66 protein-coding genes (1 of these 66 cut by a window edge) are annotated in these 53,869 nt (G+C 70.9%); 23 read left to right on the top strand and 43 right to left on the bottom strand.

The window, feature by feature from the left end:
- Positions 1-18, bottom strand: partial view of a MobF family relaxase gene (gene mobF, locus QMF80_RS31405; protein WP_283459458.1) — the start only. It extends 1,806 nt beyond the left edge of the window; only the first 18 of its 1,824 coding nucleotides appear in the window; it begins with the start codon at positions 16-18; its stop codon lies off the left edge, out of view.
- A 181-nt stretch (positions 19-199) separates the two neighbouring features.
- Between mobF and QMF80_RS31400 the strand changes: the two genes are divergently transcribed.
- Positions 200-346 carry a hypothetical protein gene (locus tag QMF80_RS31400; RefSeq protein ID WP_283459456.1) on the top strand — a complete coding sequence of 49 codons (147 nt, stop codon included), beginning with the start codon at positions 200-202 and terminating at the stop codon, positions 344-346.
- 116 nt (positions 347-462) lie between these two features.
- Here the strand turns inward: QMF80_RS31400 and QMF80_RS31395 are convergent, their stop codons facing one another.
- The 32 genes from QMF80_RS31395 to QMF80_RS31240 form a co-directional block, all read right to left on the bottom strand.
- Complete coding sequence (locus QMF80_RS31395) at positions 463-1,305, bottom strand: hypothetical protein (protein WP_283459453.1); 843 nt, start codon at positions 1,303-1,305, stop codon at positions 463-465.
- A complete protein-coding gene (locus tag QMF80_RS31390; protein WP_283459452.1) occupies positions 1,302-2,231 on the bottom strand; it encodes a ParA family protein in 930 nt (309 codons plus the stop codon). The genes QMF80_RS31395 and QMF80_RS31390 overlap by 4 nt, the downstream gene beginning before the upstream one ends.
- A 146-nt stretch (positions 2,232-2,377) precedes the next feature.
- Entirely contained in the window at positions 2,378-2,905 is a 528-nt protein-coding gene (locus tag QMF80_RS31385) for a hypothetical protein (RefSeq protein WP_283459450.1), read from the bottom strand.
- Positions 2,902-3,357, bottom strand: coding sequence for a RapZ C-terminal domain-containing protein (locus QMF80_RS31380; protein WP_283459448.1), 456 nt, complete (start codon positions 3,355-3,357; stop codon positions 2,902-2,904). The genes QMF80_RS31385 and QMF80_RS31380 overlap by 4 nt, the downstream gene beginning before the upstream one ends.
- 62 nt (positions 3,358-3,419) lie before the next feature.
- Positions 3,420-3,848 (bottom strand): NUDIX domain-containing protein, encoded by a 429-nt coding sequence (locus QMF80_RS31375; RefSeq protein WP_283459446.1) that lies wholly within the window; start codon positions 3,846-3,848, stop codon positions 3,420-3,422.
- Positions 3,849-3,870: 22 nt separating this feature from the next.
- A complete protein-coding gene (locus QMF80_RS31370; RefSeq protein ID WP_283459444.1) occupies positions 3,871-4,053 on the bottom strand; it encodes a DUF8839 family protein in 183 nt (60 codons plus the stop codon).
- Positions 4,053-4,535, bottom strand: coding sequence for a hypothetical protein (locus QMF80_RS31365; RefSeq protein ID WP_283459442.1), 483 nt, complete (start codon positions 4,533-4,535; stop codon positions 4,053-4,055). The genes QMF80_RS31370 and QMF80_RS31365 overlap by 1 nt, the downstream gene beginning before the upstream one ends.
- Positions 4,535-4,741: a hypothetical protein gene (locus QMF80_RS31360; RefSeq protein WP_283459440.1), complete on the bottom strand. Its 207-nt coding sequence runs from the start codon at positions 4,739-4,741 to the stop codon at positions 4,535-4,537. Before QMF80_RS31360 ends, QMF80_RS31365 begins: the two co-directional genes overlap by 1 nt.
- 22 nt (positions 4,742-4,763) lie before the next feature.
- Entirely contained in the window at positions 4,764-5,048 is a 285-nt protein-coding gene (locus tag QMF80_RS31355; RefSeq protein ID WP_283459438.1) for a hypothetical protein, read from the bottom strand.
- On the bottom strand, positions 5,045-5,485 hold the full coding sequence (locus QMF80_RS31350; protein WP_283459436.1) for an ASCH domain-containing protein: 441 nt from the start codon (positions 5,483-5,485) through the stop codon (positions 5,045-5,047). Before QMF80_RS31350 ends, QMF80_RS31355 begins: the two co-directional genes overlap by 4 nt.
- Positions 5,482-6,159, bottom strand: coding sequence for a GGDEF domain-containing protein (locus QMF80_RS31345; RefSeq protein ID WP_283459434.1), 678 nt, complete (start codon positions 6,157-6,159; stop codon positions 5,482-5,484). The genes QMF80_RS31350 and QMF80_RS31345 overlap by 4 nt, the downstream gene beginning before the upstream one ends.
- An 87-nt stretch (positions 6,160-6,246) precedes the next feature.
- On the bottom strand, positions 6,247-6,522 hold the full coding sequence (locus QMF80_RS31340; RefSeq protein ID WP_283459432.1) for a hypothetical protein: 276 nt from the start codon (positions 6,520-6,522) through the stop codon (positions 6,247-6,249).
- Between the two features lie 119 nt (positions 6,523-6,641).
- Positions 6,642-7,487 (bottom strand): hypothetical protein, encoded by an 846-nt coding sequence (locus QMF80_RS31335; RefSeq protein WP_283459430.1) that lies wholly within the window; start codon positions 7,485-7,487, stop codon positions 6,642-6,644.
- Positions 7,488-7,651: 164 nt separating this feature from the next.
- Complete coding sequence (locus QMF80_RS31330; protein WP_349372255.1) at positions 7,652-8,071, bottom strand: RRQRL motif-containing zinc-binding protein; 420 nt, start codon at positions 8,069-8,071, stop codon at positions 7,652-7,654.
- Between the two features lie 44 nt (positions 8,072-8,115).
- Positions 8,116-8,250 (bottom strand): hypothetical protein, encoded by a 135-nt coding sequence (locus tag QMF80_RS31325; protein WP_283459425.1) that lies wholly within the window; start codon positions 8,248-8,250, stop codon positions 8,116-8,118.
- A gap of 59 nt (positions 8,251-8,309) precedes the next feature.
- Positions 8,310-8,525 (bottom strand): hypothetical protein, encoded by a 216-nt coding sequence (locus QMF80_RS31320; protein ID WP_283459423.1) that lies wholly within the window; start codon positions 8,523-8,525, stop codon positions 8,310-8,312.
- 119 nt (positions 8,526-8,644) lie between these two features.
- Entirely contained in the window at positions 8,645-9,457 is an 813-nt protein-coding gene (locus QMF80_RS31315; RefSeq protein ID WP_283459421.1) for a hypothetical protein, read from the bottom strand.
- Between the two features lie 115 nt (positions 9,458-9,572).
- Positions 9,573-10,103: a DUF6197 family protein gene (locus tag QMF80_RS31310; protein ID WP_283459419.1), complete on the bottom strand. Its 531-nt coding sequence runs from the start codon at positions 10,101-10,103 to the stop codon at positions 9,573-9,575.
- Positions 10,104-10,170: 67 nt separating this feature from the next.
- Complete coding sequence (locus QMF80_RS31305; protein WP_267828204.1) at positions 10,171-10,359, bottom strand: hypothetical protein; 189 nt, start codon at positions 10,357-10,359, stop codon at positions 10,171-10,173.
- A 77-nt stretch (positions 10,360-10,436) separates the two neighbouring features.
- Positions 10,437-12,539 carry a chromosome segregation protein ParM gene (locus QMF80_RS31300; RefSeq protein WP_283459414.1) on the bottom strand — a complete coding sequence of 701 codons (2,103 nt, stop codon included), beginning with the start codon at positions 12,537-12,539 and terminating at the stop codon, positions 10,437-10,439.
- 79 nt (positions 12,540-12,618) lie between these two features.
- Positions 12,619-13,035, bottom strand: a complete 417-nt coding sequence (locus QMF80_RS31295; RefSeq protein ID WP_283459412.1) for a conjugal transfer protein TraB — start codon at positions 13,033-13,035, stop codon at positions 12,619-12,621.
- Between the two features lie 16 nt (positions 13,036-13,051).
- A complete protein-coding gene (locus QMF80_RS31290; protein ID WP_283459410.1) occupies positions 13,052-14,866 on the bottom strand; it encodes an ATP/GTP-binding protein in 1,815 nt (604 codons plus the stop codon).
- 581 nt (positions 14,867-15,447) lie between these two features.
- Positions 15,448-15,684, bottom strand: a complete 237-nt coding sequence (locus tag QMF80_RS31285) for a hypothetical protein (protein WP_283459408.1) — start codon at positions 15,682-15,684, stop codon at positions 15,448-15,450.
- Positions 15,681-16,178: a hypothetical protein gene (locus QMF80_RS31280; RefSeq protein WP_283459405.1), complete on the bottom strand. Its 498-nt coding sequence runs from the start codon at positions 16,176-16,178 to the stop codon at positions 15,681-15,683. Before QMF80_RS31280 ends, QMF80_RS31285 begins: the two co-directional genes overlap by 4 nt.
- Before the next feature lie 191 nt (positions 16,179-16,369).
- On the bottom strand, positions 16,370-18,940 hold the full coding sequence (locus QMF80_RS31275; protein ID WP_283459404.1) for a hypothetical protein: 2,571 nt from the start codon (positions 18,938-18,940) through the stop codon (positions 16,370-16,372).
- Positions 18,941-19,078: 138 nt separating this feature from the next.
- Positions 19,079-19,450, bottom strand: a complete 372-nt coding sequence (locus QMF80_RS31270) for a hypothetical protein (protein WP_283459402.1) — start codon at positions 19,448-19,450, stop codon at positions 19,079-19,081.
- Between the two features lie 179 nt (positions 19,451-19,629).
- Entirely contained in the window at positions 19,630-20,016 is a 387-nt protein-coding gene (locus QMF80_RS31265; RefSeq protein WP_283459400.1) for a hypothetical protein, read from the bottom strand.
- Between the two features lie 117 nt (positions 20,017-20,133).
- Entirely contained in the window at positions 20,134-20,316 is a 183-nt protein-coding gene (locus tag QMF80_RS31260) for a hypothetical protein (protein WP_283459398.1), read from the bottom strand.
- Between the two features lie 88 nt (positions 20,317-20,404).
- A complete protein-coding gene (locus QMF80_RS31255) occupies positions 20,405-20,599 on the bottom strand; it encodes a DUF5999 family protein (protein ID WP_283459475.1) in 195 nt (64 codons plus the stop codon).
- Positions 20,600-20,804: 205 nt separating this feature from the next.
- Complete coding sequence (locus QMF80_RS31250) at positions 20,805-21,101, bottom strand: WhiB family transcriptional regulator (RefSeq protein WP_283459396.1); 297 nt, start codon at positions 21,099-21,101, stop codon at positions 20,805-20,807.
- Positions 21,102-21,354: 253 nt separating this feature from the next.
- Complete coding sequence (locus tag QMF80_RS31245) at positions 21,355-21,564, bottom strand: hypothetical protein (RefSeq protein WP_283459394.1); 210 nt, start codon at positions 21,562-21,564, stop codon at positions 21,355-21,357.
- 167 nt (positions 21,565-21,731) lie between these two features.
- The gene (locus QMF80_RS31240) at positions 21,732-22,583 is read right to left on the bottom strand and encodes a hypothetical protein (protein ID WP_283459392.1); all 852 of its coding nucleotides are present in this window, start codon (positions 22,581-22,583) and stop codon (positions 21,732-21,734) included.
- 361 nt (positions 22,584-22,944) lie between these two features.
- On the opposite strand from QMF80_RS31240, the gene QMF80_RS31235 reads away from it, so the two are divergent.
- The 9 genes from QMF80_RS31235 to QMF80_RS31195 all read left to right on the top strand — a co-directional run bounded on the left by QMF80_RS31235 (position 22,945) and on the right by QMF80_RS31195 (position 32,702).
- Complete coding sequence (locus QMF80_RS31235) at positions 22,945-24,261, top strand: GNAT family N-acetyltransferase (RefSeq protein WP_283459390.1); 1,317 nt, start codon at positions 22,945-22,947, stop codon at positions 24,259-24,261.
- Between the two features lie 120 nt (positions 24,262-24,381).
- The gene (locus QMF80_RS38445) at positions 24,382-25,818 is read left to right on the top strand and encodes a helix-turn-helix domain-containing protein (protein ID WP_502962960.1); all 1,437 of its coding nucleotides are present in this window, start codon (positions 24,382-24,384) and stop codon (positions 25,816-25,818) included.
- A complete protein-coding gene (locus QMF80_RS31225) occupies positions 25,818-26,498 on the top strand; it encodes a RibD family protein (RefSeq protein ID WP_283459386.1) in 681 nt (226 codons plus the stop codon). Before QMF80_RS38445 ends, QMF80_RS31225 begins: the two co-directional genes overlap by 1 nt.
- Positions 26,498-26,965, top strand: coding sequence for a deaminase (locus QMF80_RS31220; RefSeq protein ID WP_283459384.1), 468 nt, complete (start codon positions 26,498-26,500; stop codon positions 26,963-26,965). Before QMF80_RS31225 ends, QMF80_RS31220 begins: the two co-directional genes overlap by 1 nt.
- Positions 26,966-27,444: 479 nt before the next feature.
- Positions 27,445-27,714, top strand: a complete 270-nt coding sequence (locus tag QMF80_RS31215; RefSeq protein ID WP_283459382.1) for a helix-turn-helix transcriptional regulator — start codon at positions 27,445-27,447, stop codon at positions 27,712-27,714.
- A 933-nt stretch (positions 27,715-28,647) separates the two neighbouring features.
- Positions 28,648-30,102 carry a helix-turn-helix domain-containing protein gene (locus QMF80_RS31210; RefSeq protein ID WP_283459381.1) on the top strand — a complete coding sequence of 485 codons (1,455 nt, stop codon included), beginning with the start codon at positions 28,648-28,650 and terminating at the stop codon, positions 30,100-30,102.
- A gap of 9 nt (positions 30,103-30,111) precedes the next feature.
- Positions 30,112-30,999 (top strand): DciA family protein, encoded by an 888-nt coding sequence (locus QMF80_RS31205; RefSeq protein ID WP_283459379.1) that lies wholly within the window; start codon positions 30,112-30,114, stop codon positions 30,997-30,999.
- Positions 31,000-31,127: 128 nt separating this feature from the next.
- Positions 31,128-32,285, top strand: coding sequence for a protein kinase domain-containing protein (locus QMF80_RS31200; protein ID WP_283459377.1), 1,158 nt, complete (start codon positions 31,128-31,130; stop codon positions 32,283-32,285).
- A 42-nt stretch (positions 32,286-32,327) separates the two neighbouring features.
- A complete protein-coding gene (locus tag QMF80_RS31195; RefSeq protein ID WP_283459376.1) occupies positions 32,328-32,702 on the top strand; it encodes a hypothetical protein in 375 nt (124 codons plus the stop codon).
- A 70-nt stretch (positions 32,703-32,772) separates the two neighbouring features.
- Here QMF80_RS31195 and QMF80_RS31190 read toward each other — a convergent pair whose 3' ends face one another.
- Positions 32,773-33,489, bottom strand: a complete 717-nt coding sequence (locus tag QMF80_RS31190) for a hypothetical protein (protein ID WP_283459374.1) — start codon at positions 33,487-33,489, stop codon at positions 32,773-32,775.
- A gap of 174 nt (positions 33,490-33,663) precedes the next feature.
- On the opposite strand from QMF80_RS31190, the gene tap reads away from it, so the two are divergent.
- From tap to QMF80_RS31175, 3 genes are all read left to right on the top strand, one after another.
- Positions 33,664-35,919 (top strand): telomere-associated protein Tap, encoded by a 2,256-nt coding sequence (gene tap, locus QMF80_RS31185; protein WP_283459372.1) that lies wholly within the window; start codon positions 33,664-33,666, stop codon positions 35,917-35,919.
- An 8-nt stretch (positions 35,920-35,927) separates the two neighbouring features.
- Positions 35,928-36,491 (top strand): telomere-protecting terminal protein Tpg, encoded by a 564-nt coding sequence (gene tpg / locus QMF80_RS31180; RefSeq protein ID WP_283459370.1) that lies wholly within the window; start codon positions 35,928-35,930, stop codon positions 36,489-36,491.
- A gap of 235 nt (positions 36,492-36,726) precedes the next feature.
- On the top strand, positions 36,727-37,341 hold the full coding sequence (locus QMF80_RS31175) for a zinc finger domain-containing protein (protein ID WP_283459368.1): 615 nt from the start codon (positions 36,727-36,729) through the stop codon (positions 37,339-37,341).
- 28 nt (positions 37,342-37,369) lie between these two features.
- Here QMF80_RS31175 and QMF80_RS31170 read toward each other — a convergent pair whose 3' ends face one another.
- Positions 37,370-37,753 (bottom strand): hypothetical protein, encoded by a 384-nt coding sequence (locus QMF80_RS31170; RefSeq protein ID WP_283459366.1) that lies wholly within the window; start codon positions 37,751-37,753, stop codon positions 37,370-37,372.
- A gap of 81 nt (positions 37,754-37,834) precedes the next feature.
- Here QMF80_RS31170 and QMF80_RS31165 point away from each other — a divergent pair, with 81 nt between their 5' ends.
- From QMF80_RS31165 to QMF80_RS31145, 5 genes are all read left to right on the top strand, one after another.
- Positions 37,835-38,122: a hypothetical protein gene (locus QMF80_RS31165; RefSeq protein ID WP_267829249.1), complete on the top strand. Its 288-nt coding sequence runs from the start codon at positions 37,835-37,837 to the stop codon at positions 38,120-38,122.
- 52 nt (positions 38,123-38,174) lie between these two features.
- Complete coding sequence (gene tpg, locus QMF80_RS31160; RefSeq protein ID WP_283459362.1) at positions 38,175-38,759, top strand: telomere-protecting terminal protein Tpg; 585 nt, start codon at positions 38,175-38,177, stop codon at positions 38,757-38,759.
- A gap of 221 nt (positions 38,760-38,980) precedes the next feature.
- A complete protein-coding gene (locus QMF80_RS31155; protein WP_283459360.1) occupies positions 38,981-39,619 on the top strand; it encodes a hypothetical protein in 639 nt (212 codons plus the stop codon).
- 331 nt (positions 39,620-39,950) lie between these two features.
- The gene (locus QMF80_RS31150; RefSeq protein WP_283459358.1) at positions 39,951-40,187 is read left to right on the top strand and encodes a hypothetical protein; all 237 of its coding nucleotides are present in this window, start codon (positions 39,951-39,953) and stop codon (positions 40,185-40,187) included.
- Positions 40,187-40,459: a hypothetical protein gene (locus tag QMF80_RS31145; protein ID WP_283459357.1), complete on the top strand. Its 273-nt coding sequence runs from the start codon at positions 40,187-40,189 to the stop codon at positions 40,457-40,459. Before QMF80_RS31150 ends, QMF80_RS31145 begins: the two co-directional genes overlap by 1 nt.
- Before the next feature lie 1,141 nt (positions 40,460-41,600).
- Here QMF80_RS31145 and QMF80_RS31140 read toward each other — a convergent pair.
- Positions 41,601-42,020 (bottom strand): helix-turn-helix domain-containing protein, encoded by a 420-nt coding sequence (locus QMF80_RS31140; protein ID WP_267725733.1) that lies wholly within the window; start codon positions 42,018-42,020, stop codon positions 41,601-41,603.
- 58 nt (positions 42,021-42,078) lie between these two features.
- A complete protein-coding gene (locus QMF80_RS31135; RefSeq protein ID WP_283459354.1) occupies positions 42,079-42,699 on the bottom strand; it encodes a hypothetical protein in 621 nt (206 codons plus the stop codon).
- A gap of 1,630 nt (positions 42,700-44,329) precedes the next feature.
- Here QMF80_RS31135 and QMF80_RS31130 point away from each other — a divergent pair.
- The 3 genes from QMF80_RS31130 (at position 44,330) to QMF80_RS31120 (ending at position 48,336) form a co-directional block, all read left to right on the top strand.
- Positions 44,330-44,956, top strand: a complete 627-nt coding sequence (locus QMF80_RS31130) for a hypothetical protein (protein ID WP_283459353.1) — start codon at positions 44,330-44,332, stop codon at positions 44,954-44,956.
- Between the two features lie 37 nt (positions 44,957-44,993).
- Positions 44,994-47,669, top strand: coding sequence for a DEAD/DEAH box helicase (locus QMF80_RS31125; protein ID WP_283459351.1), 2,676 nt, complete (start codon positions 44,994-44,996; stop codon positions 47,667-47,669).
- Between the two features lie 328 nt (positions 47,670-47,997).
- On the top strand, positions 47,998-48,336 hold the full coding sequence (locus QMF80_RS31120) for a hypothetical protein (protein WP_283459349.1): 339 nt from the start codon (positions 47,998-48,000) through the stop codon (positions 48,334-48,336).
- Positions 48,337-48,633: 297 nt separating this feature from the next.
- Here the strand turns inward: QMF80_RS31120 and QMF80_RS31115 are convergent, their stop codons facing one another.
- The 6 genes from QMF80_RS31115 to QMF80_RS31090 all read right to left on the bottom strand — a co-directional run bounded on the left by QMF80_RS31115 (position 48,634) and on the right by QMF80_RS31090 (position 51,813).
- Positions 48,634-49,269: a GNAT family N-acetyltransferase gene (locus QMF80_RS31115; protein WP_283459347.1), complete on the bottom strand. Its 636-nt coding sequence runs from the start codon at positions 49,267-49,269 to the stop codon at positions 48,634-48,636.
- A 179-nt stretch (positions 49,270-49,448) separates the two neighbouring features.
- The gene (locus tag QMF80_RS31110) at positions 49,449-49,859 is read right to left on the bottom strand and encodes a DUF6415 family natural product biosynthesis protein (RefSeq protein WP_283459345.1); all 411 of its coding nucleotides are present in this window, start codon (positions 49,857-49,859) and stop codon (positions 49,449-49,451) included.
- 44 nt (positions 49,860-49,903) lie between these two features.
- Positions 49,904-50,077, bottom strand: coding sequence for a hypothetical protein (locus QMF80_RS31105; RefSeq protein ID WP_283459343.1), 174 nt, complete (start codon positions 50,075-50,077; stop codon positions 49,904-49,906).
- Between the two features lie 95 nt (positions 50,078-50,172).
- The gene (locus QMF80_RS31100; RefSeq protein WP_283459341.1) at positions 50,173-51,021 is read right to left on the bottom strand and encodes a helix-turn-helix domain-containing protein; all 849 of its coding nucleotides are present in this window, start codon (positions 51,019-51,021) and stop codon (positions 50,173-50,175) included.
- A 14-nt stretch (positions 51,022-51,035) separates the two neighbouring features.
- Entirely contained in the window at positions 51,036-51,578 is a 543-nt protein-coding gene (locus QMF80_RS31095; protein ID WP_283459338.1) for a DUF6879 family protein, read from the bottom strand.
- Entirely contained in the window at positions 51,538-51,813 is a 276-nt protein-coding gene (locus tag QMF80_RS31090) for a hypothetical protein (protein WP_283459336.1), read from the bottom strand. Before QMF80_RS31090 ends, QMF80_RS31095 begins: the two co-directional genes overlap by 41 nt.
- A gap of 389 nt (positions 51,814-52,202) precedes the next feature.
- On the opposite strand from QMF80_RS31090, the gene QMF80_RS31085 reads away from it, so the two are divergent.
- Both QMF80_RS31085 and QMF80_RS31080 read left to right on the top strand, forming a co-directional pair.
- Entirely contained in the window at positions 52,203-52,910 is a 708-nt protein-coding gene (locus QMF80_RS31085) for a hypothetical protein (RefSeq protein ID WP_283459334.1), read from the top strand.
- Positions 52,911-53,092: 182 nt separating this feature from the next.
- On the top strand, positions 53,093-53,665 hold the full coding sequence (locus QMF80_RS31080; protein WP_283459332.1) for a hypothetical protein: 573 nt from the start codon (positions 53,093-53,095) through the stop codon (positions 53,663-53,665).
- The last annotated feature ends 204 nt before the right edge of the window (positions 53,666-53,869 follow it).

Raw genomic sequence — 53,869 nt, 5'->3', positions numbered from 1 at the left:
CGGTGTTTGGCTGATCATCGGGCCATGGAACACCTGGCTTGACCTGCACAAAAGCGCGATCCGGGGTCCTTCCCGCCGGGCGGGAGGCCATCACCGAGTCTTTACCGTGCGGCCCGCCAGGCGGGCCGCCGCAGCAGGCCGAGACGGTAAGCCGACGCCGTGTGCACAGTGCGCGGCATGCCCGCTGTGCTGTCGAACGATGTGGCCCGAGTTCCGCAGCGTCGGTCGCTCCGCGCAGCAGGACCATCCGGCCCGTACCGACTTCCTCCGGTACCACTGCGGCAGCTGCGAGGCCGCCCGCCCCCTCGAGTTCTTCGACGTGATGCACGCCCTCTACGAGGGCTGACCGGGCCGTGCGAATGCTGCGCCACAGCATTCGCTGTGGCGCAGCACCTTCTGCCCGTTTCGCATGTTCGATTCATTCGAACGTTTCCTTCCAAATTTGGAAGGAAACGTTGGAGCCTACTGCTGACTCGCCGACCGGTCCTTCGCCCAACGAACCAGCGCTTGGTAGACCCGGGTGTCGTCGGGGTCCGCGAAGGCTTCGGCGAGGGTGCGGTTCAGCTCACGCCGGGGGATGCGGCCTCGCTTGAGGTCGTCCGCCAGCTGCCGGGCCTTGCGCGCGACGGCCTGCTGAAGCGCTGCGTCGATCGACTCATCGGTTTCGCCCTGGTCCTGGTCGGGCTCGGTGAGTGCCTTCTCAGCCTGCTCACGGATCTGTTCGGCGGGGTCGCCGCCGCTCTGCGGTCCGGGCAGCTCGCGAACGACTTCGGCGATGGCCTTGGCGGTGACCTTGGGGAGGGCCTCGCGGAGCAGTCCGTGCAGGGTGGCCGCCGCTTCGACGCCGTACTGCTCCACGATGGGGAGGAGCGCTTCGACGTGGGAGCGGGTGAGCTTGGGGACATCCGGCAGGAGGCGGGCTGCGAGTGGCCAGCCGCGCCTCATCCTGCTGGAGTCGGCCAGCGTGACGTCCCAGTCCTCTAGCAGGGCCTCGAAGGTGGGGTACTCGGCCCGGTACAGGTGCCGGTTCGCCACGGCGTCCAGCGCCTTGCCGGTCATCCAGTAGGACGCGTGGTGAGAACGGATCACGCTCTCGCAGACCGCGAGGTCCTTGCGGTCCGCGTCCGTGAGCGGCTGGTCGGAACTGGCGGCGATGGACGGGTCCGGGAGGGTGTCCAGCGTAAGAGCGACGGAATCAGCGGCGGCCGTGCTCTTGCGGGCCAGTCCGGCCAGTCCTTGGGAGCGCCGGGGGCGGTCATTGAGGCCGAACCGGTCAGCGGTGGTCTCGGATTCGGTCGTTGTCATGCTGCGTCACCTTCGGCGGCCCGGGTCAAGATTTCTCGGGCGAGCGTAGCGAAGTCTTCCGCTACAGAGGCGGAGGTGGCGGATACGACGGTGCCGGCAGCGGCGCGGCCTGCCCGGAGGTCCCAGAACTTGGGGTTGCTTGCGGCTGCTTCTTCCAGTTCGTGGATCAGGCGGCCGTGGCTCCGGGCGTCCTGGCCGACCGCTTCGGCGTAGCGGACGATCGTGTCGAAGAGGTAGGCGTCGGCACCGAGTTCTTCGGCGATCCAGGCGCGGGCGTTGCGGTGGATCTGCTTGGAGGCGCTGCCTGTGGCGTAGAGGACGACCCCGAGGAGTTCGAGGTCGGGGTTCACGCTGCGGCGTACGAGCTGGACCTGTCGGGAGATGCTGCCAAGGCCGTCGTTGATGCTCGCTTTGTCGGAGCGAGTCGGCGCGACCATCCAGCGGGCGGCGGACAGGGCAAGCTGCTGCAGCGGCGGGTTCTCGGGTGCGCTGTCGAGGACGACCAGGTCGTAAGCGCGGGCGATAGGGGCTAGACATACGGCCAGGGCCAGGGCCTGCCGGTGCTGCTGCATGCGGAAGGTCGCCGCGAGCATGTCGGGAGCGGCGCCGATGTGCTGGCCCCCGACGATGACGTCCAGGCCGGTGCGCACGTCACGGACTGGCTCCAGCGCCTTACCTGTGCGCAGGGCCTCGTAGAAGGCGGCTCCCTCGTCGTCGACTTCGGTTCCCCGGTATCCCAGGTCACGGCCGACGTTGCCCTGTCCGTTGACGTCGACCAGCAGGACGCTGCCTCCGTCGGCGGCGACCAGGCCGGCGAGGTTGGATGCGAGCGTGGTCTTGCCGACGCCGCCCTTGCCGTTGGCGATGACGTAGGTGTTGCTCAACGCTTCCCGGTCGATCGGCGGGGTCTCGTCGTCATCGAGCATGGACGTCTACTCCTGTCGGATACGGGGTGATGCTGCCCCGCATCGTGCCACGGCCGCGCTGTATCACCGCTGTCCGCCCTGAAAACACGAAAGGCCCGCACCCCTCAGAACGGGGATGCGGGCCCTGGGCATGGCACTCGTGCGTGTCAGGCTGCCCAGCTTGCGGGTGCGCCTTCGTCGGGGTTGGGGATGTCGACGGCCGTCACCAAGGCGGCGGGGTGCCGCAGGGCGGTGACCGGAACGGCGCCGGGTTCACCGGTCGGCGCCCACAGCATCCGCCAGGTGTCGTCCCACTCGCAGGCGCAGGCATGGTCCGGGTGCGGGTGCCGTAAGAAGAGGCCGTGGGTGTGGACGGCGCGCGGGATGCGGGGGATGAGCACCGACGGGTCGTCTCCGGGGTAGAGGTGAAGGTTCCGCCAGCCGTGGACCCGAGCCATGTATGCGGCCGCGGCTTCGATGACGTCAACCCACCGCTGGTGTCCGAGGACGAGGAAGCCGACCGGGTAGAGGTGATCCTCGGTGGCGCCGTCCATCCCGGTGACGTGCAGGCCGCGATGGACGACGAAGCCGTTCTCCGCCGCGTCGTCGTCGGGGGTCCAAAGCTGTTCGACGGGGTGCATCGTGCCGTCGTCGCCCTCGCTGGTCTCGATCTCGTACGAGGTCGTGGTGGTCATGCGCTCGCTCCGCTGCTGGTGTCGGCCGCCTTGAGGACGCGCGGCAGGTGGACGTGGAGGTGTTCGACGTCGACCTGGCGGCCGCGGTCGCGGAGTTCGCGGGCAAGCAGTTCGGTGAGACCAGATGCCCTGTGCCTACCTCCTGCGCACCCGATAGCGATGCGGCGGGGGCCGGCGGGCAGGTCGGCGTAGTCGGCGAGGTTGGCGAGCAGCTCTCGGGCGCCGGGGGTGTTGAGGACGATGTCCTGGACGCGGGGGTGGAAGCCGTCGAGGTCGAGGATGTCGCGGGCGGCGGCCGGGTCGCGGAGCCGGTCGCGGACGTCCTCGATGCGGTCGGCGGCGGGCGGGACGGGGGAGCCGTCCGGGCCGGTGGGCAGGTGGAGGTAGCCGAACGAGATCAGGCGGATCGGGTGCAAGGGGTTCTCCTGCTCGGTGGTGAGGGACAGGAACACCGGAGCGCCGCGCCCGGCCGGGAAGGGGGGGCGCGGCGCTCCGGTGTCTCGGTGTGGCTGCTTCAGAGGGTGGGGGCCGTGACCGCGCTGAGGATGTCGGCGTGGTCGAACGCCAGCCGGTCCGGCAAGGCGTTCAGGGGCCACCAGCGGGCGGTGCGGGCGTCGTCCCCGGCGGTGACCGGGGTGTCGGCGGGGACGATGGCCAGGTACGCGACGGTGACGTACCGACCGCGCGGGTCGCGGCCGGGCTGGTCGAAAACGCCGATCTGGCGCAGGTCGCCGGCGGCCACGTGGACCCCGGTCTCCTCCCCGAGTTCGCGGGCGGCGGCCTCGCGACTCGTCTCCCCCGGGTCGACGTGACCACCGGCGCAGGCCCAGTGGCCTTCGAACGGCGGCCAGTCGCGCTCGATCAGCAGGACGTCGCCGCCGGGCGTCAGGACGACGACGTCGGCGGTGTAGCGGATGGTCTCGAACGTCTCGCTCTCGGTCATGGGCACCTCTCGGTTCGGCGGGCTAGCGGGTGGTGGTGTCGGTGACGACGAGGAACTGGTCGGTGGTCAGGTCCATCACGACCTGGGCGTCGCGGCCCTGGGCGCGCTGGGCGGCGGCGTATTCGTCGGCGGGCCAGGAGCCGCGGGGGTGGCCGGCGGGGAACCGCTCCAGGACGGTGCGGGTGGGGACGGCGGCGGTGGCCATCACGCGTCACCGCCGTGCACGCGCTCGTGGACGTCGATCAGGTGGGTGATGGCGTCGGGGTTGTCGGCCAGGCCGACCCACTGCCCGCTCGCGGTGAAGACGGGCACCGTGTCGGTGTCGGCGTCGAAGATCACGACGTAGTCGGCGTACCTGTCAAGCACCATCTCCCCCAGGACCGGGATGAGCGCGGTGTCGAGGACCTCCAGGACGTCCACGGTGAGCCGGGCGGGCTCGCCGGGCGTCGGCGGCTGGAGCATCGTGCCGGTGACGCGCAGCAGGTCACCGGGCTGTATGCCGTGCAGCAGCTCGTGGACGATCCCGGCGGCCGCGCTGGTGCAGGTGACGACCGTGTCGGGGGCGTCGTCGGGGAGGGTGTCCGCGTCGGCGGGTCGGACGGTCAGGTCGAAGGTGGCGGTGCCGTGGGGGCCGGGGGCGGGGATCGCGTCGACCCATCCGTCGACGGCGCAGTGCTGGGTGTCCATCAGCTGGCCTCCGCCAGGGTCTGGGTAGGGCGCGGGGCGCGGGGTCGGGTGGTGCGCTGCGCGAGCACCAGGAGCTCGGCGTTGCGCTTCTGCTGCGCGGGGGTGAGGGGCCGGGCCGTCGCGCCGCCGTGGCGGTGCCAGAGCGGAGAGGCCGGCGGCTCGGGGTAGGCGAGAGCGTGGTCGACGTCGCGGTCGGTGCTGCTCATGGGGACCTCCGAGGGGAGGGGTTCAGGCGTGGGTGGCGCGCTTGGTGCTCTTGGACTGGGTGTCGGAGGCGAACCGGCCCTCGCGGCGGGCCTCAACGGGGTTCGCGGCGATCCAGTCCTCAGCGCACGCCTTGTGGACGGGCTCCCCTGCGTGGGAGCGCATCGGCGTGGGCTTCTCGCACAGCACGCAGGGGCGGTCCTGCCAGCGGTCATAGTGCTGGCTGTCGCGCCATTCGAGGAGCGCGCCGGGAGCCGGGACCAGGCCCGGCTCGAACGGCGGCTTCTTCTTGGCTCGGGCGCTGGTCACGGCCGGAAGCCGGGCAGCTGCTGGAACACGCGCTCCAGCAAGTCCGGCTTCGGCTTCCACGGGACGACCTGTCCGCGCGCGGGCACGGGCAGGGGGAGCTCCTGGACGTCCTGGAGCACGAGGTGCCAGGAGCCCGGGTGCGCCCACGGCGAGCAGAGCGGCGCTCCCTCGAGGTCCTGGTGGCAGTCGGCGATCCGAGCGATGCCGACGACCGCGCCGGTGACCAGCTCGCGGTCGCGGATCGTGCGACCGATCAGCGGGAGGCGCAGGGCGGGCCGGTCGATGGTCTGGCTCGTGTGCAGCAGCACCCAGCCGGTCCGCCACCGGCCGGGCCGGTTCTCCACGTCCTTGGCACCGGCGAGGATGCAGGCCGCGTACGGCTGCCGGATGCTGATTCCGCGGATCCAGTCACCCTCGGGCAGGGTCACGGCGCTCATGCGGCCCGCCCCCACACCGCCGTGCCCGGACGTCCGGCCCGGCGCCCGTTGATGGACGGCACGGTGACGTGCTGGGCCGTCGCAAGGACCGCGCGGCCGGAGTGCTTGCCGTCGTAGAGGGCGGCATCGGCGGCCCTCTGCAACGCGGTCAGGTCGCGGGAGCCGACCGAGGCCGGGGCCGCGGCGCCGACCGAGGCGGCGACGTCGACGGTGCGGCCGTCGTCCAGGGTGACCGGCGTGTGCAGCATCCGGACCAGCTGTGCGAGGCGCTGTTCACGGCGGTCGGCGGTCAGCTCCAGGACCACGGCGAACTCATCGCCCCCGAGCCTGCCGACGGACGCGCGCGGGCCCGCCCAGGCGGTGAGCCGGGCACCGATCGCGGCGAGGACCGTGTCTCCGGCCTCGTGGCCCATGCCGTCATTGATCTGCTTGAAGTGGTCGGCGTCGACCATGACCACGGTCACCTTGTCGCCGTGGCGGGCCAGGAGCCGGCGGGCGCGGGCGGTGTAGGCGTCGCGGCGCAGCAGGCCGGTCAGCGGGTCCTTCTCCTTGGCGGCGATCTGCTTGAGCAGCACGGTCGCGTGGACCGCCCAGCCGGTCAGCGGGACGGCTGCGGCGGTGATCAGAAGGGTGCGCGGGCCGAACCGGCCCGTCGTGTGCAGGACGGAGTCCATACTGGTGTCTCCCTCTCGTCTCGTACGGGATGGGGAACCCGGGGCAGGCGACGGTTCGACGCCTATAGCGCCTGTCCCGGGGCGAATTCACATCAGGCTGTTGGGGTTGACCCACGCCTTGGTCGTGGCCTTGTGCCAGTCCAGAACCCAGTCGGGACGCAGGCCGCGCGCGGCCCATCCGTCGCGGGAGCCGTCGGGGGCCGGGAGGCCGGCGGACACGTACTGCACGGCCCGGTCGTAGGCGCGGTGCGCGGCGGCCAGGGCCTCGCCCGGTCCGGCGGCGCGGCCGGTGAAGACGTGAAGCCCTCGCCGGTCCTGGTCCGCCTCGTGGTGTATCGGGACGTCAACCTCGTATCGGCGCATGACGTCCAACTCCTCTCTGTGTTGAAGGACCACCGCGACCGCCCCGGCCTCCGTCGATCAGGAGGCCCGGGCGGCACGGAGCGTCCGTCAGGCAGCAGCCAGGACGGAGGGCGGGGCGGTCAGGCGCGATAGACGGGCGGGCGGATCCCGGCACGGAGCTCGCGGATGAGCGAGCAGGGGCCCTTGGTGGCGCAGTACGCGTCGTCGGTGTCCGGGAGGGCGTTGCCGGTGGTGCCCCACATGTCGCGGGCGACCGCGTTCACGACGCGCAGCATCTCCCCGTTGTTGGGGCGGCAGGCGCTGTTCGTGCCGCCGACGCCGTGCCGGTGGGCGCTGATGAGGTGCTGGCGGGCCTGGCGGGCGGCCCAGCGGCGGCGGCTGGGGCCGGTGTTCTCGTGGACGTGCCCGCTGTCGTGGAAGGTGTCCAGGTGGCAGCCGGTGCAGTGGTAGGTGACCATCTGCTGCGGCTCGCTGTCGGGCAGCCACTTGCCTTCGAACTCGAAAACGATGACCTCCGCACCCGGGATCTCGGTGTGCGCGAAGCCCGTGACAAGGCCGACGCCATCCGCGATCCCACCGCGCGCAGCCACGTTCCAGAAGACGCGGGGAAGGAGATCGTCCCAGCCCTTGCCATGGGGCCACTGGGCGTACATGACGCCCTGCGAGGCATCGAAGGACGCCGTGCCGTCAGCGTTGTCGCGCTTGTACTGCTCGATCTGTGCGATCGACCCGAAGTACGTCGCGGAGAACTCCTCGGACTCCAGGAAGACCAGCCCGTACCCCTCGGGGCGGGTGTCGTGGCCGTTGTCCTTCAGCATCTCCACCATGTCCTCGTAGCCGGGGTTCCCGGGGACGATGGTGGCGACCAGCGGCAGCCGGTACCGGTCGCAGCTGGTGACGTGGGCCGGGTTGGTCTCGCTGACGTGGTGCACGGTGCCGTACGTGTTCGTGATCGTGATGCTCATGGCGGGGTGTCCTTCCCGGGGTAACAGCGGGCGCCCGGCGTGGCCGGGCCGTGGCAGGTTCGGGATCTCGATGGGTGAGGGAGCGGGCGGCCGGCCTTTTGCCGATGCTGCGACTGCCCGGTGTGGCCCCGGTCCCGGCCTGTGTGGCCGGGACGGGGTCCGCGCTACGCGGCCAGCCGGTGAACGGCGGCCGCCGTGGGCGCGAAGTAGCTGCTGGGGTCCACCGGGGTGCCGTCGAAGCACTCGATGCAACAGCCCAGCTTCTTGGAGAGGCAGAAGTAGAAGCGCCTGCCGCAGTCGCCACAGGTCTGGCGAGCTGCCATCGCCTGGTCCAGGGCCCATTCCTGAGCGAGCGTCGGGGTGCGCTTGGGCACGGCCAGGTCGACGCGGAGCAGGTAGCCACGGGTGGGATGACGGCAGGACCACTGCGGGCGGGTCGCGCACAGCCTGCACCGCAGGATCGCGACCGGGCCCTGATTGCTGCCGGGGCTCAGCTGCATCTCCCGCAACTTCCGTCTGGTCACGAGCCCTTCGGGCACCGTGCCGCGATCGAACTCCGGCAGCGCCGCGTCACTGCGCAGCACCCGGGTCACCTCGCGGCGGCGACGCCGCGTACGACGGCGAGGCATCACCGGCGCCAGGTGCCGGGCAGACGGTCGGGGCGCAGGGGGTAGCGGGGGCCGGGACGCTGCGGGCGGGGCCGGCCGATGCGGCGGCGCGGGCGGGGGATGAGCACGATCGGTTCCTCCAGAGGTCGGTGCACGGCTCCGCTCCCCGCCGACGTCGAACGTGTCGGCGGGGTGCGGGGCGGCGGGTGCCGGGTCAGGCGGGCGTGTGCGTGCGGTGCGCGCTGGGCAGGGTCGGGGCCGGCGTGGTGTGGCTCGGGCGCGGGTGCTGGGGCTGCGGGTCGGGGGCCCCGTGCAGGTGGGTGCCGACCAGGTAGCCGATCAGCAGTCCGCCGGTGCCGTAGACCTTGTGCCGGTTCGCCTTCCACCAGGTGGGCGGGGTCGGCTCCGTCAGCACGCCTATGACGGCCACGTGTTCTCCATTCGGTCGGGGACAAAGAGGTGGTGGTGCGTGAGGCCGGTCGGCCTGTCCGGCCCTCGCCCAGCCCCGCGGTGGCGGGGTGGGGCGAGGACCAGGCGGAGCGACCGGGGTCAGCGCTGGAGCGGGTGGACGTTGTCGGGGGTGTCGTCGTCAGGCGCGGGGGCCGGGGCGGGGATGTGGATCTCGGGCCGGATCTCGATCTGGGGCTGGAAGGCCGGGGCGGGCGGGAGGAAGTTGTTGACGACCGGGCGCAGGCTCAGGCCGCGCAGGGCGAGGGTGGAGGCGATGGTCCAGGCGAGGACGGCGATCCCGGTGGCGACGGTGCGCCCGTCGGCCGGGGCTGCGGACCACACGGCGAGCACGCTGGACGCGCCCCACACGGTCCAGGTGATGCGGGCGCCGGTGCTGCCGATGAAGCCGCCGATCAGGCCGAACCAGCCCACGAGCTGCCAGAAGGTGTAGACGGCGGAGGCGCTGACGCTGAGGCCGGCGGTGTTCTCGGTGATGTACGAGCGGATCGGGTTGTCGAGCACGCCCCACAGCTCGCCGGCGGCGCTGGTGCCGGCCCGGGTGGCGGGGACCGTGTCGGCCATGCGGCTCAGGGTGGCGTCGAAGATGTCGCCCGCCGTGTCGAGCAGGATGATGACCGCGCACAGGCCGGTCAGCACCATCAGCGCCTTGATCCAGTTGGCCATGAAGTGCCATCCGGCCTGCGGGGCCTGGCGCAGTTCCTCCCACCGGCCGTGCAGGAAGCCGCCCTGCTCCCAGGAGGCGTCCCATCCAGCGCGCAGCTGGGTGAAGCGTGTGGTGCCGGGGTCCTTGTTCAGGTCGGTGTCCGGCGCCGGGGGGATCTGGTTGAGCAGGTCGAGGAAGCTCGGGTTCGGGTTGTGCTGGCCGTTGATGGGCTTGTCGTCGGACTGCATGGCGGGGCGCTCCCTTGATCGGGTTCGTGTGGTGGCGGCGGTGTGCAGGCCGGAGGGCCTGGCCCGCACCCGACCGCGAGGGTTCGGGTGCGAGGCAGGTGGTCCGGAGCAGCGGTCAGAGGCCGCGGGCGTCGGCGAGGTCGGCGGCCTGGTCGAGCATCCGCATCGGGATGCGGCCGCTGGTGAAGCCGTCGTTGAAGGCGGGCACGGAGTCGACGTCGCCGAACTGGCGGCGGATCGCGTCCATCAGGACCTGAAGGCCGCGCGACTCCAGGTTCTGGTCGCCGCGGGCTTCGACGTGGATCGCGCCGTACAGGCAGCGGGCACCGTCCTCGTCGACCAGGGCGCCGGAGCACCATCCGCCGGTGAGCAGCCGGTGGTGCGCGCGCTGAAGGAGCGCCGCGACCGGGGTCGGGTACGGAGTCGGGGGCTGGAGTGTCGGGGTGAGCGGGAGGGTGACGACGTCGCCCAGGTCGACCGGCTCGGTGGGGATGTGCGCGGTGTTGACCTCGTATGCGACGGCGGCTTCCTCCAGCCGGATGGTCATCGCCGCGTCGGTGGCGGCCATGCGGGCCTCCAGCGACAGTTCGGCGGGCGGCGCGCTCGTGCGGGCCGGTATGGGCGGGGCGTGGGTGGGGTGGGGCATCGGGGCTCCTCGGAAGGCGTCGGAGGTGCAGGGGGCGGCGGCCGTCGACGCCGACGGCCGGGCGGTGTCAGAAGGTGGAGATCCAGCCGGTGACGCCGCTGATCGCTTCGGTGATGAAGGGCGCGGCACCGGTGGAGGCGAGGAAGAAGCCGAAGGCGGCGCAGGCCAGGGCGTGCCAGAGGCGTACGGAGCCGCCTCGGATGAGGACGACCACGACGATGGCGAGCAGGACGACGACGGAGATCGATACGGCCACGAGCGATGTGTCCTTGTCAGGTGTGAGCAGGGCCCGGCCGGGATGCGGCCGGGCCCTGCGGGATGTGCGGGGTGGGGTCAGACGCCGGAGAGGTTCTTGATGGCCTCCAGCGCCTGGCGGGGGGAGGTGACCGCGTCGCGGCGCGCGGCGGACTTCCCGCCGCCGCGCGGCTTGCCCCCGCCCTCCTTCGGCTTCTCGTCCCCGTCCTCGTCATCGGGCTCGGGCCCGAACTCGCCGGGCCGGGGCGGCTCGGCCCAGTCGAACCACAGGTCCCGCGCCTCGAGCTCTCGGATCTCGTAGTCGGTGAGGCTGGCGACGACGTCGGGGAAGTAGTCGTCCAGGCCCGCCTTGAAGTCCATGAACAGCGTGCGCAGCACCTCGGGCTGCTTGGCTTCGACGATCCACCCGGCGCCGCCGGTGTTGGAGTCGGCGGGCGGCTCGGGCTCTCCGGCCATCACCCGCTCGATCCGGCCCGCCTCCGCAGGGGAGAAGGAGCGGGGGAGCGGTTCGGGGGTGTTCTCGGAGGAGATGCCGAGGGTCTTGAACATCTCGCCGACCTTCTTCGGCGCCACCTTCAGGACGACGGGGATGCAGTTCTCGCGCAAGTTCTCGCACAGAAGCTGCGTGAACCCGTCCTGCACGTAGATGGACTGGCCGGCCACCTTGAGGCCGATGCCGTACTTGCGGCCCTTGACCGACACCTTCTCGGCGAGGTCCATGATCTCCGCGCCGTAGTCGCCGTGGCGGGCGGCGGAGAGGAACTCGTCCAGGTAGGCGGACAGCATCCGGTAGGGGCAGCCCGGCAGCTTGGGGTCCCAGTCGTAGACACGGCCGTCGTCCCACACCATCTGACCGCGGATCTCCATCAGCGCGTCCAGGGTGCGCAGGAGCCGGATCATGTAGAGCGCGCCGACGCCGTAACGGTCTGTGTACTCACCGAGCTTGGCGGCCTTCTCGTCCGGGGCTTCGGCCGCCAGCCACACCACCGCGCCGAACAGGGCGTCGGCGGCGACGTGCAGACCCATCAGCTGGGTCTTGCCGCCGCCGGACGGCGCGACGAACAGTCCGTGGGCCGCGCCCCGGTCGGTGTAGACGCGGTTGCGGGCGGGCTGGCCGTTGCCGAGGTAGCCGGTCACCCACCGGCCGTCCTTGTCCGGGGTCAGCAGCTCCTTGGTGGCGGGGAAGATCTGGGCGAGCGGGCTGGAGTCCCACAGGGAGACCAGGACCTGACTGCCGTCAATGGTGACGAACAGCCGGCCTTCGTCGTACTTGGTCTTCAGCGCGGCGGCCAGCGAGTGCTGGTTGACGCGCGGTTCGCCCAGCTCGTCGGGGACCTGGGCGATGTAGTGGGTGACCTTGCGCTCGTGATCGCGGATCTTCTTGATGAACTCGGAGCCGGGCACGGGCCCGCCGGCGATCCGGTCGGCCCACCACTCGTGGGTGGTGGGCGCCTTGCGGCGGCGCTCGTTCAGGTCGGGGGTGACGTGGACTTCCTTCCAGCCGGGGCCGCCCTCGCGCCCGTACTGCCGGACTACGTCCTCGATCCGCACGTCGGTGATCTCGACACCGAAAGCGGCGGCAACGGCCTCCGGGGTGAGGCTGGAGATCGGGCGTCCGGCCTCGGTGGAGCGCAGCAGCAGGGACAGGTCGTTGGGCATGCCCGCGTGCGGGGTGGCCGTGATGACGATGGTGCGGCCGGGCAGGCCGCGGGCCTCCCACAGCCAGCGGACCTGGCGGGTGAAGGCGTCGGCGCCGTCGTCCGGCTGGGCGAGGGACGGTTCGGGTGCGGCCTGGAGCTGCGGGGCGGGGGCCGGGGCGGCGAGGGCGGGACGGTGACGGCGGCGGGCGTGCCGGGAGAAGGGCATCACCAGCAGGCCGGCCGTCGCCCAGCCGGCGGCGAGGATGCCGTCCAGGCACCACGGGCCCCAGCCGATCGTGTTCCGGGCGGCGATGTCGATCGCGGCGGCGGCCACGAGCGGCGACCAGCGCAGGATCTTGCGTCCCGCACCGGCGTCGTCGCTCTTGGCGGCCAGGACCCAGCCGCCGACACCGGCCGCGCCCGCCAGCTGCACGACCGTGTTGACGGGGCTGTCGGCGAAGAGGTTCGGGGCCGCGGCGAGGACCGGGGCGGTCAGGGTGTAGAAGGTGCGCTCCAGGGCGACGCTGCGCGGCACGGACACGGGGTTCTCCTTCGGGTGTGGCGATGGGCGGCCCGCCGTTACGTGGCGGGCCGCCCATCAGGGGTTTCGGTGGGTCGGGTCAGCGGGCGAAGAAGCCCGGCTTGGGGGTGCGCTCCGGGCGGCTGGAGCGGATGTCGTCCAGGCCCTCGTACAGCCGCGCGTGGGTGCGCCGCGTGTCGTGGGCGAGGCCGGAGACCTCCTGGGCCGTCTCGTGGAGCTTCTTCACTTCGACGGCGGCGCCGCCCAGGGCGACGGACACCTGGTTGGTCATCTCGATGAACTTGCGGTCCAGCTCCGCGTTGGCGATGTCGACGGCCAGGCCCTCGGAGCGCTGGGCGTTGGTGCGCATGCGGAGCAGCAGTACTTCGAGCTCGTTGCCGGCCAGGTCCACGGCCGTGGCCAGCGTCTTGAGCTTCTGCTGGACGGCCTTGTAGCGGTTGTCGCCGTCCGTCTTGGCGGCGGCGCCGCCGCCGGTGGTGGGTGCGAGGTCGCTCATCGGCGGACCCTTCCTTCTAGTCGTGGTGGGCGGCGGAGGAGGCGGTGGCCAGGCCCGCGTCGTCCATGGCGTCGATGTCCTGGCCGTAGACGCGGCCGACCGACATGGCGGCGATCCGGGCGCCCTCCGAGGCGATCTCGCATTCGGTGGCGCACCGTTCGGCCAGCTGCTTCATGCGGTCCGCGGCGTCGGCCAGGTCGGTGATCTGGTCGACGACCTCGGTGGCGATGTTGTGGTCGCCCACCAGGTCGGCCGCCATGTCCCGCAGCGCGTCGGCGACCTTGCCGATCGCGACGGCCAGCTCCTGGGCGCGGTCCTTGTCGAGGGCTGCGGCGATCGCGATGTTCACGATCTCCATCAGGTACTCGCCGAAGGTGATGTCGGTGCGGTGCTTGGCCGCCATGCCGGTCTGGCCCGACGCGGGCTTGTTGACCTCCGATGCCACGGGGTCCTCCTGTGCTGTGGGTCGGCTGGTGCCGGGGCGCTGGGTGTGGGGTTCCGGTGCGCGGGGGAGGCTTGTCGGGCTGCTGACGTGCGCTCCGAAGGGGTCGGACGGGTCGTCGACGATGACCGCGTCCTCGATGTCGTCCTCAGCCGGTTCGGGCTGCGGGGTCCGGGTCGGGCCGCCGGGGCGGTCCACCGTGATGTCGCCGAGGTCCTCGGGCCGAAGCCGCGCGGACTCCTCCGGCTCGGGCGGGGTGTCCTCGCCGGCCTTGGTGAAGAAGTCCTTGATCCGCTCCTTGAAGGAGCGCTCGTCGTCGCTGTCCTCGGTGTCCGGCGGGTCCTTGACGTCGTCGGGCTTGGAGTCGTCGTCCGTCCCGGTGTCGTCCTTCGCGTCCGTGTCTGCGGAGGCGTCAGACGGCTTCTCGCTGTCCTTCTTGTCGTCGTCCGGCTTCTCGGCCGTGGAGTCGTCCTTCGAGCCGTCTGCGGGCTTCTCGGGGTCGTCCTTGGTCATCTTCTTGGTCGTGGCCTCGGAGTCCTTGTCGCCGGTGGCTTCCTTGGTGTCGCCGGTGTCGTCCTTGGTCTTGCTGTCCTTCGCGGCCTTGTCCTTCTCCGCTGCGCGGCGCTTGTCCCAGCGGCGCTGCGCTTCCTCCTGGACGGCTGCGCCCAGGGTGGTGCGGTCGTCGGCGGCCTTGGCTGCCTCCCGCTTCGCCCGTGCCGCGGCCTTCCGTTCGGCTTTCACCTTGCGGCGTTCCTCGCGCGCCGCCTGGACGGCGGTGCGGTCCTGGTCGCGGTCCTTGCTGCGGTCGGCGAGGTTGGCGGCCTGGTTGGCACTGCGCCGCTGCTGCCGGGCGGCCTGGCGTGCGGCGGCGCGCTCCTGGCGGCCGCGGGCGCGTTCCGCCCTGGGGTTGGTGGCGGGCGAATCCTTCGACTTGCCGCCTTCACCTTTCGAGCCGCCCTTGCCGGTCCCGGTGCTGCCCGAGCCGTTCTTGCCGCCGGAGCCGCCCGAACTGCCCTTGCCTGTACCGGGCTTGCCCGCACCGGAGCCTCCAGCGCCGTTCTGGCGGCCTTTCGGGCCCCCGGACGACTCATTGCCCTTCGGGCTGCCCTTGCCGCCGCCAGCAGGGCGATCAGAGCCCTTCCCGGCACCCTTGGGGGAGGTGCCGCCCCCGGAACCGCGGCCAGAGCCGCCGGAGCCACGGCCGGAGCCGTTGGAGCTGCCGCCGCCTCCGCGTGAGCCGCCCCCGCCGCCGGCCTTCGAGCGGCCGCCCTTGTCGGCGCCCAGGCCGGAGCCGGAGGACCGCGCCGCGTCGGCCTTGCCACGCGCCGCCGCCTTGTCGCCCTTCGCTTTCATCTGCGCGGTGTGGAGCTTCGCGTTCTGCTCCATCATCGCGGTTTCCTGCGCGGTACGGGCTTCCAAAAGCGCGGCCTTGCGCGCTATTTCCGCCTCACGGAACGGCGCTTCACCGGCGTGCCGGTCCCGCGCCACTTCCAAACGGAGCTCCAGCCAGTCACCGAGACGATCGGCGAGAGAACGAGGCTGCTCATATTCGCCTTCCTCGTATTCCTCATCGTCGAAATCCGGAGCATCAGGCATTCCCGTTTCCCGCAATGCGACTTCCGGGGAAATGGGGCCGCGAATGGGCGGCATTTCCCTGGCCGCCCCTTCCGGAGACTCGGGAGAACCACCGCCGTCCGCACTTCCGCCGGACGGTTCAGTGAAAAACAGACTCCCTGCATCGGGGAGTTCCGGCATTCCGCCGGAATCGCCACCCCGAGTGGGGAGGTTGATGACGTTGCTTTCGGTGTCGTCGGACACGCGGCCCCTCCTCCTGGGCTTGACAGTCGGCATCGGCCTCGCGTACACGCGCGCACGCCACGCGCGGCACGCGACACGCGCGGCACGCGTTGGGGTCGCCGAAGGGCCGCCCCCGAGGTTCGGGAGCGGCCCTTCGTACGGGGCGCGGTGAGCTAGCCGGAGTGGCGGCTGTAGACGTTCTGCAGGGCGAGCGCGGCCTCACGGATGAAGTCCGTGTTCCCGTCGCGATACGCCTGGGTGCCTCGGATATTCACAATCCGGAGCCAGGCGTAGAAGGTGCCGAGGTCTTTGCCGTGCTGCGCGATCAAATCCTGTGTGATTTGCCGCTCGTGTTCCGCACGGTTCATTGCCTTCCGCTCTGCTTTCGTGAGCGGGCGACCTGCACTCACGCCGACTCCCTGCGGTCCAGGTTGTAAATCGACGTGGGAGCACCATACCCCGAATTCGGGCTCTGCGTACCCCGCTGGTCCGGGGTTTCCGGGGCGGCCTGGAGCGTCGGATTGTTTTTACGCGCCTTGATCTGCGCCTTTTCCTTCCTGCTGTTCTTGACCTCCTTCACCTTTTCGTCGTGGGCGTGGCGCTTGTGGGCGCTCTTTTCCAGTCCCGCCGTAACGTTCTTCAGGTTCTTGAGAACGTCGTTCAGGGAACTTTCCACCGGAAAGGAGCGCAGGAAAGCCTGGCCCCACTTGTCGCCCTCCACGCGGGTCCCGCGGCAGTGCACACGGGCCTCGCGCTGGAGGATCTCCAGCTTGGCCTGCATGTCCAGGACGACCCGGTTGAAGTCCGCGAGGTAGTGCGCGTAGGCGGCCGGGTTCTGCGCGATCTCACGCAGCGCCGCGTTCGGGTCGTCGAAGAAGGGCTGGCCGTTGTCTTCGGTACTCACGGGGTCCTCCGTGGGGGTCGGATCTGCTGTGCTCGGGGGCTGTCGACTGTCTTCCGGCAGTCGCAGCGAGGGCCAGCCCGATTTCCTGCGGGCTGGCCCTCACTGGTGTGTGCCGGACGATGCGGGCGCGCCGGCCTTCCGGCGGGTCCACTGGTAGCGCTGTGTGTCAGGGCCTCGTGCGGGCGGTCCGGTCAGCGGACCGTGTGCTGCTTGAGGGCGACCGCGATCTGTCCGGCGCGGTCCGTGGCGATGGTGCCGCCCTCGGTCCGGACCGCCCTGGCGATGTTGGCCCGGTTCAGCGGCTCACCATCGGTCCGGAGCCGGTCCAGCGCGGTCCGCTCCTGGTCCGTGAGCGTGATGACCGTGAGGTCCGGACCGTCGTCCTCGCCACGGTCCGGACCGGAGACACCTTCCGGGTCCTCCTGGTCGGCCGGTCCGGTGCGGTCCGGCTCCTGCGGTCCGGGAGCGACATCGGCGGTCCAGACCGTCACCCCCCGGCCGGCCGCCGGGCCCTGGGCGGCGGGCACGGTCCGAGGACCACGGTCCGGACCGGGCCCGGTCAGCAGGTCAGCGCCCTGCGGTCCGGCCGGACCGGCCTCCAGGGCGCGCGCCGGTCCGCCGGTCCGGTCCGTGGCTGAAGCGGTCCGGACCGGACCGTGGACCGCGTTCCGGTCGCCCGGACCGGACCGGACCGGATACCCGCCGTGCTGGACCGGGCGGACCGGAACCAGGCTGTCCAGCGGTCCGGGCCGGTCCATGCGGGTCAGGGTGAGGACCGTGGGGATGGCTGCCGGTCCGTGATCGTGGACCGCGAGGCGGGGAACGACGACCCGGTGCAGGGCCAGACCGGTCCGGGCCGCCTTGCGGTCCGCGAGCTCCGCGCCCGCTGCGGTCCAGGCCCGGTCCAGCGTGGTCAGGCGCGGGTCCGTGATCGCGAGCGACCAGGCGGTGAAGGAGTGGACCGGGTAGCGGAACCAGCGGACCGCCCCGATCGACGGGCGGGCCTTGGCGACCCTGCCGTCCTCACGGAGCTTGCGGCGGTGGATCAGCGAGGCGTACAGCTCCCACAGCACCATCCCCACGATGCTCATCGCGGCGAAAGCCACCGCCTTCGGGGTGAAGTGCCAGTAGGTGATCTGCTCCGTCCAGATCCCCGCCTTCGCGTCCCAGACCCGGCTGCCCTCCTCCGGCATCCCCGACGCGTGCCAGAAGTTCATGACCGCCGCCCCGAGGGCGAAGATCCACGTGCTGACGCGGTAGAGGGTTCCGGCGTCACCGCCCTGGCGGGCCTGGTGGTACATCCAGCCCACGAACGCCGTGCTGAGTTCCCAGGCGGCGGCGAACAGGATCGTGAAGGGGACGACCCAGCCGAGGATGTCCTCAGCGAACCCGGCCTGTCCCGTCCACGCGACGGCCATCGGGGCGGTGATCGGACCGATCACCATCAGGCGTTCCGCGTTGACCTTCACGAACTGCTTCACGCGGTCGGACACCGCCGGCTTCCCGGCGCGGTCCGCGGCCCGCAGCTCCCGGACCTTCGCCTTGCGGGCCTCCTTCGCGTCCCGGCGCTCCCCCTTGGCCTCGAGCTTGAGGCGCTTGCGCTCCAGCGCCCGCTCCGTGCGGTCGGTGGCGCGCTTCATCCGGGCGGCGGCTTCGGCCACCATGTCGTCGGCGGCCTTCAGCGTGACGTCCGCGTCCGCTTCCCGTAGCCGGGCCTGTGCCAGGGCCTGCTCGGCTTCCTTGAGGTCCGCGTCCCGCTTGGTGCGGGCGGCGGCCAGGATGCGGTCGGCCTCCTCGCGGGCGGTGCGGGTCAGACGCTCTGCGTCCTCGGCCGCCGTCGCCCGCAGCCGGCCGATGTCCTCCTTGGCCAGCGTCCGCGTACGCGCCGCATCCGCACGGGACACCTCCCGCTCCCGGGCAGCGTCCTCACGCAGCTCGGCTGCCGCCTTCTCCGCCCCGGCCTTCACCTGCGCGGCCTGGACGCCCGCGCTCTCCCGCAGCCGCTCAGCCTCGCCCCGAGCCTGCTCCAGGAGCTGGTCGGCGTCGGTGGTGGCGCGGGTGCGAGTCTCCACCGCGGTGCGCTCCGCAGCCGTCAGCAGCTCGGTGCGCACCGTCTCCGCGTCGGCGAGGGCCTGCGCCGCGGCCTGTGCGGCCTCGGTGCGGACCTGCTCCGCCTGCGCGGCCGCCGTGGCGGCGACCTCCTGCGCCTGGCGGCGGGCGTCGGCGAGCAGCTGCTCGGCAGCCGCGTTGGCACCGGCAAGGACCTGGTCGGCCTCACTGGCCGCCGTCGCCGTGACGGTGTCGGCGTCGCGGCGCGCGTCGGCGAGCAGCTGCTCCGCCGTGGCTTCGGCGGCGGCGCGGACCTGGTCGGCGTCGGCAGCCGCCGCGGTGGCGGCCTCCGTGCGGACCCGGTCGGCATCCGACGCGGCGGCGGCCAGGATGCGGGACTGCTCCGCGCTGGCGGCCTCGGTGATCGAGGCCGCCTCGGTGCGGGCGCCGTCCAGCAGCTCGGTGGCGAGCACCTGGCCGTCGGCGAGGATCCGCGCGACGTCGTCGGCGGCCTGGTCCCGGAGGTCGGCGGCGCGGTCGGCGGCGTCGGCCAGGACCGGGTCGGCCTCCGGGAAGACCAGCGGCACCGTCTCCTCGGGGGCGGCGGCCTGGGCGGGAACGGAGGCCGGCGTCGCCGGTGCCTTGGCGCGCCCGTTGCGGGGCTTCGGGTTCGCCGCGGGGCGCCGGCGGCGGGTGGCGGGCTTGGTGGCCACGGAATGTCCTCTCTCTTCCGGGCGCCTCCGAGAAGGGGCACCGTGGATCTGCGGCGGTGGGTAGGGTCGTGGACCAGGCCCTCCGGGGCCCCGGCAGCTTGAATGCCGGGGACCCGGAGGGCCGTTGTGCTGGGCTGGTCAGCGCCGGCCGGGCAGCGCGGCAGCATCCGGTACGAGGTGCTGGCGCAGCCAGGCGACGGCGGCCGGGGTCATCACCCCGGTGTCCGTCTCCTTCAGCGGGGCCGTGTCGATGTCGTGCATCGCGTCGGTCGCCGGGAGGGGCCGCATGTAGTCGGGGTCGATGCCCGCGCGGTAGCTGAGACTGCCCAGTTCGGTCAGGTCGTAGAGGACCTTGCCGGTGTCGACGTGCGTCCAGGACCGCTCCACCCGGCCGACGAAGGTGTGGCCGGGCTGGCCGAGCCAGAACCGCTCGACGTTGCGGAACAGGACGATGTCGCCCTTGATGTAGGTGACGGCCGGTCGGGTGGTCTGCGTCTGCTGCCCTGCCATGTGCTCTCCTCTTACTCTCGTGGTCCGGGGTGGGGCGGTCGGATCAGGCAACTGGCAGTGGTCACCGCTGAGCGGTGGTTACCTCGTCGCGGGTGGGGAAGTTGTGGCGGCCGTCGTCCATGCGACGCCGTCTGGTTCGACGGTGGAGGCAGGGAAGGCAGTCGGCAGGCCGGCGCGCATCAGCGCACCCAGCGGCCGTCCTTGATGACCTGGCGGCCGTCCTTGAGCGTGAGGTCGGTGATGAAGGCCGACAGGGTGGTGCCGTCCAGCGCGCGGCGGGTGTAGTCGGTCGCCCACACGTCCTCGCCGTCCCGGCGGCCCATCAGGTGCACCCGGGTCTCGTAAGCGGGCTCCAGCGCGGCGGCGGCGTTCTCAGCCCGGGACTCGCTGGGCAGCACGATCGAGCCGCAGGAGTCGTTGAATCCGATCAGGAACAGGTCGTGCAGCTCGAAGCCCCGCACGTCGAGGATGCTCAGCACGGGCTCGAGCGAGCCATGCGTGTGAACGTTGTTCGGGTGGGTCTTGACCCAGCGGCCACCACCGAACTTGATCATGTCGAAGGCCATCACGAACTCCCGTCGTAGAGGGGGGTGGTCCGGACTGTCCGGCTCCCCGTCACCGCCCGCACCGGCCGCCAGGAAGTTGGCGGTCGGTGCGGGCGGATCAGGCAACTGGCAGTCGGGTCACTGCGAGGCGGGGGTCACCCCGTCGCGGGTGGGGAAGTTGGTGCTGCCGTCGTCCATGCGGACCGTGAGGTGGCCGCCGGTGTGGACCTCTTCGACGGTTCCCTGGGCCCCGGCCTGGTGGCGAGTGCCGAGCGCCTCGATGTCGGTGGTGAGCGTGATGCGGTCTCCGCGCATGGCCATCCCTTCGTGGTCCGGACTGTCCGGCTCCCTGTCACCGCCCGACCCGGCCGCCGTAGTTGGCGGCCGGTGCGGGCGGATCGGGCAGCCGTCAGGCCGCGACCGTGGCGAGGGGCCGGTGCGGGGCGATGATCTGGCCGTCGGGCAGCAGCTCCCCGGTGTCCTCGAAGAGCACCAGGGCGTTGCACAACAGGCTCCATCCCTGCTCGTGGTGAGCGGCCACGACCTGCGCGGCCTCGCGGTCCGAGCTGGCGGCCGTCGGGCACTTCGGCGTGTGCGTGCACAGCGAGTCCGGCATCCGGGAGGCGCTGGTGGGGGTCGTCGCGGTGTCGAGCTGGAGGCTGCGTTCCATGGGGCTCTCCTGCAGGGGAGGAAGGCAATCCCGGGATTGTCCCGGGCTGGAGGCGTGCGAAAGGGCCGGCCGCCCGCCGTGCGGACAGCCGTTGTGCGGTGGTACTGCGGGGCGGGCCAGAAGTTGCCCGCCGCTCCCGTCAGGCGGCACGGTTGCGGGCCGCGCGGCGCTTGAGGGAGCGGCGCTCCTTCTCGGACAGTCCGCCGAACACGCCGTGGTTCTCGTTCCGCTCCAGCGCGCCCTGGAGGCAGGACTCCATCAGCGGGCAGCGACGGCAGACACGCTTGGCTTCCTCCTCCTGGAGGAGCGCCGGGCCGGTGTCGCCGATCGGGAAGAAGAGCTCGGGGTCCTCGTTGGTGCAGGCCGCGCGGGGGTGCTCGATGACGTCGGTGGTGTCGGCGCCGTAGTAGGGGGTGCGTACGATGGAGCGGTTCATCAGGGCCTCCCAGAAGGTCCGTACGACAGCCCCGGGGGTGCATCCCCGGGGCTGTTTGCGTTGGTGGCGGCCGGACGGCCGGAGCGGGGGTGAGCTCCCGACGCTCTCCGCCGGCCCCGCCCGTGTGGGCGCGGGGACGACGGGCAATGCCGGGGGATCGGTCAGCGGCCGGTGTTCTCCGACCGCTTGTTCTGCTCAGCGTTCTTGCGCGAGAGCTCAGCGCGCTCCGCGTCGGTCAGGCTGGTGACGGCGTTCATCGGGTCGCCCCCATCTGCGCGAGGGTGCGGCGGGCGCGGCGGCCGGCCTTCGCGGCGCGGGAGTCGCCGTCGGCCACCAGGTGGCGGACCAGGCGGTGGAAGGCGTCGGTCTCGTCGCGCTCCGGGCCGCCCTGGTTGTCGGCGTCCTCCATGTCGTCGTAGAGGCCGTTCGACGGGGCGGGGATGGTGCGTGTCATGCTGGGCATCAGGTCCTCCGAGTCAGGTCCTGGACAGTCCGAGGGCTGCAATCCCATGGGCTGTCACGATCACTCCCCAGTTGGGGAGTCGACTGCTGTACGAGCAGCCACGGCCCCGGCCGCCCCCTCCTGAAGCGGGGCAGCCGGGGCCGTGGTCGTTCGTCTCGGTGTGCGGGTCAGGCCGCCGACGAGGCCGCGGCCTTCCGGGCGGCGTAGTGCTCGCCCAGCTCCGCCTGCCGCCGGTCGTGCCGCTCCAGGTGCTCCGGCTCCTTGGGAAGGCCGGGGCCGCGGAACTCGGAGAGCGATCCCGAAATCCGCTCCGCGCAGGAGTTGTTCGCCTTCTCGACTGCCTCGCCGCCGCGCTTGGCCCACTGCGCCTTGCGGACGGCCGGCGCCGTCTGCTTCCGCGTGGCGCGCTGCTCCTGGCGCTCCAGCTGCTCGCGGGCCTCGCGGCGGGCGGGCTCCTCCTGGAGGGCGAGGACGTACCGGCGGGCCAGGACGCGGCCATCCGTGCAGTGCTCCTTGCCGATGCACCGGATGCAGCCCTGCGGTCCGGCAGCGCTCCGTCCCAGGCCCACACTGCGGGTGCGGTGGGTGAGGTATGCCTGCCGGGCCGACTCCAACGTAATCTCCGCGTTCATCCGGGAGACCGGGGTGGCCGGGGCCGGAAGCGGCTTGTAGAACTGCTGCGCCGCGCGCCGATTGTCCTGCGGCATCGCGTCCCGCAGCAGGCGGTCCTGCTCGACCTGCCACTTCCGAACGTCGATGTCGATTTCCACGACCTGGTCGGTACCGGGGCAGAGGGCGTGCTTCTCGCCTTCCGCGACCTTGTCGGAGACGCAGTGCTCGCGGATCTTGAGGACCTTGTCGCCCATGATCCGGCGCCAGGTGCGGCAGTCGGGGCAGGCGATCGACTTCACTTCGCCCGGACGGACGTTGAAGTCCTCCGGGGCCATCTTGCTGAGCAGCAGCGCCGCACGGCGGTTGGTGTTCTTGGACCGGTTACGACCGGGACGAATGCGGGGCATCGAATCCTCCTGACGAGGGTGTGGGTGCGGGGGCTGCCTTCTCTGCCGCGCCAGGCCAGCCTTTCGGCAGGTTGGTCCTGGCGGACAGACAGCGCAGCAGCGCCGTCGGGGTGGATCGGGTCGAGCTATTCGGTACAGGGGCCTGGCCGGGGGAGCTCGGCTCACCCCACTGCCCCGCCCCCGAAGAGGCGGTGACTTCCTGCTGTTGATCTCTGATGCGGTCAAGCGACGGGCTCTTTAGCTAGTAGACTTAGATTGACTACTCAATGCCCGACGCAATGAAGCATGCACGCTGTGCGACGTGGGGTCAAGCCCCTTCGGCTAGATTGACTAGTCATTCCCGGGCATGTAGACATCTCCCATGGCAGTCAGCGGCAGGGCCCGAGCCCTCTACCAGCGCATCGCGGACAAACTCCGCGCCCAGATCACCGAAGGGACGCTGGTTCCGGGTGACCGGCTGCCGACTGAGGCCGAGATCGCAGCCGAGTGGGACACGACCCGTTCGACCGCCGTGCAGGGTCTGAAACTGCTGGTCAACGAAGGTTTGATCATCAGCGACCGCCCGCGGGGGTACTTCGTTCGCAGTCGGCGTCCGATGGTCTACCGGCCACAAGGCGAATTCCGAAAGCGCCCCCTGTCCCCCGAGATGGACCAGTTCCTCACGCAGATGTCCGAGGAAGGGCGCGAGGCCAGCCAGCACATCGAAGTGCAGGTAGAAGCGCCGTCTCGGCAAGTGCGGGAGCGCCTCCATCTGGGGGAGGGCGAGCTGGTTGTCGTCCGGCGCCGTGTTCGCTTCGTGGACGGGGTCCCCTACAACACGAACGACTCCCACTTCCCGCTCGCGCTGGTCCAGAACAGCGAGATCATGAATCCGGATGACATCGCCCGCGGCGCGAACGTCGTCCTGTCGGAGCTCGGATACGAGCAGGTCCGCGCCCTGGACGAAATCCAGGTGCGGATGCCGACTCCCGAGGAAGCCGACCGTCTGCAGCTCGGTCCCGGCACGCCCGTAGCAGTCCATCTCTGCACCGGGTTCACCAAGGACGGCAGGCCGGTCCGCGTCGTGGTCAATGTGCTGCCCGGCGACCGACACGTCATCACCTACGAGCGCAGCCGCCCCCAGTTTGATGCTGCACCGATAATCCGCCAGGCCGTTGCCACCGATCTGCGCACCGTCGTTGACCTGTGGGAACACGCCGCCTCGTGGCTCAGTGAGCGAGGCATCGATCAGTGGCAGTACCCGCCCCGCGAAGACCGCATCGAGGCCAACATCGCGGGCGGCGAGTGCTGGATCGTCGAAGTCGACGGAACGCCCGTAGCCACCATCACGGTCGATGAGCACGCCGACTCGGATTTCTGGAGTCCCGATGAGGCTGCCGAGCCGGCGCTCTACGTGCACCGCATGGTCGTACGCCGCGATGTGTCGGGCCTGGACCTCGGCTCGGCCATGCTCGACTGGGCGGGCCAGCACGCTACGAGCCAGGGCAAACAGCTGCTGCGCCTGGACGCCTGGCGCTCCAACGAGGGGCTGCAGAAGTACTACACCGACCGAGGCTTCACGCACGTTCGGACCGTCGAAGCAGCCGACCGAAGCAGCGGCGCCCTGTTCCAACGCCCCTCCAGCTACAGCCGTAGGACAGGGCCGCAGCTCGTTGTTCGGACCGAAAGCAATCACTGATCAACCCCCTCGCTGGACTCAAGAACCCGATGACTCGGTTCTAGTCCCGAGGAGCTGCAAGTTCCAGATCTGACATGTGGCCGGGCGGACTGGCCACATCAGCCACAGGATTGGGGCGGGATGGCGCAGAAACCGAGGGAGTTGACGCCCTGGGTGTCCCCCCTGCACAACTGGGGCTACCAGCTGCGCGAGCTCCGGACTTCGCGGGGCCTCAGCCTCCGCGAACTCTCGAAGCCGACCCGCATCGACCACGCTCACCTGGGGCGATTCGAGCGAGCGGAGCGCATGGCCGACCGCACTCAGGCGGCAATCCTGGACGCCGCTCTGGGCGCCAGCGGGATGCTGCTCCGCCTCTGGGAGCGGATCGGTGACGAGCGTGGCCATGTGGCCAATCCGCCCGTTCATGTGGCCAAGTCATCGGTCGGCCTGGCCTTGGCGGTGGCTGACCAGGCAGCGTCGGACGGTGAGGGGATCTCGGTCCCATGTCGTCTACGTGATGGGTCGGTGGTCTGGGTGGCTATGAATCGGCGTGCGCTGCTGCGCACGGGGGCGGGGCTGGGAGCCGCTGCTGCGGTCGGCGCGGGTTCGCCGGCTGCTGCGGACTCGGGTGTCGTGCCCGGTCTCGTTCGTAGGGCACGGGCCGCGTCGACGTACGGATCGACGCCGGTGGAGCACCTGCGTCGTACCCGCCGTCTGCTGATCGACAACGACAACCTGCTCGGGCCCCGGCATGCGGTCAGCGCGACGCGCGACCACATCCAGGTCATTCAGGAGCTGCGCCGGGACGCGAAGGGCGTCGACCGGCGCGACCTGATGGAGCTCCAGACGCAGTACGGCGAGTTCCTGTCCTGGCTCTACCAGGACCTCGGTAATCCGAAGGCCGCGTCGTTCTGGCTGGACCGGGCGATGCAGTGGTCACAAACGGTCGGGGACCAGGACCTGACCACGTACGTGATGGCCCGCAAGGCGCAGTTGGCCGGTGACGTCGCGGACCTGGTCGACGTGGTCGACCTCGCGGAGGCTGCTCAGGGCATGGCGCGGCCGCGCAGCCGGCTCGCCGCCGTGGCGCGCACGTACGAGGCGTACGGGCATGCGCTGCGCGGCGATGCTGACGAGAGTGAGCGTGCGATCGACGACGTCCGCAATGCCCTTGATGGCGTGGCCTCCGACCCCACCCCGTGGGGTGTGTGGCTGAACGCGTCGTATCTGGAAGTTCACCGCGCCCAGGGCCTGGAGGCTCTCGGCAAGCACGATGAGGCCGCGGACGGGTACGCCGCCGCGATCGGCATGATGCCGGACGGCTACCACCGCGACCGCGGCGTCTACATGGCGCGGCAGGCCGTGTCCCTGGCCGGCGCCCGCGCCCCGGAGCAGGCCGCCGCGATCGGCATGTACGCGCTGACCGTGGCGGAGGACACCGGCTCCGGCCGGATCACCAACGAACTCGCCCGCCTCGACAAGGCCCTGATCCCCTGGCAGCGCGTCGCGGAGGTCGGCGAATTCCGCACCGCCTTCGACGCCACCCTCGTCCACGAGACTGAAACGGACCTGATCTGATGACCGCCCGCCCGTACGTCGTACTGTCCGCCGCCACGTCGGTCGACGGCTACCTGGACGACACCAGCCCCGAGCGGCTGCGCCTGTCGAATGCCGCCGACTTCGACCGCGTCGACCAGGTCCGCGCGGAGTCCGATGCCATCCTGATCGGCGCGAACACGATGCGCCGGGACAACCCTCGGCTGCTGGTCAACAGCGATGAGCGCCGTGCTCAGCGCGTCGCCGACGGCAAGCCGGCCTACCCGCTGAAGGTCACGGTCACCCGCACCGGGGACCTGGCTGCCGACCTCAAATTCTGGCACCACGGCGGCGACAAGCTGGTCGTCACCGTCGACAGCGCGGTGGAGAAGGTCCGCGCGACGCTCGGGGATCTCGCCGACGTCGTCAGCGTCGGGCCGGACCTCGACTGGGGCCTGGTCCTCGATGAGCTCGGACGCCGCGGCGTCCGGCAGCTGATGGTGGAGGGTGGCGGCACGATCCACACCCAGCTGATGGCCGCAGACCTGGCCGACGAGGTGCACCTGGCCATCGCGCCGCTGCTGGTCGGTCAGCCGGAGGCGGCCCGCTTCCTCGGCACGGCCGACTACCCCGGCGGTTCGACGGCCCGGATGAAAGTGCTGGAAGTCCGGGCGATCGACGACGTGGTCTTCGTCCGCTACGCCCCGAAGGAGCGCGGCTGATGTACGCGCCCGACCGAGACCAGGACCTGCGCTGGATGCAGCGCGCGATCGACCTCGCCGCGCTGTGCCCACCGGCCGAAGGTGCCTACTCGGTCGGCGCGGTCATCGTCGGCGAGGACGGCAGCGAGCTCGCTTCCGGCTACTCCCGGGAGGCCGACCCGCACGAGCACGCGGAAGAGGCCGCGCTCGCGAAGCTGCCCGCGGGTGACCCGCGCCTCGCCGGGGCGACGATCTACAGCACGCTGGAGCCCTGCTCCCAGCGGCACTCGCCGCGTACCCCGTGCGCGCAGCGCATCCTCGCCGCCGGAATTCCGCGGGTGGCCATCGCCTGGCGCGAGCCGAGCCTGTTCGTCGACGACTGCGTCGGCTACGAGCAGCTGGTGGAGGCCGGGGTCGTGGTCGTGGAACTGCACGAGCTGGCCAAGTCCGCCAAGTCGGTCAACGCGCACCTGGGGGACCTTGCATGACGGAGCAGCTGGACGTGATCGGTTCGCCTGGCAGCCAGGCCGTGAAGAACGGTGTCCTCGCGCCGTCTTGCTGGGGACCGCGCAAGGCGGGGACAAGGGGGGTGACATTGGGGGGTGACATCCAAGTGTCACCCCCCAATGTCACCAGACACCGCGTCAGATCACGTGCCACACTCGCCGCGTTCGCTCCCCGTCCCGTGTGGCGGGACGGTTCACGAGCTCGCTTCCCGTCAGGCGGGAAGGGCGGAATTACAAGTCGGCGAGCGCTGGAACTGCCGCTCGAAATCTGTTCCGCTTCAGGGGCACCAAGAGGTTCTACCTGCGCGTTCTCACGTCAGGAACGGAACGGTCATCGGCGAGGGGTGGGGAGTCGGGTGGGGTCGGTCGGTATCTCGTGCGGCAACACGCTCGTTCTCGTTAGCGAAGATCGTCCGGGCCATGTATGTTTTGGGGAATCATCCCCTACGGTGGAGGTCCCGATGTCTGATCCGCTGAGGCGAATTGACGCCCTGGTGGAGGAGGACACCCTCCCCACGCTCAAGGCCCGAAGGAAGCTCCGGCTCGCCGCCGGCCTCACCCAGGCCGAAGTCGCCGAGGCCATCGGCGTCAAGCGGTTGGCGATCGTGCGCTGGGAAGCCGGCGCCGCCCAGCCTCACCGAGGGAATCGACTCGCGTACGCACATTTCCTTCGGAGGCTGGCCGTGAAGTATCCGGATGCCGCCGTCGAGGGGGCCTCCGATGAGGGATGACTTCACAGTCCCGGCCGTTTCCGGGTTCGCCGACTCCGCCTTCGGTATCGAGGGGGTCGGGATGACCTAGGCCATCGGCCGCGCGCGCCAAAAAAGTGGACTGGAAATCCACTTCGGCCTCGCGCGGCCCGTCTCGCCGCCCGGTCTCATAAACCAGGTCGGCCCGCCCAGTCCCCGGTTGGCACCGGTTCTGGGCTCCAGCTCAGCGAGCTGGTCTTCACATATCGCAGTACCCCGCCTTGGAAAGCGGGTCGCACCACCGGTCCGCGAGGACCGAGCAGTACCGCAGTCGCTCCCCTGGCAGGGAGCTTCCGCACCGTCCCACCGGCCCCTGGCAGGGCCAACGGAACTCCGCACGACCGGCCCAAAAGCCGTCCGCACCACGTCCAGCCCGAGGGCTGTCCGCACTACCCGTCCGAGTCACCACAAGGAAGCAAGCAAGGAAGCCGCCTCTGGTTCTTCGTCCGTCGCCCGCTCCTCACGGAGGGGGCGCCCACACATCCACACGAACGGATTGCCCCAGCCCCGCTAGGGGCTCGGTCAGTCCACGCATATGGAAGTTGGTCTCTTCATAGTGCCTGATCTCGTGTCCCTCTGTCAGCTTGGCTCTGCCCGATTCACCCCGGTTCAGGTCTGGCGATCGTCCCGCGTGACGGGATTCGCGCCCGGATTCTCCCCTCTTGAGCGGTTCGTACAGGAAGAGGGGTTTCCGGTAGGAAGCTACAACTGCGGCGCCTTCGGGGTGGGGCCGCGGAGCGCAGCTGCGGCGTCTGCAGCTGCGTCGAACGGCTCTCGCCGGTCCCCTCTCGTTGTCCACAGGTCCGCCGCTGATCTCCGGACTCTGTCCACAGGGGAAATCTCCGAGGCTGCCGGGATGATCGCTCGCGCCTGCCTGTCCGTGTCCGCTCACCGCCTTGTCGTGGCGGTGGGCCGGTGAGCGCCGTGGCGGCACCGGCCGCCGTGCTGATCCCCTCCCCGCGTACCTCCGGCTCTCCGGTCGACGGCGCGGTCGACGTGTTGCCCGGCCTGTTCGTGCCGGAGTCGTCCCAGTGGCTGTCGACGTCGGAGGGCCGGATCGCCCTCGAGGGCTACTCCTGGATGCAGGCGGTCCACTGGGTCGCCGGGTCCGGTCTCTACAAGCCGCGGCGGCACCGGTCGCACGGCCCTCGCGCGTTCGGCGTGACGACGGTGCGCGTCGCCCAGGAGCTCGCCCAGCTGTTCCCGTGCCGTCCGGGCATCGAGTACCTGGTGCGCCGCACCGGGCTGTCAGAGCGGTCGGTGGAGTACCACCTGGGGATGCTGAGGGAGGCCGGGCTGCTCGCGTACGTCGTACGAGGCACTCGGGTCCGCGGTGAGTCGGCGCAGGCGTCGGAGTTCGCGCGGATGATCCCGCCCGCGTTCGACGTCGCGCTGGGAATCCGCACGGTGCTGCGGGACGACACCGCTCCGGAGTACACGCGGGCGATGACCGGGATCGCGGAGGCCGGCCGGGAGCTGATGGCGAAGCTGGCCAGGAAGGCGTCGCGGAAGGTCCGCAAGCCGCGCTCGAAGGCCCCGGCGAAGGGGGTTCGGAAGGGGGCTGAGCAGGGGGTTGTGACGGCTGTTTCGGGTGAGGTCCGTTGCACCCCAATGCAGGTGGGTTCCTCTGGGTCTTCCTCTGCGGGTACTACTTCCTTCCCCCCTGAGAGCAAGCTCGCAAGCGGGCAGAGCGATTCCCCCACCCCGAAGAAGGTCAAGCGCGGCAGCCGGAAGCTGAACGCGGTCGGGCGCCGCTTCCAGCTGGCCTCGGAGCTGATCCGGCAGGTTCCGTGGATGGGCCGCGCTGCGGTGCCCCGGATCGCCTGGATCCTCAAGGAGGTCTCGGACGCGGGCTGGACGGCCAACCAGGTCATCGCGTTCCTCGACTGCGGCGACGCCCCCGGCACCGTGCACCGCCCGTCCGGGTTCCTCGCCGGGCGGCTGGCCGGTGCGGTGGCCCTGTGGCCGACCGAGGAAGGCCGCGAGCGCGCTGTCCAGGCGTACCGGGACTCCCGCCGCGCGGAGAAGGCCCGCCACCAGGAGTGGGAGGGCGCCTGGCACGCCCCGCGCAGCATGGCGGTCCGCCGCATGGTCGCTGAGGCGTTCGCTCCCCAGCAGCCGCAGTACGACCTCCCGGACGGCCACCAGGACGCGAGCGAGACCGGCCCTGACGTGCCCGGCGAGGAGGAGCTCAAGGAGTTCCGGGCCGTGGCCTGGCAGGAGTTCATGCTCGGCAGGCCCGACCAGGTCGTCATGACGCTCGACACCCTCGGCCCGGCCGCCGCTGAGCAGATTTACGGCGCTGACCTGGTGCAGCGCGTACGCAAGCTGGTCAGCGGCACCTCGCTGATGACCGTCGGACGCCGGTAGGAGGCCGTGATGACCGAGACCCTGAACACCACCCCCAGCAGCAGCGAGCAGCCGGCCCCGGAGCTGTCGGGCGTCGACCTGGCCCGGGTGGCGCTGCACCAGGCGCGCGAGGCCGCCAAGGCCCGCGGCGAGGGCGGCACCCGCAAGACGAAGCGCCGAGCCCGCGCCACAACGGCCCGGGTCGATGGCCGGGAGCCCACCGGGTTCGCCGCCGTGCTCCAGGGCCTGATGGCCGACCGCGCCTGGAACGTCCCGGCCGCCGGCGGCAGCATCCTGGACCAGTGGCCGGACATCGCGGCCGGCCTCTCCCCGAAGCTCGCCGTGCACGTCACCGCTGTCGCGTTCCACGCGGAGACCGGACAGCTGGACCTGCGCCCGGACTCGCCCGCGTACGCCACGCAGCTGCGCCTGATCAGCTCCCGGATCGTCGCCGCGGCGAACGACGCGGCCGGCACCCAGGCGGTCTGCACCGTCCGCGTCCTGGCCGTGGGCGCCACGACCCCGGCGCCCCGTGAGGCGGCTACCGCCCCCAAGGCTGCGACCGCGCCCGAGACGCCGGTGAAGACCCGCGACATGGCCCCGCCCGGCTTCCACCGGGCGCTCACCGCCCACCAGGCCGTCCCGCGTGCCCAACACGTCCGCTCGGGCGTCACCGAGGCGATCGAACGGCAGACCAGGGCGATGCGCGAGCACAGCCGGAGGGTATTTCCGGAGACGGAGGTTGCGGTCGACGATGCGCCGGCCCCGATCAACGCTGCCCATCTTCAGCGGCGCCGTGAAGCCGCCGCCACCGAGGCGGCCGCCCTCCGGCGGGCCCGTGCGGAACGTGCCGCCCGGCAGGCCGGAACGGCCGCCTTGGTCCCCAACGCGCCCCTTCCGCTGCGCACCACCGCTTGACCAGCTGATGACGCCCGACGAAGTTCCCTGCCGCAAGTGGTTCCTGCGGCGTAGCGTGACGGGTACACGCCTGGTAGACACCGTGCGTCGCGGTGACCACCGGAGGGGGAGTCGTGCAGGAAGGGACCGTGCTGGACGGCCGCTACCGGCTGATCAGACCGATCGGCGCGGGCGGGTTCGGGCAGGTCTGGAAGGCACACGACCCCAAGGTCGACCGGCTGGTGGCGGTCAAGGTCCTCAGCGAGGACGGCGGCACGAACAGCGACCGGCAGGTGGCCCGGTTCGCCCGCGAAGCTGCGGTCGCCGGCGGTCTGTCCCACCCGCACATCGTCACCGTGCACGACTTCGGCTCCGCGAAACACGACGGGCGGCTGTACGCCTACCTGGTGATGGAGCTCCTTCGCGGAGAGCCGCTCAGCGTGCTACTGAAAGGCGGGCGACTACCCCTGCCCGAGCTCGTGCGCACAGCAGCCTGTGTCGCCGACGCTCTGGGAACCGCACATGAGGCAGGCCTGACCCACCGCGACATCAAGCCGTCCAACATCGTTGTCCGCTCCAGCGGCAAAGCAACGGTCGTCGACTTCGGCATCACCAAGAGCAACGACGCCAGACACGACATCACCACCACCGGCGTCCTGATCGGCACCCCGGCCTACATGGCACCCGAGTGCTTCAACGGCGCCTTCGACCACCGGTCCGACCTGTACTCGCTCGGATGCGTGCTCTACGAGATGATCACCGGGCAGCCGCCCTTCCCCGGGACCTCCTGGCATCTGATCAACCAGCACCTCAACGAGCAGCCAGCCCCTTTGCTCAAACTTCGGCTCGCCACCCCGCCGGAACTGGTGGCACTCGTAGCCCGACTCTTGGCCAAGAACCCCGACGACCGCCCCGCCGACGCCTTCGAGGTCATGCTTGCCCTGCGCGAGATTGACCGGCGGTACTTCGACGAGGACTTGCCCACCCGCGGGCCGGACAGGTACGTCCGATCCGCCGTGAGCCCTCGCATCACGGCCTTCGGTGCAGTCACAAAGCTTCTCCTCACCGACCGGAGCCCATGCCCGGACTGCGCTTCCACAGCCGACGCGGACGTCGCACCGGACTGCGAGTCCTGTCGAGGAACCGGCGAGGTCTCTGCAGAAACTGCCCACCGGATCCGGATTCCGCCAGGAGTAAGGCCCGGGCAGCGACTGCGACTCAGAGGTCTGGGCTGGCCCGGTAGGAACGGTGGGGAGCCGGGGGACCTGTTTGTCGTCGTTCGGGTCGAGGGTGCAAACACCGACTGAATAGTCCGGCCCGATCAGGAGCGGCGGGCGAGGACGTCGTCGATGTGGGAGGCGGGCGTCAACTCCGGGGATGCGGCGCCGCCCGTTTCGGTGATCTCCAACCTGATCACCCTCGCGGCGCCCCGGGCCGTCACCAGACTCGCGATCGTGACCGACCTGAACATCCCCAGCCCCGCCTCCGAAGACCTCCCCGGCGGGGCGGGCCGGACGACAGCCGGCACCGGCCGCGTCCGCTTCCCGCTCGTGCGGTGGGTGCTCGCTCCGCGTACGACGTGGCAGGCGCGGCGCCTGGCCGCCGACTTCGGCGAGGGAATGGACGCCCGGACCGCGTGGGTGATGGCGCGCCTGGCCCGTCACCCGGATGAGCACGGCTACGCCATGGGCCACCTGGACGACGACCGCCGGACTGCGGATTGAGCAGAGCTCAGGCGCCGACCTTCGGTTCGTGGAGCTTTGGTCGGGGTCGCGCGGTACGGCTGCTGGCCGTTCAGCGCTTCCAGCGGACGAAGAGCTGCTCTCCGGGCCCGGGGTCGATGCCGAAGGGCAGGCTGAGCGGGGCCAGGTCCAGCTTCTCCTGCGGGGCGAGCGGCGTGAAGCCGCGCTGCTGGTAGAAGCGGTCCAGGCCGGAGCCGACGGGGCACTGCCCGTAGAACAGGAGCAGGTCGAGCTGTTCGTAGACCTGCACGGTGCGCTTGAGCAGGTGGGTGGCCCATCCGGCGCCGCGGGCCTTCTCCGTGACGCTGAGGCCGGCCAGCTTGGCGAGGGCGATGGGAATGGACATCAGCTGCTCGGGAGGGAATCCCTGCTGCTGGGCGCCGTTCATGATGGGCATCGGCGGCATCGAGTACGCCGCGCCGACGATGTCGCCGGCCTTGTCCTCCGCGACCAGGACCAGGGAGAGCCCGGGGATCGCGTCGAGGTACGTCCTCTGCACCAGCAGCGGTGTCATCGCCCTGATCCACGCCTCCTGCCCGGTCAGCCCGGCGCACAGCGCCACGGCGAGCTCACCGCCGAACTGGTCGGCCGCCGGCTGGTCCAGCCGCGCTCCCGCGGCGGCCATCAGATCCTGCACGGCGGCCTCCTCGCCCGCCTGAGCAAGCCGGATGCGCCCTCCCTCGGGGCCTTGCCAGCCCTCGATGACGCGCTTGCTGGTCACGGGCTGCGGCGGGGTGGAGCCGCTGCGGGTCTTCCCTCGTTTGGCCATGCTCGGCACCGTACTGAGCCGGACCCGGCCGGGCTGGCGGATCACCAGAACCAGCCACTACACCGGCCAGAACGCCCTCCCGATCGCCCCCGAACTCGCTCCGTACGCAATTCGTACGGCGAACGTACGCACTTCGTACGTTCCATGGGGTAGAGTGTCGTCAGGAGGTAACCCATGTCCGAGTTGTTCGATGCGGTCGACGCGCTGGTCGCGTCCCGTTCCACGCTTCCGCCCCCGGCGGAGCGCAAGCGTCTGCGGGCCGCGCACGGCCTGACGATCGACGAAGTGGCCACCGCGCTGAAGGTGCGCCGGGCCACGGTGTCCGGGTGGGAGTCCGGCAAGACGGAGCCGCGGCCGCCGGAGCGCGACGCGTACGCCCGGCTGCTGGCGCAGCTCGCGGAGCTCTACCCCGCCGCGGCTGCCACCGTCTCTGCCGCTGAGGTGCCCGCCACGTTCACCGCCGTGCCCGCCCCGGCGGAAGCGCGGCCTCTGTCCACAGGTCCGGCGCCCGAGGCTGCGGACATGACTGCAACCGAGAACACCCAGAGCAGCACCACCCCCGCCCCTGCCGCCGCTGCTCCAGCGGCGGCTCCGGGTCCGGCGCCCACCACCAGGCCGACGTCGACGTCGCGCCGCCCCGGCGCGAAGAAGGCGGCCCCGGCCGCGACCTCCGCCGGGGCCCCGGTGGGTGAGACGGATCCGCGGTTCGAGAACGGACCGCTGGCGGTCGTCGACGTCGAGGACGGGAAGGTGCTGGCGTACTGCGTCGGCGGCCTGGTCCTGGACGTGCCCGCCAAGAGCCTGCCGTCCCTGGTGGACTGGACCCTGAAGGAGGCGAAGCTCGGACAGCCGAAGCTGTCCGGTCCGGGCAGGCTGGCCGACCCGCTGATCGTGCTCACCGCGGCCGCGTGCGAGCGCTACGGCCTGCCCGTCGGCCTCACCGAGGAGGAGCGGATCGCCGGGCGGATCCCGGAGGGCCACAAGGTCATCAAGCAGCTGACCCGCGCCGACTGGCAGCTCACCAAGCGCGGGTTCGGCCCGTGGGCTCGGATCTACCGCCCCGCCCAGGGCTCCGACCGCCAGTGCGTCCAGCTGTGCATCCCGTCGTGGAACGCGCTGGACCCCCGCTTCTGGGGTGCCGCCGGGCAGCTGCCGCCGGCGGAGCTCGCCCGTGTCCTGGGCGCCTACGCGGCCCGGGTGATGACGCCGCGCGGCTCCACTGCGGTGACCGGCCTCGAGCTCATGACCGCCCTGCACCCGCCGACCTACGCCGTGCGGGATGAGGAGACCGGCGTCATGCGGCGGGCCGATGGCAAGACGCCCGGGTCGCTGGGCGTGGACCCGGTGGACTGCGCGCCGTGCGAGGCCCCCGACGGGCACCCGCTGCTGGCGGACCTGCCGCGCTTCCACGTGAGGGGGCCGGAGGAGAAGCTGTTCGAGGAGGCATACGACTGGGCGCGCCCGTTGACCGACGACGAGTGCCTGCGCAGCCACCTCGTGGGCCTGGACGTCAACATGGCGTTCGCCGCCGGAGCGAACGGGCTGGTCGTCGGCCTCGGTGAGCACACGCACGTCAAGAACCCGGTGTTCGACCCGAAGCTCCCGGGAAGCTGGCTGGTCGACCTGTCCCACGTCGACCTGTCGCGGGTGAAGGTCGGCAAGGAGTGGGCGGAGCTGGACGGCGCGCTGCTGCCCTCCCCGTTCACGCCGAAGGGCGACCGTCCGACGGGACCGGCCTGGTACGCGACGCCGACCATCGCCTACGCCCAGGAGCTCGGGTACGACGTGACGCCGACCGAGGCGTACGTCCGGTACGAGAACGGCCGCTACCTGGACGGCTGGTACGCCCGGCTGCGCGACGCCTACCTCGCCACGATGGCCGACCTCGGTGTCGACGCCGACCTGACGCCCGAGGACTTCCTCGCGGCGATGGACGGCTACAAGGGCCGCGACCCGCAGATGGCGATCGTCGTCTCGGCGGTCAAGGCGACGGTGAAGGGGGGCTTGGGGAAGCTGCGCGAGCGGCCCCGCGGCGAGGGCTGGACGTCCGGCGAGCGGTGGCGGGCCCTGGAGCGCCCCACGTGGCGGCCCGACATCCGCGCGGCGGTCATCTCCCGTACCCGGATCAACCTGCACAGGAAGATGGTCAAGCACGCGGCGTTCACCGGGCAGTACCCGGTGGCGATCCTGTCCGACTGCGTCGTCTACGCCGTCGACGGCGAGAGCCCGCTGGACTTCCTGCCCTACCGCGAGGGCAAGCCGCTCCCGGGCGGCTTCAAGCTCGGGGTCAACCCCGGCCTGGTGAAGCACGAGGGCACCCAGACCACGCTCTGGGGAGAGGGAGCCCGGGAGCAGCACAAGGCCCCTGAGCTCAACCTCGCCCGGTACATCAAGGACGGCACCTTCACCGACAAGGACAACGGGGAGTAGGGAGCGCGATGAACAAGGAGTTCGGGGACGGCCTCAACCAGGCCGTGGCGAAGGCGTTCACCCGGCCCGCGCCGAAGTCGGCCGGCGCGCAGATGCGCTACCTGGTCAAGCAGTACAAGGGCACCAAGCAGGTCGCCCAGATGCTGCGGGTCTCCCAGCGCACCGTCGAGCGGTACGTGAAGGAGCAGATCAAGAAGCCGCGAGCGGACCTCGCCGCGCGCCTGGAGCGCGAGGTGAAGAAGCGCTGGCAGCCACAAATCCGGGCCAAGGCGAAGGAGAAGGCGGCAACCACCGGCGGCATCGTCATCGACGTCCACGCCCGCCTCGGCTACGCCGGAGCCTCGATGGACTCCACGGACGAGGACCGCGAGCGGCACATCACCGTCGCCCTGCCTCCCCAGTACGCGGCCCGCCTCTTCGACGCCCAGGAGCAGGGCGCCAGCGAAGACCGGCTGCGCGAGCTCACCGCCGAAGCACTCAAGGAGGTCTACTTCCAGGACAGCGGCCGCCGCGCCGGCTCCCTCCAGGAGGTCCAGATCAACGACGTGCTCGACCTGGGGTTCCAGCTGTAGGCCGTACCCCGAACAACCCGTGAGCCCCGGACCGTGGTCCGGGGCTCACGGCATGCCGGGCGGCCGTCCGGCAACGTCAACGGCGGACCGCAGCGCGCTCGCACGATCGGGCGAAAACCCGCCCACGTTCGGAGCCGCTGCTCCCGGCCGCCGCGGAGCGCCGCCATGCTGAGCACCATCACCCGACTCCAGCGGAAGGCTCCCTGGTGAGCAGCAAGAACCGGCGCGAGCTGACGTGAGCCGAGCTGTTGCGCCGGCCGTACGGGAGAAGGCCCGTACCCGCACCTGTCCCGACTGCCAGGCAGCACCGGGGGAGAAGTGCGCGCCGGACCGGGCCGGACGCTCTCAACTGCACCAGGGCCGGATCCAGGACGCCCACCGTGCGATGGCGCCTCTGCCGCCGTTCCGGATCCTGCCGCCGGACACGGACCATGACCGCAGGCTCATGGAGCTCGATCCCGACTCCGCCGACACCCTGGTGGTGTCCTGGCACCAGGACCTGCTCCGGGAGCTGTTCGCCTCCCCCTACGAGGCCGCCGCTCTGCTGTGGCTGGTCCTGAAGCAGGCGGAGCTGCACCGGCCCGGGGGGCCGCCGGAGATCCGGAACTTCCAGCTGGAGTTTCTGCTCGCGCCGGCGTTCTTCCTCACGCCCAGCGAGATCATGGAAGCGGTGGACCGGCTCGAGGCCCGCGGCTTCGTCGAGCGGGTCGGCGCCATGGGCGTGCGGATCAACCCCGCGGCGATCCGCGTCGTGGAGCGCCGGGACCTGCCCGCCCGCCTCCTGATGCAGCGGAACGCGGACAGAGCCACCTGGGCAGGCTCGCCGATGTCCGCTTCCCCTTCCGCCTGATCTCCCGTCCGGTGCGGCCGGGGCCGCATCAGGGGCCGTACAGGCCGCCAGGCGCGACCAGGAGCGTGCCGTCGGCCGCGCACGGCACGAGTTCACGCGGCGCACGGTCGGGAGCCGCCTCCCCGAAGTGGAAGGCGCAGCGCTGCGCCTTCCACCTCTCGGCATCCTCGTAGGACCGGCCGTCGTACGCGACCGTCAGCTGCTTGCCGATCAGGACGACGACGTCGGGCAGAGTGACGCCCCACTCCAAGGGGTCCGAACATCGCCGTCCGCGGGCAGTACGGGCCACGCACTCCAGCAAGTGCGGGTCGTGCTCCAGGGAGCCCCAGAGCCGGTTGTCCAGCAGGACGTAGCGCTGGTCGGGGAAGTCAGGCCGCAGGATTGCGGGGTGTCGCCGGGAGGGTGTGCTCACACCGTGGTCAACGCCCGCACCTGGCATCCGTACCGCGTGTACGGCGAACTTCCTGCCGGTGGCGACCTCTACGCTGAGGCGATGGAGCTGAATACCCACGAGCGGGGCCTGCTGCACGCCGTTTCCCAGGCACCTGCCCCGACCGCGATGTCCACGTTCTTCCCCGCCCTCAACCAGGCTGTCCCGCCCGAGGTGCACGCCCCCGAGGACGACCCGGTCCGCGTCGCCTGGGCAGACGAGCAGTTCGCGCTCTACGGGGCGTCGGTCTCCCTCTGGCAGAAGAACCTGGTGCGGGTCGTGCACCCGGCGAACGGTGAGCGGCCGGACCTGGTCGAGGCGACGGACGAAGGACGCACCGCGCTGGCCTGAGCGCCCAAACGCCTGTCCTCTGTCCACAGGTTCCGCGTCCGAGCATGCGGACATGACCCAAGAACACGAGCAGTCGGCCCCCGCGCGGAGCGTCCTGGAAGCCCTGGCCCGCGCGGAACGCGCCGTCTTCACCCGGAAGATTCCGCAGTCCGCCAGGGCTAAAGTCGAATTCCTCCTCACGCGCACGAAGGCTTCGACCAAGGAGCTTGCCGAGCGCCTGAACACCTCCCGGCGCACGGTGGAGCGCTACCGCGCCGGGAAGCTCAAGAAGCCACAGAAGAAGCTTCAGGAAGCTCTGGTGAGAGAGACTGAATCCGAGTGGCAACCGCAGGTCAGGGCGCAGGCGAGGGAGCGCGCGGCCACCTCCGGCGGGATGTGGGTGGAGTGCGAGGCGTACTTCGGATTCACCGCGAACGGCAGCTCCGACGACGGCCGGGTGCGGTACATCAGCACGCCGATCTCTCCCACGTACGTGGCCCAGATCCTCGCGGCCCGCGACGAGGGCAAGACCGAGGAAGATCTACAACCCATTGTCGCGGAGGCCATAGCCGAGTCGTATTTCACCGACTGGGGCACGCGCGCAATCGGCTTGCGCGCCGACTTCACGTCAGTCGGATACATAAAACTTTCGTTTTAGGCACGGCGAATAGCGGCCTGCTATAAACCTGGGGTACGGCCCGCCGACGGAGCGCTCTAGCGGCGGGCCGTACCCAGTTTTCCGCAATGAAAGAGAGAGGCCCTCAGATGGACACTGCCGCGACTCGGCGATCGCGCCGCCCTCTCACCAGAGTTCCCGCGCCCGCTCCGGTCGACCAGGCGAAGGTGGGCCGCAGCTCGGTGCGCCGCCGCGCCCGGGGCATGACGCACACGGAAGCCGCGGCCGCGCTCGAGGACGCCCGCTTCGAAGCCCGGCAGGACTCCAGGCACGAGGACCTGGCGAACGATGAGCGCGGACCGGCGGAGCTCGCGGAGTGGGCGCGCATCACGCAGCTGCTCGCCGGGACCGACGACGTGTACGACCCGCAGGGCGACGTCGTCGTCCAGGCCGAGCTCGCCGCCGACACCGCGGCCGCCGCCGCCCGGGAAGCTGAGCTGCGCGAAGCCCAGCGGATCGCGGCCCGCGCCGACGAGCTCCAGGCGCTGCGCGAGCTCGGCACTCTGGAGCAAACCAAGCCCCACACCGGCGACGAAGCCGTACGCGACGAACTCACCCGGCGAGCCGGCGGCTACGTCCAGGCCGACGTCGACGCCTGGCTCGCCCGCGCCCTGACCGCGCACCTCGGGCACTACCGCGACCCCGCCGCCCGCGAATCCGCGGCCGGCCTTCTGACGCCGCCGGTCCTCGCGCACGCCGCGCTGCTCGCTGAACTCACCCGCCTGGTCCCCGGCGCTGACGTCGACGAGCTGGCGTTCGCGGCCCGGCTGGCCACCACCGAACCCGAAGCCGCCGGCGCGCTCGCCGCGTTCCTCGCCCGCGTCGAAGGAACCCGGGCGTGAGCGACGGGTAAGAGCCGGCCGCCCGCGAGCCCGGACCACTGTCACGGTGACAGAAAGTGAGCGTGACACCAGTGTCACGCTGCCCCGGAATCGTGTCACGCCGGGTGTCACGCCGCCTCAAATCTGCCCCTGTTTGTCCGTTTCTCGGAGCTGTAGAGCTCTCCAGGGGCCGATTTCGAGGGTGCAGTGTGACACTCAAGATCGAACGTCCCGCGCACATGTGAGGAGTACGGAGCGTAGTTGCGGGCCAGGTTCCGGCGGAGTGCTCCCCGGCCCGCCTGCCCGGCGATACCGTGGCAGGACACGCCAGTTCTGCCCTCTGGAGCCCTCGATGAGCGAACAGCCGGCCGCCCCCGCTGACACCGCCGCCCGGCAGCTGGAGCCCGCGGCCGCCGACGCGGTCCGTGCGTACGCGGCCAAGACCCGCGCCGACGCCGACCGGTTCGCCGCCGTCCTGGAGGACATCGCCACCAACGGCCTGCCCGACCCCGAGCAGTGCACCCCGTGGGAGGAGCTGCGCGAGGCCCACCTCACCCGCCTCGCAGCCCAGCGCCCGGCCGTCGCCTGATGCCCAGGCAGCACGGCCCGCGCCGCGCCCGGATCACGTTCTCCGACTCCGCCGCGAAGCAGCTTGAGAGCCTCACCAGCGAGGCGGACATCCACGCCCTGGACCGCGCCCTGGTCGTCGTCTCCGTCGACCCCGAGGTCGGCGAGCCGATCCCCGGCGGCGCCGCCGGCCCCCAACTGCGCGAGTACGCCGACGACGTCGAGCGGGTCCGCTTGCTGTACTGGGTTTCGATTTTGCGGACCGTGGTCGTCGTCGCGTACATCGAGGTCTGACCCGACCTCCTCGACCGGGCCGACCGCGTGCTGCTCGCCCGGGTCGAAGAAGCCGGCGCCGACGGCGAGGACGGTCCGCTGCAGACCGCCATGTTCATCGTTTGGTGAGGGATCGGGTTCATAACCTGGTGAGGGATCGCTCGCGTAAGAGGAAGACCTAGGACTGACCGACCAGATGACGAACGCGTTCTTCCCACCCGCCGTAGGCGAAGTACCTGCAGTAGGGGCTGCGGAAGATCTCGCAGACGCGGATGGGCGGTCGATGGTGCTGGTGCGCAGTAATCGCACGGCCGGGCGGAGCTTGCCGCCGCGCCTGTCACCCCGAGCGCGCTTGATCCTTCCCGGCGCTGTGCGGCCCCCTGCGGCGCTCTGAGCGCTTCCAGGCTCCCGAGCGACGATCATGGGCCTCTCGCGCGCTCACAGCGGCGTACAGCGCTTCGCGCGGTCCGGGGTGCCTCAGCAGCCTCCTGGCCGCCTGCCGCAGCTCGTCTCCGGCGCCGGTGTTCTCGTTCTTCCCGCCGCGAGCTCTGCTCTCAGGGGGGGGAGAGTTCAACCCGCGCATAGGTACTACAAGTACCTAACTACATTGGGGTGCAAGAAGCCGCCCGCTTCCGACCCGCTCAGACGGCCCCGGCCCTCTCCCGGAGAAGCCCTGGCGGCGCTCTTCAACCCCGGCCGGACCTTGCACCCTTCCGCTTGCTGCCCGTCGTGCTGCACGGGCTGCTGCTCCTGGTGGCGAAGGGTGCAAGGGCAGCGGAGGGGTGCAAGACGGGATGCTGCCCCGGTCTCCCGGCTCGCGGTCCAGCATTCACCGACCCAGGCGGCACACGGGTGCTGCACGGGTAGCAAGGCCAGCCTCACCAGTGCAGCGGGCAAGGCGACGAACCCGCTCCAGCCGCTGCATGGAGCGAGCCCGCTCCGAGCTGTCACTGGTTGTTCTGCTGCTCCAGAACAACCCGGTTCACCTGGTGCTACCGCCCACTGGCGCTGCCAGGCGTTCGGCGACGGCCACGAGGCCGCTCCCGTTTGTTCTGCTCCTCCAGAACAAGGCGGTTTAGCTGGTGCTACCGGCACGGTCGGGGCGGGGCATGAAGAAGGCGCCGCACCAGGGGTGCGGCGCCTCGAACCTTCGGTGGGGCGTTCAGCCGGTGGGGGCGAGGTTGGCCATCTGGGCGGCGAACCGGGCCCGGCGTTGTTCGGTGAAGCGTCCGGGTTCGGCGGCTTTGATCTCCGGGACCTTCATGACGGGGGAGGAGACCGCGCCGCCGGTCAGTAGCGGGTGGAGCTGGTAGAGGCCGTCTTCCAGGCTCCAGGCGAGTCCGCACTCGCGGAGCTCCTTGAAGCCGCGGTTCACGGTCGGCTTGCTGGCTCCCAGCTCGCGTGCCATCTCGTTCTGGCTGATCGAGGCGGTGCCGGTCTCCGGGTCGCTGAGGTACAGCAGCTCGTCCAGGACGCGGCGGCCGGCGGTGGAGACGTCGACCAGGGCCAGGAGGCGCAGTACGGCACGGGGGATCGTGACGGGGGCCTCCGTGGGAGGGCTGGGGACGTAAGAGCTGCTCACGGAGCCTCACCACTTCCGATCAGGTCGGGACGCTGTAACGAGGATATGCCGCGCGAGTTCACGCGGTCGCCTTGCGTACGGGACGCCGCTGCCGGAGCGTGACGACCTTCTCCTTGCGGCGAGCGGACTCCGCGGCCTTCTTCTCCGCCTCCCGCGCCTGGCGCCACTCGGTGGGGTAGTCGGAGTGCGGGATGAGGCAGGCCGGGCCCTCCGCGCCGTTCCAGAGCGCCTGCCACTTCTCCTGCTCGCCGGAGGTGCCGGCCACGGTCAGCCACGGGTTCAGCTGGAGGACGCCGCGCTTGGCGGTGCGCATCCAACCGACGTGCGCGAAGAACTGCGACGCCTCGTTCACCGAGGCCGCCGACAGGTTGCACCGGGCCTGGAGGTCGCGCTGGTTGGTCTTCACGAAGCCGCGGGCAGCAGCCCGGGTCTGGTCGTCGGCGCGGTTGGCGTTCTGCAGCGCCACCAGCTTGCACCAGACCTGGAACCAGGAGCCGGGCATCTTGAGGCTGCCGAGCACGTCCATCAGCAGCCGGGCGTCCAGCACGTAGCCGCTGCACTCCGCGCTCGCGGCGAACTCGCGGCCCTTGATCTTCTCCACGCCCAGGATCAAGCCGCCCTTGCCGTCCGACCGCGCAACCACGCGCTCGCCGGGGCGGACGATCGGCAGCTGTTCCATCAGCACAGTCCTCCAGAGATGATCAACGTTTGAGCCTGCACGGTAGCACTAGGTAAACCGGCTTGTTCTGGAGAAGCAGAACAAACCGTGGCTCACAGCTACCTGATGACCCGTCAGGTTCAGGGGGTGTTTGTTCTAGATTTCCAGAACACCCGAGACGCGTTTGTTCTGGAAATCTAGAACAAACGGTTTCGCATCACCGCAGGTCAGACCCGGTTTCGGCACGGAACGCTCTTATGTGTCACTAGAGCTCAACCACCACGCGAACCCCGGCCGACACGCCCTGGCGCGTCCGGGCAAGCAGCTGGCAGCAACGGGCGTGTCGCCGTCGACAACCACCGGATCGAGGAGGCCAGCGCCCTGTGGCTGAGCAGGCTTCGCGTTCGGCACCGCGCCCTGGTGCGGGTCGTGGACGGCAGCAGCGGCGCTGCGTCTCGCGTTGGCTCGGACCGTGACGATCAAAACCAGGGAAGCGTGGCTGGCGCCAGTGGGCGGTTCCGCCGCCCGGCCCCAGGGGGCCGTTCGGCTCCGGTACCTCCGTACGCCGGAATTCGAGCTTTCCGATATCTGAGGAACCGTTCGGTGGCTCGGGTCCGCATCTTCTCAATTCGTTATTCCTCGGATGAGTGGTGGAACTGAATTCCGGCGCTGATGCCGTATCAAAAGGCGCGCCCCGCCCGGGCGGTTGCGGGGTGTCCCGTGTTTCCGCCAACGGTACATGCTGCATCAACCCGATGCATGCACTACACTAGAACTCACACCAACGAGCGACACCCACCCCCTACTGCTGCCAGCCGGGCCCGCGCAGCGGGCCTTCAAGGGACTGGAGACGCAGCCGGAAGGACCCTCAAGGGATGGGTGAGCGCAGCGGACCCACCCCACCAGGCCGCGCAGCGGCCCCTGACCCGCCACCACATCCCGCCCGCACCCTGCCCGCTGGGCACTCGCCCGGCAGGCAGGGTGCGGAGCGCCCGGCCTCTGGCCCGCGCAGCGGGCCGGCCCCTCAGGCTCCCGGAGCGCAGCGCAGGAAGCCACCCAGGCGAAGCCTGGGCAAGGCCCGCGCAGCGGGCCGCCCCCGCCCTCGCGCAGCGAGGGCGTTCTCTTGCACATCGCGCAGCGGGTACCACATCGCTGCGCGATGTGCAAGGGGCGCGGTCGCTGCGCTCCCTTGGCCCACGCGGAGCGTGGGCGCCTCCCTCCGCTGCGCTCCTGGAGGCAGTGGGGCCGGCCGCTGCGCGCCCGGCTGGCCGCGCGGTGCGCGGCCGGGCTGCGGGGGTGTGGTGGTGCGGGCCTGTGGGGCCTCCAGTACGGGAGTTGGGGGAGCGCGGCGCGCTCCCGGCGGGTCCGCTGCGCTCCCCCGCCTGACGGTCCTTCCGGCTGCGCCTCCAGGACCGTTAGGGCCCGCTGGCGCGGGCCGGGCTGGCTACGAGATGGGGGGTCGCTCGTTCGTGTGAGTTCCAGTGTAGCGTATGCATCGGGTTGATGCAGCATGTACCGTTGGCGGAAACACGGGACACCCCCCAACCACCTGGGAACTCCCCCGGAATCCCGAGAGGAACGACCGCAGATGACCGGTCACCACGAATCTACCGGACCCGATCCCGCGCTGAGCAGCGATTCCATCCGCCGGGTGAGCCAGTATCAGACAGCGGGCGTCAATGCCCGGCTCCGGCTGTTCGCGCTCCTGGAGGCGCAGGGCGTGCCCGCGAGCGAGGCGGACGACCTGGTGGCCGCGCTGGAGGCCGGAGCGGTCGCCGGGGCACAGAGCGAGATCGTGGAGCTGGACGGCATGGCGCCGCGCTCGCGTGGCCCGGAGTTCGGGGACGGCTGGGATGACGGCGTGACGGCCGTGAGCGAGGCCCTGGTGCGCATCACGGACCGGGAATGGTCCCGGCGCGGCGGCCGGTCGGCCGGGGCCGCTGAACTGGCCGTACACATCGCGGACGTGAGGCAGCGTGAGCGGGCCGACCTGGTGCGGCTGGAGAGGTACGTCCGGGAAGCCGTACTGCCGGCCACCTACCCCCACACCACGGCGCGCCGCCAGGTCCTGGAGGCGCTGGGTGAGGCCGGCGGTCTGTGCACCGCGCGGACGGTCAACAGCGATGGGGACTACGTCGTCTGCACGCTCGATGCCGGTCACTACGACCCGGACGACAAGCCGCCCTTCAAGGACGGAAAGCCCGGCGGCTGGCACAAGGCGGGTGCGTCGATCTGGAACGACTTGGGCGCGGCCTGCATTCCGCACGCGGCCCTCTGAAACATCACACGAATTCAGCGCTCGGGGAGGCAAGGAAATGTCAGCGATTCGGCTCAAGGAACATCAGGTAGATCAGCGGTCCGCGTTTCGTAGGTGGGTGGGATTTCCTGCAAGGTCATCTGTGCCCCCGCAGGGGGCCCGGGGCACGATCGTGTCAGCGACCGGTTCGGGCAAGACGATCACTGCCGCCGCGTGCGCGCTGGAGAGCTTCGCGGACGGCCGGATCCTCGTCACCGTCCCGACCTTGGACCTGCTCGCCCAGACCGCCCAGGCGTGGCGCCTGGTGGGCCACCGGGCCCCGATGGTCGCGGTGTGCTCGCTGGAGAACGACGCGGTGCTGAACGAGCTGGGGGTGCGCACCACCACCAACCCGATCCAGCTCGCCCTGTGGGCCGGGTCCGGGCCCGTGGTCGTGTTCGCCACGTACGCCTCTCTCGTGGACCGCGAGGACATCGACGCGCCCGTGGACCAGCGGAAGACGCGCGGGCCGCTGGAGGCCGCCCTGGCGGGTGGAGAGCGCCTCTACGGGCAGCAGATGGCCCCGTTCGACCTCGCCATCGTGGATGAGGCGCACGGAACCGCTGGTGATCTTGGGCGGCCGTGGGCGGCGATCCACGACAACGCCCGGATCCCGGCGGACTTCCGGCTCTACCTCACCGCGACCCCGCGCATCCTCGCCGCGGCCCGGCCTCAGAGGGGCGCGGACGGCCAGGAGGCGGAGATCGCGTCCATGGCAGACGACCCGGACGGCACGTACGGCGCGTGGCTGGCCGAACTGGGGCTCTCGGAGGCGATCGAGCGCGAGATCCTCGCCGGGTTCGAGATCGACGTCCTGGAGATCCGCGACCCCTCGCCGGTCCTCGGGGAGTCGGAGGAGGCGCGGCGCGGCCGGCGCCTGGCCCTGTTGCAGACCGCGCTCCTGGAGCACGCCGCCGCGTACAACCTCCGTACGGTCATGACGTTCCACCAGAAGGTCGAGGAAGCCGCCGCGTTCGCGGACAAGCTCCCCGAGACGGCCGCCGCGCTGTACATGAACGACACGTCCGACGCCGACCTGGCCGCCGCCGACAAGCTGCCGAAGTCCTCCATCGACGCCGAGTTCTACGAGCTGGAGGCCGGACGCCATGTACCCCCGGATCGGGTGTGGTCGGCGTGGCTCTGTGGCGACCACTTCGTCAGCGAGCGGCGCGAGGTTCTGCGCCAGTTCGCCAACGGCATCAACGCGGCCGGGCACCGGGTCCACCGCGCGTTCCTCGCCTCCGTTCGCGTGCTCGGCGAGGGCGTCGACATCACCGGCGAGCGGGGCGTGGAAGCCGTCTGCTTCGCCGACACCCGCGGCTCCCAGGTCGAGATCGTCCAGAACATCGGCCGGGCGCTCCGCCTCAACCGAGACGGCACCACCAAGGTCGCCAGGATCATCGTGCCGGTGTTCCTGGAGCCCAACGAGGACCCCAACGACATGGTCGCCAGCGCCTCGTTCCGCCCCCTTGTAGCGGTCCTCCAGGGGCTCCGCAGTCATGATGAACGACTCGTTGAGCAGCTCGCTTCCCGCGCACTCACGAGCGGGAAGCGCAAGGTCCACGTCCGGCGTGACGAGGACGGTCAGATCGTCGGGGCCGGCGGCGGGGGCGACGGCGAGGACCAGGGGGACGACGACACGCAGGCCGCCGCCGAAGCCGCCCTGCTCCACTTCTCCAGCCCGCGCGACGCGGCGACCATCGCCGCGTTCCTGCGGACCCGGGTCTACCGGCCGGAGTCGCTGGTGTGGCTGGAGGGCTACCAGGCCCTGCTCCGGTGGCGGGCGGAGAACGAGATCGCCGGCGTCCACGCCGTGCCCTACGACGTCGAGGTCGAGGTCGGGGTCACGAAGGACTTCCCGCTCGGGCGGTGGGTGCACCAGCAGCGCAAGGCCCTGCGGGCCGGGGAGCTGGAGGAACGCCGCAAGACCCTGCTGGACGCCCCCGAGGCCGGGATGGTCTGGGAGCCGGGCGAGGAGGCGTGGGAGGCCAAGCTCGCCGCACTCCGGTCCTACCGGCGGGCCACCGGGCACCTCGCGCCGCGTCAGGACGCGGTGTGGGGCGAAGGCGAGGCAATGATGCCCATCGGGCAGCACATGGCCAACCTCCGCCGCAAGGGCGCGAAGAACGGTCTCGGCAAGAACGAGGACACCGCGACAACCCGCGCCGCGCAGCTGACCGCGATCGACAAGGACTGGGACTGCCCCTGGCCCCTGGACTGGCAACGGAACTACCGCGTCCTCGCGGACCTGGTCGACGCCGACGGCGTCCTGCCCAACATCGCGCCGGGCGTCGTCTTCGACGGCGACGACGTCGGCAAGTGGCTCCAGCAGCAGAAGCAGCCGGCCACCTGGGCGCAGCTCCTGCCCAAGCAGCAAGCGCGACTGACTGCGCTGGGCATCCAGGCCCCTGAGGCCCCCTCTCCCGCCCCGGCGTCGACGTCCGCGACGAAGGGCCCGAGCAAGGCGCAGCAGGCGTTCCAGCGTGGCCTGGAGGCCCTCACGCAGTGGGTGGAGCGGGAAGGCGCGGGCCGAGCGGTTCCGCGTGGCCACGGCGAGCCGATCACGGTCGACGGCGAGGCGGAGCCCGTGATCGTGAAGCTGGGTGTGTGGGTCTCGAACACCAAGTCGCGGCGGGAGAAGCTCAGCGCCGAGCAGCTCGCCGCCCTCGCGGCGCTGGGCGTGGACTGGGCGTGACACCGGCTGCGGCTGATCGTTGGACAGGCTGGTCAAGTGAAGTGCACCGAGAGGCCCCGGGCGTCATCGCCCGGGGCCTCGTGCTGTCGGCTCCCGGACATGGCGCGGGCCTGCAACGCGAGGTGCAACACCGGCTCCACGAGCCTCTATCCGGGCTCTCACCGCAGGTCAGAGTGCAACGCGCGGCGGTGTTGCACTGAACGTGTTGCAGCGCCAGGAGCTGGTGTTGCAGTCGTCGGCGCCGGGCTGGGCAGAAGCTCTGCGAGGGCGGGACCGGCGCTGACAGACTCGGGTGCGTCGTGATCACCGAACGTCGACGGAGGACGCAGTGAGCCAGCAGGAACAGCCCTGGCAGCCGGGCCCGAACGATCTGCCCTTCACCTTTCACCTGATCAACCCGCACGGCGACCGGCATCTCGGCTTCAACGAGGTCGAAGGCCGGTACTACCGGCTGTGGCAGCACAAGGCCCCCGAGCGGCTCCACACCGGTGACGCCATCTTCCTGCGTCCCAGCGACATCAACCAGATCATCAGCTACGCCATGATCTGGGTCCGCAACCACCCCGAAAATCCGCGCGGCTACGAGCTCATCGACGAAGTCGCCGCCGGGGCGAAGGGGATCGTCATGCACTTCGCCCAGGCCGCCCAGGCCCCGTCACAGGGTTAGGACGACGTCCCGCCCGCCGCACCCCAGCCCCGTGCGAACGGCCTCCTCTTCACCCCGGCTATCGCGGGGTAAGAGGTGTCGCCGTCCGGGGGAGGCTTGCCCACTGGCCCTGACCAGGGATGTTGGGCAAGATCACGAAAACGGGGGTCCCACTCCCGGCCCTACCTCCGGTGCAACCCCTAGAGCACCTCTACGTGCAACCCTCCAGCCCCCTTCCGGTGCAACCCTCTGCAGGGCGGGCGTGGTCTCCAATAGAGCCGCATGACGACCCCGGCGCACCGGCGGAGGGTGTGGGGGCTAGATCGAGCGCGAGAACATCTGCTCGCCGGGGAGCGGGGAGGCGCCAACGTCGCGGTGCCTGGAATTGCCGGGAAGGATGACCGGCTGGCCCGGGGCATGGAGGGTGAACCCGTGGCGCCGGTAAAACTGGGCCAGGTCGGCGTCTCCGGCGGTGAACTGCCCGTATGCCAAGAACGCGCGATGTTCGCGGTGGATTGCCAGAGCCTTGATGAGGAGAGCCGAGGCGATTCCCTGACGGCGGTGGTCGTCGGCGACGGCCAGGGCGCGGATCTTGACGTATGCCATGGCGGTGGCCCCCAGGGCTACGGGGTCTGCTCCGTCGCGCTCCATTCCGCCAAGGACGGACAGGGGCGGGATGCTGGAGGAGACGCCCACGATGCGCGCGGTAGGCGTGTGCTCGGCGACCAGGAATACGAACCGCCCGGCTCCGAACTTGCTCATGAACGGACCGTCTTCGTCGATGAGTTCCCGCATGGGCTCGCGGTCGTCGAAGTCGCCATGCCCTTCCATGGCAAGAGCGGCGAGGTCGGTGAATGCTTTGCCTTCTCCGGGGCGGGCCTCCCTGATCAGGATGTTGTCGGGCAGCTCGCCAAGGCGGCGGCGGCGGGATTTGCCAGGCTTGTGTCGTCCCACGGGCGTCCTCTCGGGTTGGGGCAGGCCGTGACCCGCGCCGGTCACCAGGGCACCCAGTGGCCGGCGGGAGGCACGGACACCAGTAGGACGGAAGGCCGTACTTTGATGCGGGCCAATGCGGTCATCACGCCGCTGAAGACGTGAATGATGGCGCGATTCATTCGACTCGAGGGAGTCCTTCAGCTCCCTGTCGGTGCAGCCCTCTGCGGGGCGAGCGCGACCTCCAGCCGGTCCAGCCGTTCGTAGAGGGCGCGGACCAGGCGGGCCCGGTTCTGGACGCAGCGCACGGTGCCCTCCAGCGTCGCGGACAACCTGCTTTCCGCCTCGCGCAGGACGACGTCGGCGAGCGCCCGGGGCCCGCTGCTCTTGGGCAGCTGGTTCGCGCGGCGCCGGACGTCGGAGGCGACTGCGCGGGCGTGGCCGGTCAGCTGGAGGCCAATCTGCTCGTAGTCACGCTCGGCGAGCGTGTCCTCGCCGGTCCACGCGAGGACTGCCTTGACGAGGCACTCATACGGCTCGCGGTCGAGCGGGAGCTCCGCCTCGATCAGCCCGCTGGGGTCGTACAGGATCGTGTGGCTGCTGGTGTGCATGGCGGGCCTCGCTGCCGGAAGCGTCTCGTACGGGTGGTCGGCGGTCACCGCGGGGCGCCGTCGCCGAGCTCGTCGTCCTGGTCCTCAGTCGGCCGGGCGAGGAACCGGGCGAGTCCCCGGTCCGCGCGGGCAAGCAGGGCCGGGGAGGGCCGGCCGAAGTCAGGGCGTTGGAGGCCGGGGCCGTCCGGGTCGGGGCCGGCGGGTGTGGGTGCGCTCATGGGGCACCGCCTCCGTTGCTGGGGTGTCGGTGTCGTTCGACGCTACGGAGGCCGCGGGTTGTTCCTCAACGAGATTGCGGGTAATTGCGGGAGGTTCACTCCAGGGCGTCCATCGCGGCCGCGATGAGGGCGCGTGCGGCGTCGCCGTGCACCGCCATCTCCGCGAGGCCACCGAATGCCTTCAGGTAGTCGGCGATCTCGCGCGGCTGGGTCACCTTGATCTCCGCTGTGAGCGTCTCCACCACGGCCGTGGTGTCGTCGTGGACGTAGAACGCCTCAAGCGGCCACACGGTGCGCTGCGCGGTGAACGGGATGATCCCCAACGAGAGGGACGCCAGCGGCATCACGGCCAGAAGGTGACGCAGCTGCCCGCGCATGGCGTCGGGGTCGGCGGTGCGGAAGCGCAGGACCGACTCCTCCATGAGGACGACGTAGCGGTGGCTGCCCTCGTAGAGAAAGCGGGAGCGGGCGACGCGGGCGGCGACGGCTTCGGCGACGTCGTCGGGGGTGCCCTGGAAGCGCGTGATCTGCCCCATGAGGGCGGTCGCGAACGCCGGGGTCTGGAGGAATCCTGGCGGGACGTTGGAGAGGTAGACGCGGCAGATACGGGTCTGCTCATGGAGGTCGTACCAGTCCTCTTGGACCTTGCGCATGCCGCCCTGGTGCAGGCGGCGCCACTCCATGTACATCGAGTCGACGGCGCGGGCGGTGGCGATGAGGTCCGGCGCCTGGTCGTCGGCGCCGCACGCCGCGCACCAGGTACGGATGTCGGTATCCGAGGGCGCGGCGTCGCCCTTCTGCAGGCGGGTGGTCTTCGCGGGGTGCCAGCCGCACCGGGCGGAGAGTTCCTTCCCGGTGAGGCCGGCGTCCTTGCGCAGGTGCTGCAGGCGTGCCGCGAGCGCTACGCGGGCTCCTTGGGCGCTGGAGGAGGGAGAGGCGGGCATCGGCAGATCGAGTCCTAGACGGTGTACTTCTCGTGCGGGACGCCGCGTTCCCACACGGTCTCGAACGCGGCGGCGCACAGCGCGACGGCGGCCGGCTCCGTGGTGCGTTCCTTGCCGTCTGGTGCCCAGTCGCCGGTGCCGGTGAAGTGGTGGAACTGCACGAGGCGGCCGTCCAGGAGCCAGAAGTCGTTGCCCGGTAGCGGGATGTCGGAGGCGCGGCGGCGGGGTAGCCAGCGCACGTCCTCTCCGGCCTGGAGGTTGAGCGGGGTGATGGCGTGCTCGTAGCGGATGTAGTCGGTGACCGGCTCGGAGACGATCCGTGCGCGGCGCATCACCACGCCGCGGGCGACCGCCCCCTGGACGAGCGGCATCCACTGCGGCCAGAACGAGCGGCCCGCATCGAGGTTCGGGACGCCGGTGCGCAGGAAGGACTCGAAGTCGTCGGCTTCGTCGCCCACCGCGTAGACGTCGCGCATCTCCAGGTGGACCGCCGTGCGGTGGGTGTCGGCGAGCAGCTCAGCGAACGTCGCGGTGTTCAGCGGCTCGTTCGGCTGCATCGCACGCCTCCCTCAGAATCTTCACCATCCGGAACGGGACCCGGATCACCCGCTCGTGCGGGGGGATCCCCGTCGTGTGGCCGGCCACCCACTCAGTGGAGCCGACCAGGGATTTGAGGAGTTCGTCAGCTTCCTCGCCCTGAACGATCAGGTCGGCGCTCTCCTCTTCCACCCACACCGTCGGTGATCCCTCGCCGCCGGTGTTCGGGTCGATCCCGACGAACCGTAACGTCATCGCGTGCTCCCGTGTCGAGTCGGTTGCGCATAGTTGCGCGATGACCGTCCCGCGCACTGGACCCCTCGGTCAAGAGCGCCGTCCCAACGGCTCGCCACCGCTCCCTGGCAGGCGCGGCACGGGCCAGGCCGGCTCCCAGCGCCAGGACGCCCACCGGTCCACGTCCGCGAACGGCCCTGCCCGTTCCTCGAGCATCGCGAGGACCTGGGCGCGGGCGAGGTCTCAGCGCGCCGGGGGCGGGGTGGGCAAGCCGCCGTTCGGGGCGGCTTGCCCAGGTGCGCCAGACGGGTGAACGACAGGCCCGCGGCGCACCTGGGCTGCCGGGCAGCCTGTTGTGGGTTCAGCGGACCGATCGGCCCGTCCACGGGGTCACATCTGCGAGGCACAGCATGGGACGTCACAAGCAGCACAAGCCGCGCCGCCCCCAGGGCGAGAGCGGCCAGCCGACCACGGAGTGGTTCGGCACCGTGTTCCACTCCACCGAGGGGATGCAGCATCTGGACGTTCGCCAGTCCGGCAACGGCGTCCTGATCACCTCCGCCCCTGCCGAGATCGACGGGGTTCCGGCCGCGTGGCCGCTGCGCCTGCGCAACGAGGACGACGGGCAGGGGCTGAACGAGTTGGGCGCGGCCCTCGCTGCCGGGCAAGGTCACGTCCGGGTCGTGTCCGAGGGGCCCGGACACAGGACCGTCCTGGCGTTCATGCCCAACCAGCCCGAGGACGGCCTCGCAACGCTGGCCCGGGTCCGCACCAGCGGGGGCCCGGACGGCGACGTCGTCTTCGAGCGGAGCGCGGAACGTCCGATGGGGCTGTGGGCCGAGGCCGGGGAGAATCTTCTGCGGATCGTGCCACTTCTCGGTCCGGACGCGCCGCCGGCGGACGAACTCGAGGACTGCCAGCTGTGCCCCGGTTGCTACCGGCTCGTCTACGAGAGCTCGTCCTCACACACCCTCGTCGGCGCCAGCCTGATGCCGGTGTTCGGGCTGTGCCGACTGTGCGCCGAGGGGACCACGCTGCGCTCGCTGCGCCAGGCCGACGTACCCGTCGATGCGCAACAGCTCGCCGTCCTCGAGACCGTGGCCGCCGCCCTGGCGTAGCCGAGTCGCCGGCCTGGGCAAGCCGCCCTCGCTGACGGGCTTGCCCAGCCTCCCCTTGTGCTTGCCCAGCCGCTCAGGCTTGCCCGACCGCCAGCTCCCACAGCGGGCGGGCAAGCCCGGTCCCGTCGCAGTGGAAGCACCGGTCGCCCCCGACACTAGGCCGGGGCCAGAAAGGCCCGAACGTGGCAAACACACACCGTCAGGCGCCCCCGAGCGAATGCGGCACCTGCACCAAGATCCACAGCGTCCTGATCCAGCACCGCAGCCAGGCCCTTGGTCAGCCGCTGATCGGCGCGGCCATCGCCGCCGCTACCGGGGTGAGCCGCCAGGTGACCCTGCTTCACATCGGCCACATGGTCGAGTGCGGGTGGATCGCCAAGGACCGGCGAACCCCGATCATCCAGACCACCATCGACCGGCTTCCCGTCCGGGGCGGCACCCCGATCACATGGGCCACCGGCGCCGCCCTTTCCTGCCGTACCTGTGGGCGCGTCCTGCTGTTCCTCGCTACCCACGCCAACCCCGGAGAGTGGTTCGCCCGCATGACCGCATCTGAGATCGCCTCCGCCCTTGGCATGACCGAGCGCGCAGTGCGCACGCACACGGCCGCGCTGACCGGCCGTCGCCCCCACTCCTGCCACCCACTGGAGGCGGCTCTCCTCCACGGCCAGCGTGTCCCCGGGACCGCAGGGCACGGCGGACTCCAGTGGACATTCCTGGCAGACGGCAAGGCACGCCCAGCGCCACCGTCTTGAGGTTTACTCCGCCCGTCGATTCCTCATGGCTGGGAGCTCTGGGCAGGCCCCCAGCAGGATGGCCTGCCCGTCCTGCGGGGGGCCACCGGCCGCCGCGGTTGTCGTAGACGGTGATGCGCAGTTCGCTCAGAACGCGGGGCGTCCTGCGCGCCCAGGACGGGTGGGGTGCCGGTCAGCCGATGGCGGATTCCGCGATCTCGGGGG

This window comes from Streptomyces sp. G-G2, from assembly GCF_030063135.1.
Lineage (GTDB): Bacteria > Actinomycetota > Actinomycetes > Streptomycetales > Streptomycetaceae > Streptomyces.
The sequence above is the reverse complement of the archived record's forward strand: the minus strand, read 5'-3'. Positions and strand labels throughout refer to the sequence as shown.

Bases quoted from the DNA above. Each gene is read 5' to 3' on its own strand.
- QMF80_RS31400 (WP_283459456.1), top strand. From the start codon at position 200: ATGTGGCCCGAGTTCCGCAGCGTCGGTCGCTCCGCGCAGCAGGACCAT.
- QMF80_RS31395 (WP_283459453.1), bottom strand. From the start codon at position 1,305: ATGACAACGACCGAATCCGAGACCACCGCTGACCGGTTCGGCCTCAAT.
- QMF80_RS31390 (WP_283459452.1), bottom strand. From the start codon at position 2,231: ATGCTCGATGACGACGAGACCCCGCCGATCGACCGGGAAGCGTTGAGC.
- QMF80_RS31385 (WP_283459450.1), bottom strand. From the start codon at position 2,905: ATGACCACCACGACCTCGTACGAGATCGAGACCAGCGAGGGCGACGAC.
- QMF80_RS31375 (WP_283459446.1), bottom strand. From the start codon at position 3,848: ATGACCGAGAGCGAGACGTTCGAGACCATCCGCTACACCGCCGACGTC.
- QMF80_RS31370 (WP_283459444.1), bottom strand. From the start codon at position 4,053: ATGGCCACCGCCGCCGTCCCCACCCGCACCGTCCTGGAGCGGTTCCCC.
- QMF80_RS31365 (WP_283459442.1), bottom strand. From the start codon at position 4,535: ATGGACACCCAGCACTGCGCCGTCGACGGATGGGTCGACGCGATCCCC.
- QMF80_RS31360 (WP_283459440.1), bottom strand. From the start codon at position 4,741: ATGAGCAGCACCGACCGCGACGTCGACCACGCTCTCGCCTACCCCGAG.
- QMF80_RS31350 (WP_283459436.1), bottom strand. From the start codon at position 5,485: ATGAGCGCCGTGACCCTGCCCGAGGGTGACTGGATCCGCGGAATCAGC.
- QMF80_RS31345 (WP_283459434.1), bottom strand. From the start codon at position 6,159: ATGGACTCCGTCCTGCACACGACGGGCCGGTTCGGCCCGCGCACCCTT.
- QMF80_RS31340 (WP_283459432.1), bottom strand. From the start codon at position 6,522: ATGCGCCGATACGAGGTTGACGTCCCGATACACCACGAGGCGGACCAG.
- QMF80_RS31335 (WP_283459430.1), bottom strand. From the start codon at position 7,487: ATGAGCATCACGATCACGAACACGTACGGCACCGTGCACCACGTCAGC.
- QMF80_RS31315 (WP_283459421.1), bottom strand. From the start codon at position 9,457: ATGCAGTCCGACGACAAGCCCATCAACGGCCAGCACAACCCGAACCCG.
- QMF80_RS31310 (WP_283459419.1), bottom strand. From the start codon at position 10,103: ATGCCCCACCCCACCCACGCCCCGCCCATACCGGCCCGCACGAGCGCG.
- QMF80_RS31295 (WP_283459412.1), bottom strand. From the start codon at position 13,035: ATGAGCGACCTCGCACCCACCACCGGCGGCGGCGCCGCCGCCAAGACG.
- QMF80_RS31290 (WP_283459410.1), bottom strand. From the start codon at position 14,866: ATGATGGAGCAGAACGCGAAGCTCCACACCGCGCAGATGAAAGCGAAG.
- QMF80_RS31270 (WP_283459402.1), bottom strand. From the start codon at position 19,450: ATGGCAGGGCAGCAGACGCAGACCACCCGACCGGCCGTCACCTACATC.
- QMF80_RS31265 (WP_283459400.1), bottom strand. From the start codon at position 20,016: ATGGCCTTCGACATGATCAAGTTCGGTGGTGGCCGCTGGGTCAAGACC.
- QMF80_RS31260 (WP_283459398.1), bottom strand. From the start codon at position 20,316: ATGGCCATGCGCGGAGACCGCATCACGCTCACCACCGACATCGAGGCG.
- QMF80_RS31250 (WP_283459396.1), bottom strand. From the start codon at position 21,101: ATGAACCGCTCCATCGTACGCACCCCCTACTACGGCGCCGACACCACC.
- QMF80_RS31245 (WP_283459394.1), bottom strand. From the start codon at position 21,564: ATGCCCAGCATGACACGCACCATCCCCGCCCCGTCGAACGGCCTCTAC.
- QMF80_RS31240 (WP_283459392.1), bottom strand. From the start codon at position 22,583: ATGCCCCGCATTCGTCCCGGTCGTAACCGGTCCAAGAACACCAACCGC.
- QMF80_RS31235 (WP_283459390.1), top strand. From the start codon at position 22,945: ATGGCAGTCAGCGGCAGGGCCCGAGCCCTCTACCAGCGCATCGCGGAC.
- QMF80_RS38445 (WP_502962960.1), top strand. From the start codon at position 24,382: ATGGCGCAGAAACCGAGGGAGTTGACGCCCTGGGTGTCCCCCCTGCAC.
- QMF80_RS31225 (WP_283459386.1), top strand. From the start codon at position 25,818: ATGACCGCCCGCCCGTACGTCGTACTGTCCGCCGCCACGTCGGTCGAC.
- QMF80_RS31220 (WP_283459384.1), top strand. From the start codon at position 26,498: ATGTACGCGCCCGACCGAGACCAGGACCTGCGCTGGATGCAGCGCGCG.
- QMF80_RS31215 (WP_283459382.1), top strand. From the start codon at position 27,445: ATGTCTGATCCGCTGAGGCGAATTGACGCCCTGGTGGAGGAGGACACC.
- QMF80_RS31205 (WP_283459379.1), top strand. From the start codon at position 30,112: ATGACCGAGACCCTGAACACCACCCCCAGCAGCAGCGAGCAGCCGGCC.
- QMF80_RS31195 (WP_283459376.1), top strand. From the start codon at position 32,328: ATGTGGGAGGCGGGCGTCAACTCCGGGGATGCGGCGCCGCCCGTTTCG.
- QMF80_RS31190 (WP_283459374.1), bottom strand. From the start codon at position 33,489: ATGGCCAAACGAGGGAAGACCCGCAGCGGCTCCACCCCGCCGCAGCCC.
- tap (WP_283459372.1), top strand. From the start codon at position 33,664: ATGTCCGAGTTGTTCGATGCGGTCGACGCGCTGGTCGCGTCCCGTTCC.
- tpg (WP_283459370.1), top strand. From the start codon at position 35,928: ATGAACAAGGAGTTCGGGGACGGCCTCAACCAGGCCGTGGCGAAGGCG.
- QMF80_RS31165 (WP_267829249.1), top strand. From the start codon at position 37,835: ATGGAGCTGAATACCCACGAGCGGGGCCTGCTGCACGCCGTTTCCCAG.
- tpg (WP_283459362.1), top strand. From the start codon at position 38,175: ATGACCCAAGAACACGAGCAGTCGGCCCCCGCGCGGAGCGTCCTGGAA.
- QMF80_RS31155 (WP_283459360.1), top strand. From the start codon at position 38,981: ATGACGCACACGGAAGCCGCGGCCGCGCTCGAGGACGCCCGCTTCGAA.
- QMF80_RS31150 (WP_283459358.1), top strand. From the start codon at position 39,951: ATGAGCGAACAGCCGGCCGCCCCCGCTGACACCGCCGCCCGGCAGCTG.
- QMF80_RS31145 (WP_283459357.1), top strand. From the start codon at position 40,187: ATGCCCAGGCAGCACGGCCCGCGCCGCGCCCGGATCACGTTCTCCGAC.
- QMF80_RS31135 (WP_283459354.1), bottom strand. From the start codon at position 42,699: ATGGAACAGCTGCCGATCGTCCGCCCCGGCGAGCGCGTGGTTGCGCGG.
- QMF80_RS31125 (WP_283459351.1), top strand. From the start codon at position 44,994: ATGTCAGCGATTCGGCTCAAGGAACATCAGGTAGATCAGCGGTCCGCG.
- QMF80_RS31110 (WP_283459345.1), bottom strand. From the start codon at position 49,859: ATGCACACCAGCAGCCACACGATCCTGTACGACCCCAGCGGGCTGATC.
- QMF80_RS31105 (WP_283459343.1), bottom strand. From the start codon at position 50,077: ATGAGCGCACCCACACCCGCCGGCCCCGACCCGGACGGCCCCGGCCTC.
- QMF80_RS31100 (WP_283459341.1), bottom strand. From the start codon at position 51,021: ATGCCCGCCTCTCCCTCCTCCAGCGCCCAAGGAGCCCGCGTAGCGCTC.
- QMF80_RS31095 (WP_283459338.1), bottom strand. From the start codon at position 51,578: ATGCAGCCGAACGAGCCGCTGAACACCGCGACGTTCGCTGAGCTGCTC.
- QMF80_RS31090 (WP_283459336.1), bottom strand. From the start codon at position 51,813: ATGACGTTACGGTTCGTCGGGATCGACCCGAACACCGGCGGCGAGGGA.
- QMF80_RS31085 (WP_283459334.1), top strand. From the start codon at position 52,203: ATGGGACGTCACAAGCAGCACAAGCCGCGCCGCCCCCAGGGCGAGAGC.